30 protein-coding genes, 3 tRNA genes, 3 rRNA genes and 2 pseudogenes are annotated in these 40,779 nt (G+C 58.8%); 20 read left to right on the forward strand and 18 right to left on the reverse strand.

Annotation, left to right across the window (positions count from 1 at the left end):
- The 8 genes from B7L09_RS22065 to B7L09_RS22100 all read left to right on the forward strand — a co-directional run.
- A 16S ribosomal RNA gene (locus tag B7L09_RS22065) occupies positions 1-1,463 on the forward strand; the annotation flags it as partial.
- A gap of 122 nt (positions 1,464-1,585) precedes the next feature.
- A tRNA-Ile gene (locus B7L09_RS22070) sits at positions 1,586-1,662 on the forward strand.
- Positions 1,663-1,672: 10 nt separating this feature from the next.
- Positions 1,673-1,748: transfer RNA gene (locus tag B7L09_RS22075), tRNA-Ala, on the forward strand.
- A gap of 238 nt (positions 1,749-1,986) precedes the next feature.
- A 23S ribosomal RNA gene (locus B7L09_RS22080) occupies positions 1,987-4,878 on the forward strand.
- 160 nt (positions 4,879-5,038) lie between these two features.
- Positions 5,039-5,154: ribosomal RNA gene (rrf, locus tag B7L09_RS22085) — 5S ribosomal RNA — on the forward strand.
- A gap of 148 nt (positions 5,155-5,302) precedes the next feature.
- Positions 5,303-5,962, forward strand: coding sequence for a paraquat-inducible protein A (locus B7L09_RS22090; RefSeq protein ID WP_094470635.1), 660 nt, complete (start codon positions 5,303-5,305; stop codon positions 5,960-5,962).
- Positions 5,949-6,572, forward strand: coding sequence for a paraquat-inducible protein A (locus tag B7L09_RS22095; protein ID WP_094470636.1), 624 nt, complete (start codon positions 5,949-5,951; stop codon positions 6,570-6,572). The genes B7L09_RS22090 and B7L09_RS22095 overlap by 14 nt, the downstream gene beginning before the upstream one ends.
- Entirely contained in the window at positions 6,565-8,868 is a 2,304-nt protein-coding gene (locus B7L09_RS22100; RefSeq protein WP_094470637.1) for a PqiB family protein, read from the forward strand. Before B7L09_RS22095 ends, B7L09_RS22100 begins: the two co-directional genes overlap by 8 nt.
- Before the next feature lie 203 nt (positions 8,869-9,071).
- Here B7L09_RS22100 and mksF read toward each other — a convergent pair whose 3' ends face one another.
- From mksF to mksB, 3 genes are all read right to left on the reverse strand, one after another.
- Positions 9,072-11,912: an Mks condensin complex protein MksF gene (mksF, locus tag B7L09_RS22105; protein ID WP_094470638.1), complete on the reverse strand. Its 2,841-nt coding sequence runs from the start codon at positions 11,910-11,912 to the stop codon at positions 9,072-9,074.
- Entirely contained in the window at positions 11,909-12,610 is a 702-nt protein-coding gene (mksE, locus tag B7L09_RS22110) for an Mks condensin complex protein MksE (RefSeq protein ID WP_094470639.1), read from the reverse strand. Before mksE ends, mksF begins: the two co-directional genes overlap by 4 nt.
- On the reverse strand, positions 12,600-13,877 hold the full coding sequence (mksB, locus tag B7L09_RS22115; protein ID WP_094470640.1) for an Mks condensin complex protein MksB: 1,278 nt from the start codon (positions 13,875-13,877) through the stop codon (positions 12,600-12,602). The genes mksE and mksB overlap by 11 nt, the downstream gene beginning before the upstream one ends.
- Before the next feature lie 219 nt (positions 13,878-14,096).
- Here mksB and B7L09_RS22120 point away from each other — a divergent pair, with 219 nt between their 5' ends.
- Together B7L09_RS22120 and rimI are read left to right on the forward strand one after the other, a co-directional pair.
- A complete protein-coding gene (locus tag B7L09_RS22120) occupies positions 14,097-14,849 on the forward strand; it encodes an energy transducer TonB (RefSeq protein ID WP_094470641.1) in 753 nt (250 codons plus the stop codon).
- On the forward strand, positions 14,842-15,294 hold the full coding sequence (gene rimI, locus B7L09_RS22125) for a ribosomal protein S18-alanine N-acetyltransferase (protein WP_094470642.1): 453 nt from the start codon (positions 14,842-14,844) through the stop codon (positions 15,292-15,294). The genes B7L09_RS22120 and rimI overlap by 8 nt, the downstream gene beginning before the upstream one ends.
- 125 nt (positions 15,295-15,419) lie before the next feature.
- Here the strand turns inward: rimI and B7L09_RS22130 are convergent, their stop codons facing one another.
- Positions 15,420-15,824 (reverse strand): serine kinase/phosphatase, encoded by a 405-nt coding sequence (locus tag B7L09_RS22130; RefSeq protein WP_094470643.1) that lies wholly within the window; start codon positions 15,822-15,824, stop codon positions 15,420-15,422.
- A gap of 141 nt (positions 15,825-15,965) precedes the next feature.
- On the opposite strand from B7L09_RS22130, the gene can reads away from it, so the two are divergent.
- Positions 15,966-16,610 (forward strand): carbonate dehydratase, encoded by a 645-nt coding sequence (gene can / locus B7L09_RS22135; RefSeq protein WP_094470644.1) that lies wholly within the window; start codon positions 15,966-15,968, stop codon positions 16,608-16,610.
- Positions 16,611-16,616: 6 nt separating this feature from the next.
- On the opposite strand, the gene B7L09_RS22140 is transcribed toward can, so the two are convergent.
- The 4 genes from B7L09_RS22140 to B7L09_RS22155 all read right to left on the reverse strand — a co-directional run bounded on the left by B7L09_RS22140 (position 16,617) and on the right by B7L09_RS22155 (position 21,996).
- Entirely contained in the window at positions 16,617-17,141 is a 525-nt protein-coding gene (locus B7L09_RS22140) for an SET domain-containing protein-lysine N-methyltransferase (protein WP_094470645.1), read from the reverse strand.
- A 177-nt stretch (positions 17,142-17,318) separates the two neighbouring features.
- Positions 17,319-18,491 carry a hypothetical protein gene (locus B7L09_RS22145; RefSeq protein WP_094470646.1) on the reverse strand — a complete coding sequence of 391 codons (1,173 nt, stop codon included), beginning with the start codon at positions 18,489-18,491 and terminating at the stop codon, positions 17,319-17,321.
- 74 nt (positions 18,492-18,565) lie between these two features.
- Positions 18,566-20,287, reverse strand: coding sequence for a J domain-containing protein (locus B7L09_RS22150; protein WP_094470647.1), 1,722 nt, complete (start codon positions 20,285-20,287; stop codon positions 18,566-18,568).
- 11 nt (positions 20,288-20,298) lie between these two features.
- On the reverse strand, positions 20,299-21,996 hold the full coding sequence (locus tag B7L09_RS22155) for a molecular chaperone HscC (RefSeq protein ID WP_094470648.1): 1,698 nt from the start codon (positions 21,994-21,996) through the stop codon (positions 20,299-20,301).
- A 227-nt stretch (positions 21,997-22,223) separates the two neighbouring features.
- Here B7L09_RS22155 and B7L09_RS22160 point away from each other — a divergent pair, with 227 nt between their 5' ends.
- Together B7L09_RS22160 and B7L09_RS22165 are read left to right on the forward strand one after the other, a co-directional pair.
- On the forward strand, positions 22,224-22,523 hold the full coding sequence (locus tag B7L09_RS22160) for a nucleotidyltransferase family protein (protein ID WP_176457749.1): 300 nt from the start codon (positions 22,224-22,226) through the stop codon (positions 22,521-22,523).
- Positions 22,520-22,873: a HepT-like ribonuclease domain-containing protein gene (locus B7L09_RS22165; RefSeq protein ID WP_094470649.1), complete on the forward strand. Its 354-nt coding sequence runs from the start codon at positions 22,520-22,522 to the stop codon at positions 22,871-22,873. Before B7L09_RS22160 ends, B7L09_RS22165 begins: the two co-directional genes overlap by 4 nt.
- Before the next feature lie 23 nt (positions 22,874-22,896).
- On the opposite strand, the gene B7L09_RS22170 is transcribed toward B7L09_RS22165, so the two are convergent.
- Positions 22,897-24,315, reverse strand: coding sequence for a short-chain fatty acid transporter (locus B7L09_RS22170; RefSeq protein WP_094470650.1), 1,419 nt, complete (start codon positions 24,313-24,315; stop codon positions 22,897-22,899).
- 201 nt (positions 24,316-24,516) lie between these two features.
- Between B7L09_RS22170 and B7L09_RS22175 the strand changes: the two genes are divergently transcribed.
- The 3 genes and pseudogenes from B7L09_RS22175 (at position 24,517) to B7L09_RS22185 (ending at position 27,932) form a co-directional block, all read left to right on the forward strand.
- Positions 24,517-25,830 carry an MFS transporter gene (locus B7L09_RS22175; RefSeq protein ID WP_094470651.1) on the forward strand — a complete coding sequence of 438 codons (1,314 nt, stop codon included), beginning with the start codon at positions 24,517-24,519 and terminating at the stop codon, positions 25,828-25,830.
- Between the two features lie 128 nt (positions 25,831-25,958).
- Positions 25,959-27,275: pseudogene (locus B7L09_RS32620) on the forward strand (methyl-accepting chemotaxis protein).
- Between the two features lie 57 nt (positions 27,276-27,332).
- On the forward strand, positions 27,333-27,932 hold the full coding sequence (locus B7L09_RS22185) for a flavin reductase family protein (RefSeq protein WP_094470652.1): 600 nt from the start codon (positions 27,333-27,335) through the stop codon (positions 27,930-27,932).
- Positions 27,933-27,944: 12 nt separating this feature from the next.
- Here B7L09_RS22185 and B7L09_RS22190 read toward each other — a convergent pair whose 3' ends face one another.
- Both B7L09_RS22190 and B7L09_RS22195 read right to left on the reverse strand, forming a co-directional pair.
- Entirely contained in the window at positions 27,945-28,313 is a 369-nt protein-coding gene (locus tag B7L09_RS22190; protein WP_094470653.1) for a cupin domain-containing protein, read from the reverse strand.
- 77 nt (positions 28,314-28,390) lie between these two features.
- A complete protein-coding gene (locus tag B7L09_RS22195) occupies positions 28,391-29,200 on the reverse strand; it encodes an AraC family transcriptional regulator (protein ID WP_094470654.1) in 810 nt (269 codons plus the stop codon).
- Positions 29,201-29,386: 186 nt separating this feature from the next.
- Between B7L09_RS22195 and ddlA the strand changes: the two genes are divergently transcribed.
- Positions 29,387-30,481: a D-alanine--D-alanine ligase gene (gene ddlA / locus B7L09_RS22200; RefSeq protein WP_094470655.1), complete on the forward strand. Its 1,095-nt coding sequence runs from the start codon at positions 29,387-29,389 to the stop codon at positions 30,479-30,481.
- Positions 30,482-30,538: 57 nt separating this feature from the next.
- Positions 30,539-30,859, forward strand: a pseudogene (locus B7L09_RS22205) (gamma-glutamylcyclotransferase family protein); the annotation flags it as partial.
- Positions 30,860-30,935: 76 nt separating this feature from the next.
- Here B7L09_RS22205 and B7L09_RS22210 read toward each other — a convergent pair.
- From B7L09_RS22210 to ggt, 3 genes are all read right to left on the reverse strand, one after another.
- Positions 30,936-31,307 (reverse strand): helix-turn-helix domain-containing protein, encoded by a 372-nt coding sequence (locus B7L09_RS22210; RefSeq protein ID WP_010458297.1) that lies wholly within the window; start codon positions 31,305-31,307, stop codon positions 30,936-30,938.
- 3 nt (positions 31,308-31,310) lie between these two features.
- The gene (locus tag B7L09_RS22215; RefSeq protein ID WP_010458295.1) at positions 31,311-31,613 is read right to left on the reverse strand and encodes a type II toxin-antitoxin system HigB family toxin; all 303 of its coding nucleotides are present in this window, start codon (positions 31,611-31,613) and stop codon (positions 31,311-31,313) included.
- A gap of 245 nt (positions 31,614-31,858) precedes the next feature.
- Positions 31,859-33,691: a gamma-glutamyltransferase gene (gene ggt, locus B7L09_RS22220; protein WP_094470657.1), complete on the reverse strand. Its 1,833-nt coding sequence runs from the start codon at positions 33,689-33,691 to the stop codon at positions 31,859-31,861.
- Between the two features lie 164 nt (positions 33,692-33,855).
- Between ggt and B7L09_RS22225 the strand changes: the two genes are divergently transcribed.
- Positions 33,856-34,965 (forward strand): DUF2817 domain-containing protein, encoded by a 1,110-nt coding sequence (locus B7L09_RS22225; protein WP_094470658.1) that lies wholly within the window; start codon positions 33,856-33,858, stop codon positions 34,963-34,965.
- A 71-nt stretch (positions 34,966-35,036) separates the two neighbouring features.
- Here the strand turns inward: B7L09_RS22225 and B7L09_RS22230 are convergent.
- Positions 35,037-35,113 (reverse strand) — tRNA-Met (locus tag B7L09_RS22230).
- A gap of 116 nt (positions 35,114-35,229) precedes the next feature.
- Positions 35,230-37,287 carry a methyl-accepting chemotaxis protein gene (locus tag B7L09_RS22235; protein WP_094470659.1) on the reverse strand — a complete coding sequence of 686 codons (2,058 nt, stop codon included), beginning with the start codon at positions 37,285-37,287 and terminating at the stop codon, positions 35,230-35,232.
- A 332-nt stretch (positions 37,288-37,619) separates the two neighbouring features.
- Here B7L09_RS22235 and B7L09_RS22240 point away from each other — a divergent pair, with 332 nt between their 5' ends.
- Positions 37,620-38,837 carry an MFS transporter gene (locus B7L09_RS22240; RefSeq protein WP_094470660.1) on the forward strand — a complete coding sequence of 406 codons (1,218 nt, stop codon included), beginning with the start codon at positions 37,620-37,622 and terminating at the stop codon, positions 38,835-38,837.
- A gap of 197 nt (positions 38,838-39,034) precedes the next feature.
- Here the strand turns inward: B7L09_RS22240 and ychF are convergent, their stop codons facing one another.
- Both ychF and pth read right to left on the reverse strand, forming a co-directional pair.
- Positions 39,035-40,135: a redox-regulated ATPase YchF gene (ychF, locus tag B7L09_RS22245; protein WP_094470661.1), complete on the reverse strand. Its 1,101-nt coding sequence runs from the start codon at positions 40,133-40,135 to the stop codon at positions 39,035-39,037.
- A 21-nt stretch (positions 40,136-40,156) separates the two neighbouring features.
- Positions 40,157-40,741, reverse strand: a complete 585-nt coding sequence (gene pth / locus B7L09_RS22250) for an aminoacyl-tRNA hydrolase (RefSeq protein ID WP_094470662.1) — start codon at positions 40,739-40,741, stop codon at positions 40,157-40,159.
- Positions 40,742-40,779 lie beyond the last annotated feature (38 nt).

Consider the following 40,779-nt stretch of genomic DNA (forward strand, 5'->3'; position numbering starts at 1 on the left):
GAGNANTTNTNCTCTNTNGAGAGCGGCGGACGGGTGAGTAATGCCTAGGAATCTGCCTGGTAGTGGGGGATAACGTTCGGAAACGGACGCTAATACCGCATACGTCCTACGGGAGAAAGCAGGGGACCTTCGGGCCTTGCGCTATCAGATGAGCCTAGGTCGGATTAGCTAGTTGGTGAGGTAATGGCTCACCAAGGCGACGATCCGTAACTGGTCTGAGAGGATGATCAGTCACACTGGAACTGAGACACGGTCCAGACTCCTACGGGAGGCAGCAGTGGGGAATATTGGACAATGGGCGAAAGCCTGATCCAGCCATGCCGCGTGTGTGAAGAAGGTCTTCGGATTGTAAAGCACTTTAAGTTGGGAGGAAGGGCATTTACCTAATACGTAAGTGTTTTGACGTTACCGACAGAATAAGCACCGGCTAACTCTGTGCCAGCAGCCGCGGTAATACAGAGGGTGCAAGCGTTAATCGGAATTACTGGGCGTAAAGCGCGCGTAGGTGGTTTGTTAAGTTGGATGTGAAATCCCCGGGCTCAACCTGGGAACTGCATTCAAAACTGACTGACTAGAGTATGGTAGAGGGTGGTGGAATTTCCTGTGTAGCGGTGAAATGCGTAGATATAGGAAGGAACACCAGTGGCGAAGGCGACCACCTGGACTAATACTGACACTGAGGTGCGAAAGCGTGGGGAGCAAACAGGATTAGATACCCTGGTAGTCCACGCCGTAAACGATGTCAACTAGCCGTTGGGAGCCTTGAGCTCTTAGTGGCGCAGCTAACGCATTAAGTTGACCGCCTGGGGAGTACGGCCGCAAGGTTAAAACTCAAATGAATTGACGGGGGCCCGCACAAGCGGTGGAGCATGTGGTTTAATTCGAAGCAACGCGAAGAACCTTACCAGGCCTTGACATCCAATGAACTTTCTAGAGATAGATTGGTGCCTTCGGGAACATTGAGACAGGTGCTGCATGGCTGTCGTCAGCTCGTGTCGTGAGATGTTGGGTTAAGTCCCGTAACGAGCGCAACCCTTGTCCTTAGTTACCAGCACGTAATGGTGGGCACTCTAAGGAGACTGCCGGTGACAAACCGGAGGAAGGTGGGGATGACGTCAAGTCATCATGGCCCTTACGGCCTGGGCTACACACGTGCTACAATGGTCGGTACAGAGGGTTGCCAAGCCGCGAGGTGGAGCTAATCCCACAAAACCGATCGTAGTCCGGATCGCAGTCTGCAACTCGACTGCGTGAAGTCGGAATCGCTAGTAATCGCGAATCAGAATGTCGCGGTGAATACGTTCCCGGGCCTTGTACACACCGCCCGTCACACCATGGGAGTGGGTTGCACCAGAAGTAGCTAGTCTAACCTTCGGGGGACGGTTACCACGGTGTGATTCATGACTGGGGTGAAGTCGTAACAAGGTAGCCGTAGGGGAACCTGCGGCTGGATCACCTCCTTAATCGACGACATCAGCTGCTCCATAAGTTCCCACACGAATTGCTTGATTCATTGAAGAAGTTGGAGCGCACCCCATGCTCTGTGGTAAAGAGCAGGGTGAGGTCGGCCTTAAAGCTCGAAATTGGGTCTGTAGCTCAGTTGGTTAGAGCGCACCCCTGATAAGGGTGAGGTCGGCAGTTCGAATCTGCCCAGACCCACCAATTTTGTTATGGGGCCATAGCTCAGCTGGGAGAGCGCCTGCCTTGCACGCAGGAGGTCAACGGTTCGATCCCGTTTGGCTCCACCATATAACTGCTTCTGCTGTTAGAGTTTAGAAATGAATATTCGGATGAATATTGATTTCTAGTCTTTGATTAGATCGTTCTTTAAAAATTTGGGTATGTGATAGAAAGATAGACTGAACGTTACTTTCACTGGTAACGGATCAGGCTAAGGTAAAATTTGTGAGTTACTCGTAATTGAGTATTATCGAATTTTCGGCGAATGTTGTCTTCACAGTATAACCAGATTGCTTGGGGTTATATGGTCAAGTGAAGAAGCGCATACGGTGGATGCCTTGGCAGTCAGAGGCGATGAAAGACGTGGTAGCCTGCGAAAAGCTTCGGGGAGTCGGCAAACAGACTTTGATCCGGAGATGTCTGAATGGGGGAACCCAGCCATCATAAGATGGTTACCTTACACTGAATACATAGGTGTATGGAGCGAACCAGGGGAACTGAAACATCTAAGTACCCTGAGGAAAAGAAATCAACCGAGATTCCCTTAGTAGTGGCGAGCGAACGGGGACTAGCCCTTAAGTGGCTTTGAGATTAGCGGAACGCTCTGGAAAGTGCGGCCATAGTGGGTGATAGCCCTGTACGCGAAAATCTCTTAGTCATGAAATCGAGTAGGACGGAGCACGAGAAACTTTGTCTGAATATGGGGGGACCATCCTCCAAGGCTAAATACTACTGACTGACCGATAGTGAACTAGTACCGTGAGGGAAAGGCGAAAAGAACCCCGGAGAGGGGAGTGAAATAGATCCTGAAACCGTATGCGTACAAGCAGTGGGAGCCCACTTTGTTGGGTGACTGCGTACCTTTTGTATAATGGGTCAGCGACTTATTTTCAGTGGCGAGCTTAACCGAATAGGGGAGGCGTAGCGAAAGCGAGTCTTAATAGGGCGTCTAGTCGCTGGGAATAGACCCGAAACCGGGCGATCTATCCATGGGCAGGTTGAAGGTTGGGTAACACTAACTGGAGGACCGAACCGACTACCGTTGAAAAGTTAGCGGATGACCTGTGGATCGGAGTGAAAGGCTAATCAAGCTCGGAGATAGCTGGTTCTCCTCGAAAGCTATTTAGGTAGCGCCTCATGTATCACTGTAGGGGGTAGAGCACTGTTTCGGCTAGGGGGTCATCCCGACTTACCAAACCGATGCAAACTCCGAATACCTACAAGTGCCGAGCATGGGAGACACACGGCGGGTGCTAACGTCCGTCGTGAAAAGGGAAACAACCCAGACCGTCAGCTAAGGTCCCAAAGTTATGGTTAAGTGGGAAACGATGTGGGAAGGCTTAGACAGCTAGGAGGTTGGCTTAGAAGCAGCCACCCTTTAAAGAAAGCGTAATAGCTCACTAGTCGAGTCGGCCTGCGCGGAAGATGTAACGGGGCTCAAACCATACACCGAAGCTACGGGTATCACGTAAGTGATGCGGTAGAGGAGCGTTCTGTAAGCCTGTGAAGGTGAGTTGAGAAGCTTGCTGGAGGTATCAGAAGTGCGAATGCTGACATGAGTAACGACAATGGGTGTGAAAAACACCCACGCCGAAAGACCAAGGTTTCCTGCGCAACGTTAATCGACGCAGGGTTAGTCGGTCCCTAAGGCGAGGCTGAAAAGCGTAGTCGATGGAAAACAGGTTAATATTCCTGTACTTCTGGTTATTGCGATGGAGGGACGGAGAAGGCTAGGCCAGCTTGGCGTTGGTTGTCCAAGTTTAAGGTGGTAGGCTGGAATCTTAGGTAAATCCGGGATTCTAAGGCCGAGAGCTGATGACGAGTNATCTTTTAGATGACGAAGTGGTTGATGCCATGCTTCCAAGAAAAGCTTCTAAGCTTCAGGTAACCAGGAACCGTACCCCAAACCGACACAGGTGGTTGGGTAGAGAATACCAAGGCGCTTGAGAGAACTCGGGTGAAGGAACTAGGCAAAATGGCACCGTAACTTCGGGAGAAGGTGCGCCGGTGAGGGTGAAGGACTTGCTCCGTAAGCTCATGCCGGTCGAAGATACCAGGCCGCTGCGACTGTTTATTAAAAACACAGCACTCTGCAAACACGAAAGTGGACGTATAGGGTGTGACGCCTGCCCGGTGCCGGAAGGTTAATTGATGGGGTTAGCTAACGCGAAGCTCTTGATCGAAGCCCCGGTAAACGGCGGCCGTAACTATAACGGTCCTAAGGTAGCGAAATTCCTTGTCGGGTAAGTTCCGACCTGCACGAATGGCGTAACGATGGCGGCGCTGTCTCCACCCGAGACTCAGTGAAATTGAAATCGCTGTGAAGATGCAGTGTATCCGCGGCTAGACGGAAAGACCCCGTGAACCTTTACTATAGCTTTGCACTGGACTTTGAATTTGCTTGTGTAGGATAGGTGGGAGGCTTTGAAGCGTGGACGCCAGTTCGCGTGGAGCCAACCTTGAAATACCACCCTGGCAACTTTGAGGTTCTAACTCAGGTCCGTTATCCGGATCGAGGACAGTGTATGGTGGGTAGTTTGACTGGGGCGGTCTCCTCCTAAAGAGTAACGGAGGAGTACGAAGGTGCGCTCAGACCGGTCGGAAATCGGTCGTAGAGTATAAAGGCAAAAGCGCGCTTGACTGCGAGACAGACACGTCGAGCAGGTACGAAAGTAGGTCTTAGTGATCCGGTGGTTCTGTATGGAAGGGCCATCGCTCAACGGATAAAAGGTACTCCGGGGATAACAGGCTGATACCGCCCAAGAGTTCATATCGACGGCGGTGTTTGGCACCTCGATGTCGGCTCATCACATCCTGGGGCTGAAGCCGGTCCCAAGGGTATGGCTGTTCGCCATTTAAAGTGGTACGCGAGCTGGGTTTAGAACGTCGTGAGACAGTTCGGTCCCTATCTGCCGTGGACGTTTGAGATTTGAGAGGGGCTGCTCCTAGTACGAGAGGACCGGAGTGGACGAACCTCTGGTGTTCCGGTTGTCACGCCAGTGGCATTGCCGGGTAGCTATGTTCGGAATAGATAACCGCTGAAAGCATCTAAGCGGGAAACTAGCCTCAAGATGAGATCTCACTGGGACCTTGAGTCCCCTGAAGGGCCGTCGAAGACTACGACGTTGATAGGTTGGGTGTGTAAGCGCTGTGAGGCGTTGAGCTAACCAATACTAATTGCCCGTGAGGCTTGACCATATAACACCCAAGCAATTTNCAAAGGCGAACGAGCACCAGATTGCGGTGTGTGAAGACGAAATGAACCGAAAGTTCGAAAGACTCACAAAACACCGAGATCTATCACATACCCATTCGCTGGAGCGTGCGCCGTAAGGCAAACGACCTGGCTACCGAATTTCTTGACGACCATAGAGCATTGGAACCACCTGATCCCATCCCGAACTCAGCAGTGAAACGATGCATCGCCGATGGTAGTGTGGGGTTTCCCCATGTGAGAGTAGGTCATCGTCAAGATTAAATTCCGAAACCCCTATCTGCGTATGCAGGTAGGGGTTTTGTTTTGTCCGCAGGAAAGTCTCCTCAAGTTACAACACAATTTTGCACAGTTATTTTCGACTCATGACACTAGAATAGGTCCAACTTTTTCGGAGCCAGAGCCCTTATGCCAGATCCGGTTGACGCCCCCGGGCTGTCAGAATTACCGCTGGACGACTTGGTGGCGTGCCATGAGTGTGACTTGCTGATGCGCAAGCCCGAACTCGCCCATGGCGAGAAAGCCCTGTGCCCGCGCTGCGGTTACGAACTCTACGCCCATCGGCACAACGTAGTGCAGCGCAGTCTCGCGTTGGTCATCGCCGCGCTGTTGTTGTACATCCCTGCGAACTTTTTACCGATCATGCAGCTCAATCTACTTGGGCAGTCGTCAGAGGACACCGTCTGGAGTGGCGTTGTCGGCCTGTTCGATACCGGCATGCAAGGTGTGGCGGTTGTCGTATTCCTGTGCAGCATGGGAATTCCCCTGCTCAAGCTGCTCTGCCAATTGGCCGTGCTGTTGAGCATCCGGTTTGATATCGGACGCAGCTATGGTTTGCTGCTTTACCGCATTTATCACCATCTACGGGACTGGGGGATGCTCGAGGTTTATCTCATGGGCGTACTGGTGGCGATCGTAAAACTGGCAGATATGGCAGCCATTACCGTAGGTCTTGGTTTGGCCTGCTTTATCAGTTTGTTGTTGGTCCAGGTCTGGCTGGAGGTCGTGATGTCGCCTCATCAGGTCTGGCAGGCTTTGTCAGGAGAGGATGATCATGCGGGCGATTGATGCAGGCATTCTGATTTGTACCGAATGCCACGAGTTGAACAAGCAGGAAGCCGACACCGACGAGCAGTCCTGCACCCGTTGCGGTGCGCTGGTGCACGCCCGTCGCCCGAACAGTGTCATACGGACCTGGGCGCTGCTGGTCACCGCAGCGATTCTCTATATCCCGGCCAATGTGCTGCCGATCATGACCGTCAGTTCATTGGGGCAGGGCGATCCCAGCACCATCATGTCCGGCGTTATCCAGCTGGTTCAACACGGCATGATTCCCATCGCCGCCGTGGTTTTTATCGCCAGTATTCTGGTACCCACTTTCAAGCTGGTGGGCATCGCGCTGCTGCTGTTTTCAGTACAACGCCGCCAGCCACTCTCGGCACGCCAACGAATCTGGATGTACCGCTTTATCGAGTTCATNGGCCGCTGGTCCATGCTGGATATCTTCGTGATCGCCATCCTGGTGGCGGTTGTTAACTTTGGGCGACTTGCCAGTGTCGAGGCCAATCTTGGCGCTGCAGCGTTCGCCAGTGTGGTGATCTTGACGATGCTTGCCGCAGTAACTTTTGATCCCCGACTGATTTGGGATAACACGGAGTCGGACGACGACCATGAGTGATTTGCCAAAAGCTAAAACCCGCCCAGCTTCCAANTGGTCTGCCATCTGGGTGTTGCCCCTGATCGCCTTGATCATCGGCGGCTGGCTCGGCTGGCGTGCCTACAGCGAAACTGGCATCGAAATACAGGTGCGTTTCGAAAGCGGAGAAGGCATTCAGGCCAACAAGACTGAAGTCGTCTACAAGGGTATGCCAGTCGGCAAGGTGAAAACCCTTAAGCTCGATGACGAAGGCAGCTCCAAAGGGGTGATCGCCACCGTCGAGATGAATAAGGACGTTGAGCAATACCTCAAGACGAGCACACGTTTCTGGCTGGTCAAACCCAGCGTGACCCTGGCCGGTATCACCGGACTGGAAACGCTGGTGTCCGGCAATTACGTGGCCATCAGCCCCGGCGAGGGCGAGCCTACCCGCAAGTTCAAGGCTCTGGCTGAAGAACCACCTCTCTCGGACTCCCAGCCCGGTCTGCATCTCACCATCAAGGCTGATCGTCTCGGTTCACTGAATCGTGGCAGTCCGGTGTTCTACAAACAGATCCAGGTCGGTCAGGTCAAAAGCTACCTGCTGTCCGAAGACCAGAGCACTGTCGAGATCAAGGTCTACATCGAGCCGACCTACGCCAATCTGGTGCGCAAACACACACGTTTCTGGAACGCCAGCGGCATCAGCATCGACGCCAACCTCTCCGGCGTAAAAGTGCGCAGCGAATCCCTCTCCAGCATCGTCGCCGGTGGTATAGCGTTCGCCACACCCGAGAATCGCAAGGACAGCCCGCCGACCGACCCGAGCCTGCCGTTTCGCCTCTACGAGGACTTCGACGCCGCCGCAGCCGGCATCAAGGTCAAGGTCAAGCTCACCGATTTCGAGGGCCTGCAAGCCGGGCGTACTCCGGTCATGTACAAAGGCATCCAGGTCGGTAGCCTGAAAACCCTGAAGATTGACCCGGACCTGTCCAGTGCCAACGCCGAGCTGACCCTCGATCCGCTCGCCGAAGACTACCTGGTACAGGACACCCAATTCTGGGTGGTCAAACCGTCCATCTCGCTGGCNGGNATCACCGGTCTCGAAGCCCTGGTCAAAGGTAACTACATCGCCATCCGCCCCGGCGACAAAGGCAGCGCACCACAACGTGAGTTCGTCGCCCGAGCCAAAGCGCCGCCGTTGGACCTGCGTTCCCCAGGCCTGCACATGGTGTTGTTCACGGACAACCTCGGCTCCCTGGAGGTCGGCAGCCCGATTCTCTACAAGCAGGTCAAGGTCGGTTCAGTCCAGAGCTATCAGTTTTCGCGTACCAAAAAACAGTTGGTGATCGGTGTTCACATCGAGAAGGAATACGAGAACCTGGTCAACGGCTCGACGCGTTTCTGGAATGCCAGCGGCGTCACGCTGACCGGCGGCCTCACCGGCGGAATCCAGGTCAAAAGCGAGTCGCTGCAAAGCCTGATGGCCGGCGGCATCGCCTTTGAAACACCGGAAGCCAAAGCCCCGCTGCAAAAGAAGATCCCGCGTTTCCGTCTGTTCGCTAACCATGACGAAGCCAATCAGAAAGGCACCGTGGTCACCATCAAGGTCGAGCGCGCCGATGGCTTGCGCAGCGGCACCCCCGTGAGATTCAAAGGCCTGGATGTCGGCAAGATCGAAGATGTCGACCTCAGTGATGACCTTCAATCGGTGATGCTCACCGCACGAATCACCGAAGTGCCGGAGCGCATTGCCCGGGTTGGCAGTCAGTTCTGGGTGGTCAAGCCTGAGCTGGGTTTGATGAAAACCTCAAACCTGGAAACCCTGGTGACCGGCCAATACATCGAAGTGCTGCCCGCCGCGAAGAATCTGGGTCCGCAGAAGAACTTCGTCGCCCTGGCCACACCACCGGAATCAGCCAGGCAAGAAGCCGGTTTGAGTCTGGTGTTGAGCGCCGCTCGCCGTGGTTCACTGAAAACCGGTGTGCCGGTGACGTACCGCGAGGTCACCGTGGGCAAAGTGACGGGTTATGAATTGGGCCAGACCGCTGACCGTGTGTTGGTGCACATTCTGATCGAGCCGAAATACGCGCCATTGGTGCGTGGTGGCAGTCGCTTCTGGAACACCAGCGGTTTTGGACTCGACTTCGGCCTGTTCAAAGGCGCGACGGTCCGTACCGAATCGCTGGAGACGCTGATTCAGGGCGGCATTGCCTTCGCCACCCCGGACGGCGATCGCATGGGCAGCCCGGCGCGGGCTGAGCAAACCTTCCCGCTGTTCGACAAGTTTGAAGATGAATGGCTGACCTGGGCGCCGAAGATTTCTATAGGCAAGTAGTTTATTGGCGTCTTTCATGGCGCCTTCGCGGGCAAGCCCGCTCCCACAGGGATGTATGGTGTCGCATAAACTGCATTGACACCGCAGATCCTGTGGGAGCGGGCTTGCTCGCGAAGAGGCCCTGAAGTCCACTACAAATCCCACGCTATGAAAAAGGCCGCGATCCATTGGATCGCGGCCTTTTTCGTATCTGACGGTTTAACTCAAACCGCATCCAGCTCCGGCTCGTCCGCTTCAACGTTAACGGTAGCCTTCACCGCATCGTGACGACGGATGTACTTCCAGTCCGCCTCGTCGATGTAGATGCCATTCGGCCCGCTGCCGCCTTCCAGGTCGATCGCCACCTGGGCGGACACCTGCGGCTTCACACTGGCCAGGATCGGCACAAAGCCCAGCTGCAAACTGGTTTCCAGCAGCGCCGCCTGGTTCTTCTCGTCGATGTCTGCCGCTTCATCGAGGTAGTACGGCAAGCGCACGCGACCGGCCTGGTCACGGTCCATCAAGTGCAGCAACAAGTACATGTTGGTCAGCGCCTTGATGGTCATCGTGGTGCCGTTTGAAGCCGCACCGTCGATGTCGGTGTGGATAACTGGCTGGCCATTGACCTTGGTGATCTCGAAGGCCAGTTCGAACAAGTCCTTGAGGCCGAGCTGGTTGTGGTTCGCCGCCACCAGCCGCGCCAGGTACTCCTTGGCTTCTTCGTTCTTGTTGTCCTGCTCGGCGCTCTGGCTGAGGTCGAACACCGACAAGGTTTCGCCTTCTTCATATTGACCGGCACTGTGGATGATCTGGTCGATATGCTTGAGGGCTTCCTTGTTCGGCGCCAGCACGATACGGAAGCTCTGCAGGTTGGAAACCTGGCGCTTGTTGATCTCGCGGTTGAACAAGGCCAGTTGGTGTTCCAGGCTGTCGTAGTCGCTGCGGATATTGCGCAGGGTCCGCGCGATATCGGTGACCGCCGCACGGCGCGCCTTGCCGAGGGTCAGGGCTTCGTCGGTGCGGTGTGCGTAAGCGTTGATCAGCAGTTGCAGGCGACGCTCCATGTCGTCTTCGCTGTCGAACTTGGCCACGCCCTTGAGACGAACCTGCGCGTAAAGCGCNTCGATCTGGCCATCGGCGCGCAGCAAACCTTGCCAGCTGTCCTGATAGTCGTTGAGCAACGGCAGCAAGTTGTCCATGGAGTCGTCGACCGGGTCCATGAACGGAGTGCCGAACGGCAGGTCTGCCGGCAACAGCTGACGGCGGCGCAGGGCGTCGTCGAGGGTGCGCTGCTTGGCTTCCATGTCGCCGATCTGACGCCCGACCAATTGCAGCTTGGCCGACAGCTGTTGGACGCGCTCGGTAAACGCATCGCTGGAGCGCTTGAGTTCATCCTGCGCCGCTTCCATCTGCGCCAGGTTTTCCAGTTTCTCGCCTTCCTCGGCACTCAGGGTTTGCGCGCGGCGGAAATCTTCCAAAGCCTTCTGCGCATCCAGCACTTGCTGGTACAGCGCTTCGGTCTGCGTCTTGCTCGCCGCCCGGTCAGAGGCTACGGCCTGTTGGGTCTTGAGCTGCTTGAGTTCTTTCTCCAGGCGGTCTTTCTGGTCGCGCAATGCCGCGCGATCCGCCAGCGCCTGTAATGCAGGTGGTTCGATGTGGGAGATGTCGATGGACAGCCCCGGTACTTCAAAACGCTCGCCTTTGAAGCCGTCGAGAATCTGCTCCAGGGATTTGACCCACTGGCCGTCCTCATCCAGCGTGATGCCGTGTTCGCCCAATGGCAGGCTGAACAACGAACTGTTGAACAGACGCATCAGGCGCTCGACGTCCTGCTGTGAGAATTCTTCGCGCAGTTTGGCGTAGCTGTTGTTGTCCGCGTGGTCGAGCTGCTGCTTGACCGACTTCAGGCGTTTTTCCAGGTCGCGCAAACGCTCGTCCAAATCCTCGGCGCTGAACTGCCGCGACTGCGCCAGGGCACCGGCCAGTTCGTCGTGCGCGTCCTTGGCCGCGAGCAGTTGTTGCTCCAGCACTTTGACGTCATCGACCAAAGCGAAGCGATTCTTCAGTNCCGACAGCTCGCCCAGCCAACGCTGGATGCCGCTGATTTCCCGCTCCAGGCGCATCAGCTCCTGGGTGCCCCCACGTTGATCGTTTTGCAGCGCGTCCTGCTCGTTGCGGTAGTGCTCGGCCTGGATCGTCAGTTCTTCCTTGCGCGCACTGGCGTAGTCCGACCAAGTGCCGAGCAGCGAGTCCAGCAGCGGCGACAGGCGATGCAGTTTGCCGCGCAGGATATTGCGCTGAGTCACGCCGGCTGCAAGGGCTTCAACCAACGGGCCGGCAGTGACCAGCGAGTTGTAGTCCTGCTCCATGCGGCGTACATCGCGGAACGCTTCTTCGCACGCAGCGATGTAATCGACNCTGCCGGAACGCAGGCTGTGTTCGAAAGCATCCAGGAACAGTTGCTTGAGCTTGGCCGCGGTGATTTCGCGCATGTGCAGCAGGTTGATAAACAGCGCGCGGAAGGTCTTCAGGCTCTGTTCGCTGGTGGAGCGCAGCGGAATCAGGGTCAGGTCCAGCGGCACCGACGTGTGGCCGCCTACCAGCAAGCGGCGCAGTTCATCCGGCTTGAGTTCGTAGGCTTTCAGGCCTTCGCGTTCAAGGTTGGTGAACAGCTCTTTCTGGCGCAGGCAGGTGTCGTTTTTCTGGTAGTGGGCCAGGTCCAGCTTGCCCGCATAGGCAAAGAACTGGTGACCGAAACCACCGCCCGGGCCGCGCCCGACCACGCCGATCACGTGCGGGCCGTGGGGCAGCGAAACTTCCACCAGGATGTAGCTGGTGTCGGTCGCAAAGTAGAACCGCCGCGATTGCTCCAGGGTGTACTTGCCAAAACTCATGTCCGACATGCGTGCCAGAATCGGGAACTGCAGGGCGTTGATCGAAGCGGATTTACCCAGGTTGTTCGCGCCGTACACCGACAGCGGCTCTTCCAGTGGGAACAAACCCAGGCTGTAACCGGCGGTGTTCAATAGGGCGAAGCGGCGGATGCCGTAGCGTTCCTTACTCATGCGTCGGTCTCCTGTTCTTCGGCAATGGCACGGGCCAGGGCGTCTTCTTCGCTTTCTTCCGAGAAGTCACTCAGGTCGAGGGGNTCATCGGTTTGCAGCAATTTTTCGTCGCTGTCGTCGTCGATCAACACCGGGACTGGCAGAGGCANCACGCTGTGCACGCTGGCGGCAAGGTCGCGGTCCTGCTGCACCGAGAGGCACACATCGAGGAATCGGTGCATCGGCGGCAGGAAGCGATAGATGCCGTTGTCCTCGCTGGCAAAACCCAGCTGGGTCATGCGGCGCATGATTTTTTCTTCGAGCTCTTCCTGGGTCTGCACTTCGGCCTGGATAAACAGGTCGCGGTACTTCTCCAGCAACGACGGCAATTCATCGCGGCCCAGGCTGCCACCGTCGAGCACAGCGATCGGGTCGCGGCCCTGGTCGGCCAAATGCTCGACGATGATGAAGGTGAACAACGCCAGGCGCTGGGCGGTCTTGTTCACCTGCGCANTGGCNGAGTCCGGCACGAAGTAGTAGAAACCGCGCGTATCGCATACCAGCTCGAAGCCCAGGGCCTTGAACAGCGTGCGGTACTGGTCCTGGAAGTTCGACAGTTGCGCATACAGCTCGGGGTCACGGCGGCTGACGTGATAACCCTTGAACAGCTCGCGAAAGATCGGCGCCAGCTGGGACAGTTCGGATAGATCAAGATGCATAAGGGGTGCTCGCAGAATTCTCGACGGCGTCAGTGCCAGCCGGGAGCAGGGCGAATGAGCGCAGGCTGACCTGGTGCTCGTGTGTGTGGTAGTCGCGGCGTTCCAGGCGTTCGCGCTTGAAACGTTTCTCGCGTGAGAGTCGCGAGAACCAGTACAGCAATTCGTCGGTGGCTCCGTCCGGCTCCTGCTCCAGCAGCCAGGTCATCAGGTCCGGCATCGGCAACGCGTCTTCGCAGCGTTCGAGCATTTCGCGAACCGTGCGCGGTGCACGCTGGGCTTCGCCCTTGTGGGATTTGTGCGCCTTGGGGAACCGCGCCGGTTTCGGCTCGAAATTCGCCAGGGCATACACATACGCTTCGACCTGGCTGGCGCTGCCGAGGAAGGTGCTTTGTGGCCGGGTGAACATCGGCATTGCTGCCTGTGGCACCGCGTCCAGGCCTTTACGGCGGATGGCCGATAGCGCCAACGCCGCGCCACGGGTCACGGCATTGTGCCGACGCGCTTCTTCACGCAACGGCAACAGCAGTTCGCGGGCATGACGCAAGGTCAACTGGGCACTGGTCTGCATTTCGAGGATGCGCGCGTGGGTGCGCAACAGCATGTCGTCGTCGACCAGGTGGCCGAGGCGCTGTTGCTCGGTCAGCATGCGCAACAGCACGTTTTCGACCTTGCGCACGCCTTGTTCGAAGGCGCCGTCGGCGTTCACCAGTTGGATCATCGGTTCGACGTATTCGTCCCAGGTTGCCAATACCTCGGCATAACGCTGGCGCAACGGGATCTGGCGGTCGCTGGTCTTGGCGCGGTCGGCCACGGCAGCGAGGGCCTGTTCGTCGTTGGCGAGTTTTTTCAGCACATCGCGGACGCGCATATCCAGCAGGCGCAGTTGACGGGCCAGGTCGTGGCCGTCACGGATGTCGAAGGCGTCCTGGATGTAGCCGGCCAGGCGCTCGAGGTGGCGCAGGTAGGCTTCGATTTCCAGGCACAGGCCAAGCCGGTGCTCNTTGCGAAGATACGCCAGGAAGTCGTGGATCTGTGCATTGAGCTCGAAACGGTTCGGGCTCTTGGCGACAGGCACCAGGATATCCAGGCGAATCCACACGTCCAGCAGGCTGGTGATGTCCTGGGGCGTGCTGTCCAGTTGNTGGGCGGCCAACTGTGAACGCAGTTCGTTGAGGCTCAATGTGCCTTGGTCGAAGTGCTCGCACAGTGGCTCCAGAAGTGCCCAGTGTTCAGCGAGGGCGCGCAGGACGCGCTTGGGTTCGATCATGGGAATGGCCGGCTGGTTGGCGATTAAAAGCCGCGATTGTACTGCATCAGGACCGATGCGATTCACTCTCGGGACGGGCTGTAGCTGTTTCTAAGGGAAAGAGTATCGATCAAGCGCGGGCGATCTTGAGCGAAGGGCGGTAGAATCAGCGCACTTTAGTTATCCACAAGTGGCCGACCTTTGCTAATCGAGTCCCGACGTCGCGCTTACTTGACCGCCATGCAGGTGGTCAACTGGCTGCCGCGCACCGAATTGCCCTTTGCTGCGCCCTCGCGTCCCGAGCTGCTGGAGGTGCCGGAACCGCTGGTCGTCGCGCCGGTGGTGCCTGCTTCTGCGCCAGCGCCTGCCGCCAACGCCGCCGCTGCGCCGGTAGTGACGCCGACGGAACGGGTGAAAATCGAGGTGCCGCGCCCCTCGTTGGCCAGCACGCGCACGAACGCCAAGGTCGAAGAAGAGGCCGCGCCGGTCGTCGCCAAGGCTGTGCAAGTGCCGCCACCGCGTTTTTCCCTGCAGTTGCTGAGGGCTGGGCGTTGCCTGCTGCTGGTCGAGTTACCCACAGGCGAAACGTTCCAGACCCGCGACCCGGCCTACATGCTGCTCAAGGACATGCTGCGCGCCGCCGGCCTGCCCGACAGCCCGCAGATCGTCGGCGACCCGGTGCGCTGGCCGCTGCTGGTGCGTGGCACCATGGACCAGGGCCCGGAAGCCGCGCGGGATTTTGTACAAGGTTTTGTGTCGGCGCGCCTGGAAGACGCTCCGTGCGTCTGCGTGTGGCTGATCGGCCTGCCAGCGGTGCGTTTTGCCGGTGAAGCGAACGCCGAATCCTTCAACCGTGAACTCCAGGTCGAAGGCCTGGGCTCGGTTTGGGCCCTGCCGGGCCTGGAATTATTAATGGAAGAGCCACAGCGTAAGGCTGATGTCTGGCAAGCCATGCGCCGGCTGATGGCGCGCTGGAAAAGTACCGATGAGTGAAGCTTTATCCTTTCGCCCGATGACCGAGGCGGACCTCGACGCTGTACTGAAGATTGAATACGCGGCGTTCAGCCATCCCTGGACCCGCGGGATTTTTCTCGATGGGCTGGGCAAGTACCAGATCTGGCTGATGTTCGAGGGCGAGCAGCAGGTCGGGCACGGCGTGGTGCAGATCATTCTGGATGAAGCGCATCTGCTCAACATCACCGTCAAGCCCGAGAATCAGGGTCGTGGCCTGGGGTTGACGCTGCTGGAACATTTGATGTCCCGGGCGTATGACGCCAAGGCGCGGGAGTGTTTTCTGGAAGTGCGCGACAGCAACCGTGGCGCGTTCAGGTTGTATGAGCGTTACGGGTTTAACGAGATTGGGCGTCGTCGGGATTATTACCCTGCCGTTGGTGGGCGAGAAGATGCCGTGGTCATGGCCTGCACCTTGGTTGACTGAGTCGCTTTAAAAGCATCGCGGGCAAGCCTGCTCCCACAGTGGATCGGCGNNNGACACAAAAACCTGTGAGAGCGGGCTTGCCCGCGAAGGCGTCCTGACTGACATCACCGATTACCGATTACCGATTACCGATTACCATCCATCGGATCCTTCCGCGCCAGTTCCTCTTCATCCAGCCCATTTCCCCCGCCAATATCGTCTTCATCGACAATGCTCAAATCCCAATCCGCCTGATTGCCTTCACCGGCCTCATGGGCATCCCGCGCACCGTCTTCACGAATCAGCGTTTCCGGGCTCATGTCATCATCGGTAGACTCATGGTCATCGGTCGAGGCCCCCGTCATGCCCGCTTCACGCACACGCTCCCGAGGCATCAGCCGTTCGCGCTCGTTTTCCGGCAGTTCGTCGCCAATTTTCGCGCTGGGTTCTGCCTCGTCGAAATCCAGCTCGTGCATCGAACCCATGCGGTCTTCGTTGTCGTCGATGGGCTCGGGTTGCACCGCATCGAAAGGACGTCGTGAATCAGTCATGGCAATTCCTCATACTGTGGGCCTTACTACGGTGGACCCACCGAACCCCTGAGAATTCCACCGGCACTACTTGCATCAAGCGCGTGACCCCGACGGGCGGTTGTCTGTCAAACCAGCGCATCATTCTTGAGGCTTTACAGCATGAACGAATTACAAGACCTGCTTGATAACAACGAACGCTGGGCGGATGCGATCAAACAGGAAGATCCCGAATTCTTCGCCAAGCTGGCTCGCCAACANACCCCGGAATACCTGTGGATCGGCTGCTCCGACGCCCGTGTACCGGCCAACGAAATCGTCGGCATGCTGCCCGGTGATCTGTTTGTGCACCGCAACGTGGCCAACGTGGTATTGCACACCGACCTTAATTGCCTGTCGGTGATCCAGTACGCGGTCGACGTGCTCAAGGTCAAACATATCCTCGTGACTGGCCACTACGGCTGCGGCGGCGTGCGGGCTTCGATGCAAGATCGCCAATTGGGCCTGATCGATGGCTGGCTGCGCACCATTCGTGACCTCTACTACGAAAACCGCGAACTGTTGGCCCAGTTGCCGACCGAAGAAGAACGCGTCGACCGCCTTTGCGAGCTGAACGTGATTCAGCAGGTGGCCAACGTGGGTCACACCAGCATTGTGCAAAACGCCTGGCACCGTGGGCAGAGCCTGTCGATCCATGGCTGTATCTATGGCATCAAGGATGGTCGCTGGAAGAGCCTGAACACGACCATCAGCGGTTTTGAGCAATTGCCGCCGCAGTACCGACTGCGTCCGGTCGAAACGCTGTAAAACGGTTCAACAGAGGCTGCGCCGACGCCAGTGGTGGAAATACAACTGGCCGTCGGCGTTCGGCGATTCGTCGTAGCCGCAGATCCAGCCTCGACACGACGGGGACCCGCACTGACAGGCGAACTGGCGCAGCAGTTTATCTTCGGTCGTGGCGTAATCCATCGTCAGGGTGTCGCCTTTCTTAATATCCGTCAGTGCCCACAACCAAAGTTCGCTCATGTCGAAAAAGACATTGGCGTCGCAAGAGTGACTCAGCAGCCCGCTGAAGTGTGGGTCGTAGACGTGGATACCAGGCGCCAGTTGCCGGGTATGTCGATGGCGATAAGGCAGGAGATGCCCCGACACGCGGCAGATTCGGCTGATCTGTGGAAATTCGCGCAGAGCTACGATGGCCACCGCCAATCCATTCGCGTTGTAGATAATCTCGAAATCGACCCGTGAGGGGAATCCAAGGCTCAGCGGTAGCTCCGGGAAGGGATAGATTCCATCGGGAGGTTGCGTTGTTTGTCTATGCAGGGGATGAGGTTTCATAACAATCCTTGTCGGCAGCGCGTTGCGACTTCCCAGACTGACGTCCTGTCAGCCTGCAGCACTGGGGTTTACCTCAAGATCTCGCAAATGATACGACGGGTCTACTGTCAGAACTGACAGGAGGAAAGCGCGCTTTTGCGCGTAAGCCTTCGCTCACGCGCAAAAGTGCAAAGCCGATTACAGCGCAGGTGCCGGAGCCGCTGTCACAGGTGCCGGGGCTTGCAGCTGTTTGAGCTCAGACTGGATCGGCGTCGTCGCGCACTTGGCCACGGCTTGTTCAGGCGTCAGGTTGCGGATCGAGGTGTAGAACAGCTCGCAGGTTTTTTCTTTCTGGGTCACTTGCCACGTCTGTGTACAGCCTTTCAGCTGAACGGTCGGGTCAGTCCCGGGTTTGCTGCCCATACCGGCCTGCCAGCAGGCGGCGCTCAAATCCTGGCCCATGACTTTCAGGCCCGCGGCGTCGGCCTTGGCCTGAGCATCGTCGCCGGTGTAGCTCTCCGGGTTGGCGGCGTACCAGATGTAGCTTGGGTGGTTGGAGCCCAGCACCGGCACTTTCACCCCGGCGCTCGGGCTGATCGTGGCCAGACCCAGCACGTTCACGGTCGGCCCGTATTGCTGCTTGATCCAGTTACGCACCGGCGCGCCGAACGCGACCATCGGCAATGCGGCACCGCGAGCGTTCTGGCTGACTTCCTTGACCATGGTGGTCTGGTAGTCCTTGAAGTAGTCGTAGACGCCTTCCAGATCCTTGCCCGCACTGGCCGGCGCCGCAATCGGCGCGATATCAATGATGGTCTGGTAACCCGGCGTCTGATCGGCGGGGATACCGTTGTCCGTCAGCAGCGTGGCCCAGCGATCCGTGGTNGCCGATTCCAGGTAATCCTGGGCCTGGGTCAGCGAATAGTCCGGCGGGAAGTGCAGCAGTTCGATGCTCTTGCGATTTTCCAGGGCCATGCCCAGCGGCAGGAACAGGTACCAGTTGTAAGCCCACTTGCCATCTACGTTGAGCTTTTTGGCACCCGTATAGGCCAGATCACCGGCATTGAGCAGCGCGGCCAACGGTTTTTCGTAACCCTTCGGCACGCCGCTGATGTCGGCGTAGAGCTGACCGTTATCGGTTTTGACTCGCACTTTCGCGGTGCTGTAGCCATCGCGCTGCACGCTTTGGGTCAGGTAGTGCTCGACGGTTTGCTCAAGCGTCCAGTTACGGAAGCAGATCACGTTGCAATTGTTGGGATAGGCGAATAGCCGGGTGACGCGTTCGGTGCTGCCCAGCTTCAGATCGACATCGGCGTGGGCGGCGGCACTCAGGGTGAGGGCCGCGAGGGTAAGTCCTGTCAGTTTGAACATGCTCAGATCCTTTTCAGCGTGGGTCCGCGTTGATCGCGGGCGATAGTTACTTAAGCAGATCGGCCGGCAATCGCTCACCTGAACATCAAATGCGTGAGGTGATACTCCGGGAAATACATCCGGCGCACGAAGATGACGCCGACCATCACCAGCAAAAACACCAACTGCAACGGACTGAAGTGCGTCCAATGCAGCGCGGTCAGCCATGGACGCCGGGCGGCCAGTTCAGGCGCGAGCTGACCGATTCGGCGCTTGTGCAATAGACCGATCAGCATGAAACCGACATAAGTCGCCATGCCCGGCCAACCCAAGAGAAGCCCAAACAGCAGCGTGAGGACGGCTTGCGGAACACCGTGTCGCATCACTAGCCAGCGGGTATCCGGGTTCCAGTGTCGGGGGACCAGTCCTTCGGTCAGCCACAGGTCCTGGACAATGACATGCGAGACGATCGGAACCCACCAGCTCATGGCGAAACGGAGGAACCAGACCGGCACGCATGCGAATGCAAACGGGATGAATATCATCGGGATGCTTATGCTGAAACCCTTGGATTTGTATTCAGTCGGGAAATAAAACAAAAACAGCGCCAGCGCGATGCCCGCCCAGACGCGCACCCAGGTTTCGTCGGCGATCGGGCGCGGCAGGAAACGTCGCCAGTGAAAAACATCGGCGTGGGGCAGCCTTAAACGCAATTCCGGGTAACGCCACTTAAGGGTTTGCGCTAGGTCATGACAGGCCTGCCACTCGTTCTGGCCAAAGCCGTCGATCATTTTCTTCTGTTGCCCGGGCTTCATCGGGTTCATCAGCAAATGGGCGGCCTGAACGTCAGCGGCCCAGGTCCGGCTGTCTTGCGCCTTGGCCTGCAGGCTTGCGTAGAAGCTTTCCTGATTGCAGCGCTCGATCAGTGCCTGCCAGAGCGACGCCGGTTCAGGATGAATGCCTTTTTTTTCGTCCCAGCCAAACACCTGACCGACGCGGTCGAACAGCGGCAGGCTCCATTCGGTGTCGTTGAACAGTTGCAGGAGGATTCGCTGCCACTCCTGACGTCGATCGAACACCTGCAGCCAAGGTTGTGCGGTGTAGCTTTTGAGCAGGGAGAGAAAGTCACGTTCTTTCTTGTCTTCGAGCAACTCCTGCAGCGCCTGCCGATAATCTTGCAGCAAACCACTGGCCAGAGCGTCTTGCTGCCAATCGGTCATTTCGACGTTTTGCCAGGGCGCGAGCCAATCGAGGTGCTGGACCGCCCAGGCGGCAATCGAATTGCGCAGGCCCGGATGATCGAAGCACAACGCCAGCAACGACTGCTCAAACGCCTTGGCGCAGTGCTGTTGTTGCGCCTGCGCCCAACGCTCGGACAGATTCTGCTCGGAGAGCCCGTCGAGCAAGGCACGCGCTGCCAGTTCGTCCGGCGCAGCAACCGGTTCGTGCAGGGGCTCGGGGTTGGACGGTGCAAGGTTCAGCGAGCGGAGAGGGGGCGGGCTTTCAAGGTTCAAGGGCCGAAGTGGAGGCGGACTTTGAAGGCTCAACGCACGCACGTCGAGCACATCGGACCCTGCCTGGAGGTCGGTGTGATTGGGCTTTTCGACAACGTCGGCCATTGCGACTTCACGTTCTTCGGCGGCGTTTTCGGCCCGCCATTGCGCCACACTCAGCGCCTCCTCATAAGCCTCGCGCACACGCTGAAAGCCTTCGGGATCTTCATCGGGGCGGAAGGTTTTCAGCAGCCGCGCGTAGCTTCTTTTGATAGTGCGCGCATCAGCGTCTTCGGGCAGTTCCAGCACAGACCAGCAATCCATGTTGCCGCTCCTCAGTGCCAGAGGCCGTTGTCCAGCGTGCCCAGTTGCTGGATCAGTTCGCTGCGCGCTTCACGGATCCGCCGTTCGTCCTGAGAATCAAGCACGTGCTGAAACTGTTTGGCCCAATGAGCGATCTGCTCACGCATCTGCCCCAGACTTTCCTGATAGAGACGCTCAAGACGTGCGGTCAACACCGTATTGACCTGCTGATCGCGCGGATGAATCTTCAACAGCGCCAGGCCCTCCAGTCGCTGCTGGATCTCCTCGGGTGTGAGCACGCCGGGATTGTTCTCGATGACCAGCGAATGCTTGTCGCCCGTCAGCGGGATGACCACTTGGGCTTCGAGCAAACCGTTGTTGTCGTAGGTGAAACGCACGTCGAGGGCGACTTCGCCGGCCTTGCGTTTCGGCACTTTGATGTCCAGTTCGCCCAATGCCACGTTGTCTTTGACCAAACGGCTTTCGCCCTGAAAGATCTTCAGCAGCACGTGCTCTTGGTTATCTTGCAGTGTATACACCGTCTTGACCCTGCTCACCGGCACGATGCTGTTGCGCTCAATAATCGGCAGGTAATGCCCGCTTTCGTACTGCTGGCCGATTTGAGTCGTCGTCTCGATGCCCAATGTGTAAGAACAGACGTCGGTCAGCACCACTTCTTCCAGCGCGGCGGAGCGTGCTTTCAAGGCTGCCTGGATCGCCGCACCGTGGGCCACGACTTCGTCCGGGTCGAGACTGATTGAAGGGAAACGCCCAAACAGGCCGGCCGCGAGTTTGCGCACCAGCGGCATGCGCGTCGTACCGCCCACCAGCAGGATTTCGTCGAGGTCACTGACCCGAATCCGCGCGTCTCTCAGCGCCCGTTCGATTGGCGTGCGCAGGCGTTCGAGCAGCGGCGTGTAGAGCGTGGCCAGTTGCGCTTGGGTGATGGTTTGCGTCCATTGCTGGCCGTCGACCCGCAGGCTGAATTCGGCGCTACTGTCCTGGCCCAGGGCTTTGCGCACACGCTCGGCCTCGCGACGCAACGGCTGGATGATGCTGTTGCGGTCAGGAAAGTTGTCGGTGTTGCGATGGTGCTCAAGGAAATGCTCAAGCAGCACGCTATCGAAATCCTCGCCGCCCAGGAAGTTATCGCCGGCGCTGGCGCGCACTTCCATGACCCCATCGAACAGCTCCAGAATCGACACGTCGAAGGTGCCGCCACCGAGGTCGAACACCAGGAACGAAGTTTCCTTGTCCCGTTGATGCAGCCCATAGGCCAATGCTGCCGCGGTCGGCTCGTTGATCAGTTTTTCAACCTTCAGACCGGCCAGCTCACCGGCAATCCGCGTGGCCTTGCGCTGGGCATCGCTGAAGTAGGCCGGCACGCTGATCACCGCTTCCTGCACGGTTTCGCCAAAGGCCCGTTCGACGTCTTCCTTCAGGCTTTTGAGCACCAGCGCGGAAAGCTCCTCGGGGCGGAATGATCTGTCTCCCAGGCGCACTTCCGTGGCGCTGCCCATGTGCCGCTTGAACAGCGAAGCGGTCTGGCGCGGATGGGTGTGCAAACGCTCGCGGGCGGCCTGGCCCACCAACACGCGGCCTTGATCATCGAGACCCACCACGCTGGGGGTGAGAAACTGGCCCAGAGCATTGGGCACCAACTCGCTGGACTCCCCCCGCCAGACGGCGACGAGGCTGTTGGTGGTCCCCAGGTCAATCCCTACGATCATTGCGATGAACTCCCTTTCCGGCCTGCAAAAAATTGAAACAGATAATATTCGGGCAAGGATATTACCGGAGCAGCGGGGCGGTAAAGGAAAGTAGTGGCACTGAGCTATTATTTGCGACGGGACGCAGTAGCCCTTAGGCAAAGACGGACTACTGCTTTGAATACAGTGGGATTCTCAATGTAGGAGCGAGCCTGCTCGCGAATGCGGTGGTTCAGTCAACATCATTAGTGACTGATACGCCGCTTTCTACTGCACTGGATCTAAAACGAGCAGCCGTCCGCGAGGTCGTCGGTCGATTTCGTACGTCCAACCCTCGTGTATTTGGTTCCGCGTTACTCGGGACAGATAAAGAAGGGAGTGACCTTGATTTACTGGTGGACGCTCTCCCAGGGGCCACGCTTTTCGATCTCGGAGGGCTTCAAGTCGAGCTCGAAGATTTGCTGGGGGTCAGTGTTGATCTGCTGACGCCGGGAGATCTTCCGTTGAAGTTTCGTCAGCAGGTACTCGAACAGGCTCGTCCCGTATGACTGTTAACCGTCTCGCAGATTACCTTGACCATATGCGGCAAGCCGCAAGCGATGCGCTGATTTTTGTCGAAGGCTTGAGTAAAGAAGAGTTTTCCGAAGACAAACGTACCCAGCAAGCTGTGATCATGAGCCTCATCATTATTGGTGAAGCAGCCACCAAAGTAATGGATGGCTATGCGGATTTTGCGAGCGAAAATTCACAAGTGCCATGGCGCAGCATGCGAGGTATGCGCAACCGTATTGCTCACGGCTATTTCGATATCAATCTCGAAGTGGTGTGGGATACCGTTCAGTCAACATCATTAGTGACTGATACGCCGCTTTCGCGAGCAGGCTCGCTCCTACAGTAGTTTTGCGGTGTTCTTTAGAGGGTTTACGGCATCACCGGCGCCGTATACGTCAGCGTCGTCCCCAGCGCCCACAGCAAAAACAACACCAACGGCGTGTGCACCAGCAGTTGCACAAACGAGAAACCAATCANGTCCCGGGCCTTCAACCCGAGTACGCCCAGCAGCGGCAGCATGTAGAACGGGTTGATCAGGTTCGGCAGGGCTTCCGCCGCGTTGTAGATCTGCACGGCCCAACCCAGGTGGTAATTCAGGTCATTGGCCACTTGCATCACGTAAGGCGCTTCGATGATCCACTTGCCGCCGCCCGATGGAATAAAGAAACCCAGAATCGCCGAGTAAACGCCCATCAGCAGCGCATAGGTGTCGTGGGACGCAATGCTGACGAAGAAGGTCGAGATGTGGTGGGCCAGGGTCTGCGCGTCGGAGCCTTTGACCGTGGTCATCAGCGCCGCGATGGAGCCATACAGCGGAAACTGGATCAGCACGCCGGTGGTGGTCGGCACGGCGCGGGCCACCGCATCGAGGAAACTGCGCGGGCGCCAGTGCAGCAGCGCGCCGACCATGATGAACAGGAAGTTATAGGTGTTCAGCCCCGAGATGGCGCTGATCGCCGGTTTAGTCGAAAACTCGTGGAACAGCCATCCCGCTGCCAGTAGCACCAGCAAAATCGTCAGCAACGGGCTGTGCTCCAGCCATTCACCGGGACGGGTGCGCGGTTGCAGTGGTGGCAGGTTGAAGCTCGGGTCGATGCCGCAGGCTTCGGCGTCGCGGGCTGTTTTCGGCCCCGGCGCGGTGGCGTAGGCAATGATCAGCGAAATCACGATCAGTGCCAGCAACATGACGCCGGACTGCCAGAGAAAAATGGTCTGGGTGAAGGGAATGACGCCGGTGATCGACAGAATCGACGGCGGCAAGCTGGCCGGGTTGGCCTGTAGTTGCGCAGCNGACGACGACAGGCCCAGGGCCCACACGGCGCCAAGGCCCAGATACGCGGCAGCACCGGCGGCGCGGTAATCCATTTTCAGGTCGGTGCGGCGAGCGAGGGCGCGCACCAGCAGACCGCCGAATACCAGCGACAGGCCCCAGTTCAGCAGCGACGCCACCATGGAAATCAACGCGACCCAGGCCACGGCCGAGCGACCGTTTTTCGGGATCCGGGCCAGGCGGTCGATGAGTTTCACTGCGGGCGGGGAACTGGCGACCACATAACCGCCGATNACCACNAANGCCATTTGCATGGTGAACGGAATCAGGCTCCAGAACCCATCACCGAAGGCTTTGGCNGCGTCAGTGGGTTTGGCGCCCATGGCCATGGTTGCCACGGCCACGATGATCACCGCCAGGGCGGCAAATACCCAAGAGTCGGGGAACCAGCGTTCGGCAAAACTTGAGCAGCGCAGGGCAAAGCGGGCGGAGCGGGTATCTTCGATATCAGCGGCCACGGGAGTACCTCGAATTTTTATGTTTATTGTGGTCTTTGGGGCGGCAAAGGCCCGTCTGGACAGGTGCCAACAGTAAATCAATCAGTCATATTTTGTGACGAAGATTAACCAGACTGAGACTTTGGTCTAACGGGTTGTCGGTGGACGCGTTTGCGTAGACCATGGGCGCCTTGGTTTTTTGCCCGTGCCAGAGTTCTTTTCATGATTGCCAACACCGATTCGCGCCCGGCGCCGTTCAGCCGCTCGGACTACAAGACCCTTGGCCTGGCGGCCCTTGGCGGCGCGCTGGAAATCTACGATTTCATTATTTTCGTATTCTTTGCGCTAACCCTCAGCCAGTTGTTTTTCCCACCGGAAATGCCCGAGTGGCTGCGCCTGCTGCAAAGCTTCGGCATCTTCGTCACCGGCTATCTGGCGCGCCCGTTGGGCGGCATCCTGATGGCGCATTTCGCCGACCGGCTGGGGCGCAAGCGCGTATTCAGCCTGAGCATCCTGATGATGGCGCTGCCCTGCCTGCTGATCGGGATCATGCCAACCTACGCCCAGATCGGCTATTTCGCACCACTTTTGCTGTTGATCCTGCGAGTCCTGCAGGGCGCTGCGGTCGGCGGTGAAGTACCAAGCGCCTGGGTGTTCGTCGCCGAGCACGCGCCGGCCGGGCATCGCGGTTATGCCCTGGGTTTCCTGCAGGCCGGGCTGACCTTCGGCTACCTGATCGGCGCACTCACCGCGACATTGCTGGCGCAACTGTTCACCCCCGCCGAAATCCTCGATTACGCCTGGCGCTTCCCGTTCCTGCTCGGCGGCGTCTTCGGTGTGATCGGCGTGTGGTTGCGCCGCTGGCTCAACGAAACCCCGGTATTCATGGCGATGCAGGCGAAGCGTGATGCAGCGGTAGAACTGCCGCTGCGCACGGTCTTGCGTGAACATCGCCTGGCGATATTGCCGGCGATGATCCTCACCTGCGTGCTCACCTCGGCCGTGGTAGTGCTGGTGGTCATCACCCCGACCATGATGCAAAAAACCTTCGGCATGAGCCCCAGCCACACCTTCGCCTTGAGCGCGCTGGGCATTGTTTTNCTGAATATCGGTTGTGTACTGGCCGGCCTGCTGGTGGACCGCATCGGCGCCTGGCGCACGGTGCTGGTTTATAGCCTGCTGCTGCCGCTGGGCATCGGTGTGCTCTATACGTGCCTGATCACTGGCGGCCAGTGGATTGGCCTGGCGTACGCGATTGCCGGACTCGGTTGCGGGGTCGTCGGCGCGGTGCCGTCGGTGATGGTCGGCCTGTTTCCGGCGCCGGTGCGGGTGTCGGGGATTTCCTTCACCTACAACATTGCCTACGCCGCGTGGGCGAGTGTCACACCGCTGTTGTTGATCGGTCTGATGCCATGGAGTCCATGGATTTGCGTGATATTCAGCGCAGTAATGGGCGCAGTGGGCGTGAGCAGCGCGGCGTATTTCGGTACACGGATGCCTCGGGTTGAACACTGCCCGGCCGCTGGCGCGGCGTGAATAAATAGCCTGATAGGCGTGCCGAAACTATTTTTGTAGGACAACCCTGAAACAGGCTTCAGAAAATATCCGCAAGGCCGATGGCTAGGCTGCATGCCGCTTTCTATCCCTGTCCATCGGTGCTTTCCATGTTCAACAAACGCTTGAAGCAGGAGCTGTCGGCTCTTCGCGAAGAACTCTCCAGCCTTCAGCAAGTGAAGGACAGTCTGGAAAGCGAGATGCTGGTCCTGACCCTGGATCCTGATGGACGGATTCAATCGGTCAACCAGAACTTCCTCGGAGAGATGCTCTACAAGAGCAGCGACCTGATTGGCCGGCACATTGAAGACATTGTCCCGCCCCATGTGAAATCGGACGAATTCCACCACCGCTTCAAGGCTGCGCTGACCCGCCGCGAGCACTTCGCCGGCGCCGTGCGTTTGCTGCGGGGCGATGGCCAGGAAGCCTGGTTGCGTTCGATTGTGCAGCCCGTGTTGTCCTCGGAGGGGCGGATCAAGCACTTCTCGATTTATTCCAGCGACCTGACCCGCACCATCGAGGCGTCCCGCGAGCATGAAAACCTTATCACCGCGCTGGTGCGTTCTACGGCGGTCATCGAGTTCGACCTCGGCGGGCATGTGCTGACGGCGAATGACCGGTTCCTCAGCGGCATGGGTTACAGCCTGGCGCAGATTCAGGGCAAACATCACCGGANATTCTGCGAACCTGAGGATTACAGCAGCGCGGAATATCAGAACTTCTGGCGCCGCCTGAATGCGGGCGAGTTCGTGGCGGGCCGGTTCAAGCGTGTGGACAGCCATGGTCGTGTGGTCTGGCTGGAGGCGTCCTACAACCCGGTGGTGGACGCCAACAACACGCTCTACAAAGTGGTGAAATTTGCCACGGTGATTACCGATCAAGTCAATCAGGAGCAGGCGGTCGCCGAAGCGGCCAACATCGCCTACAGCACCTCCCAGCAAACCGATCAAAGCGCCCAGCGCGGTACCGCCGTGGTGACTCAGGCGGTGGACGTGATGCGTGACCTGGCCCGGCACATGCAAACCGCCGGCGAAGGCATCGAAGCATTGAACGAGCAGTCGTAAGTGATCGGCACCATCGTCAANACCATCAGCGGCATTGCCGAACAGACCAACCTGCTGGCGCTNAACGCGGCCATCGAAGCGGCGCGCGCCGGTGAGCAGGGCCGTGGNTTTGCCGTGGTGGCCGATGAAGTNCGGCAATTGGCGTCNCGTACCAGCNAGGCCACCGAGGAAATCGTCGGTGTGGTGCGTCAGAACCAGGACATGGCNCGCAATGCCGTGGCCCTGATGACCGACGGCAAACTCCAGGCTGAACAAGGCCTGGCGCTGGCGGCGGAAGCGGGCACGGTGATCGTCGAGATTCAGGACGGCGCGCAGAAAGTGGTCAACGCGGTCGGGCAGTTTGCCAATCAACTGGCGACTTGATACCTGACCTCCTGGCGGAAATCGCTACAATCGGCGTTTTCCCCAGGAGCAGCCCTCATGAGCGTTTCTCACCGCCGTCCGGTTCCCTTGTCCAAGGCTTATCGCTTGCTCAATCACGGGCCGACCGTATTGGTGAGCGCAGCCCACGACGGCCGNCGCAANATCATGGCCGCCGCCTGGGCGATGCCTTTGGACTTCGAACCTCCAAAAATCGCCGTGGTGCTGGACAAGTCGACCTGGACCCGCCAACTGCTGGAAGCGTCGGGCACCTTCGTGCTGAACGTTCCCTGCGCGGCCCAGGCCGATATCGCGCAGACCGTAGGCTCGACGTCGGGCCTGGAGTTGACTCAGGGCCAGGGCCTGGACAAGTTTCAGGTGTACGGCTTGCAGACGTTCAGCGGCGAGCTGATCGATGCGCCGATGCTTGAAGGTTGCGTCGCCTGGCTGGAGTGCCGGCTGCTGCCGGAGCCCGACAACCATCAGCAATACGACCTGTTCGTGGCCGAGGTGATTGCCGCCCAGGCCGATGAGCGCGTGTTCAGCGAAGGCCGTTGGCATTTCGAAGGGCACGATGCTTTACGCACCCTGCACCATGTTGCGGGCGGGCATTTTCTGACGATCGGCGATCCGGTGGAAGGCAAGACCTTGCAGCCGTAAACCGGCTGCCTTTCACACCCACACGTCATTCTGCGCCGTGCGTTCGCCACGCTCACTGCCCGTGTTCAGTACACCCTTGGGCTCGATCAGCAGCAGTTTCACTTCCTGTTCGGCGCAGGGTTTGTGCTCGACCTCCTTGGGCACCACATACATTTCGCCCGCGTTCAGCAGGACGTGGCCATCGCGAAAGTCGATGCGCAACTGCCCTTCGAGCACGATGAAGGTCTCGTCGGTGTCCAAGTGATCGTGCCAGATGAAATCCCCCAGCAGTTTCACCACTTTGAACTGGTAGTCGTTCATTTCGGCGATGACCCGAGGGCTCCAGTGCGAGTCGATCCGGGCGATTTTTTCAGCGAAGTTCAGGCTTCGATAGGCATTCATGAAACAAGCTCTCGTGGTTGATCGTGAATCCACGATAGTCAGCACGGCAGCAGGTTTCTTGTACGATTGTGCGTGGCTTAGCGGCGGTGCATTTTCATCCAGCGAGCCGGTGACAGGCCGTAGGCCTTGCTGAATTGCCGGGTCATGTGGCTCTGGTCGGTGAAGCCGGCGATCAGCGCGGTACTGACCAGAGACTGGCCCTGGATCAGCAGTGCGCGAACCAGGTCCAGGCGACGCATCGTCAAGTATCGATAAGGGCTGGTGCCGAACAACAGGCGAAAATCCCTCGACAGACTCCAGCGATCCCGACCGCTGTGCTGCGCCAGTTCTTCCAGCGTCACCGTGCGATCCAGGGCGCTGTGGATGAACTCCCGCGCGCGCTCCGCCGCCACGTAGTCGAAGCGCTGGCGTTTACCGGGCGCGCCGGAGACGGTGCTCAAGGCCTGTGCCAGATCGAACAGCGCGTCCTGTTCCTCCAATGGGTCGAGCGGGCAATCCAGGCTTCGCAGCAGCACGTCGGAGGCGGCGAACAGGCGTGGGTCGGTCGACAATCCGGTCTTGATGAACGGCAGCGGTTGTCCGCCGAGTATCTGCTGGATCAGCGCCGGCTCGATGTACATCATCCGGTATTTGAACCCGGCCTCGGTGCCGGCCTCGCCATCGTGGACCTCGTCCGGGTGCAGCACCAGGGTCCCGCCGGGCAGACTGTGGCGCCAGCCGCCGCGGTACTGAAAACTCTGCACGCCGGCCAGGGTCCGGCCGATTGCGTAGGTGTCATGGCGGTGAAGGTCGTAGCCGTGGCCGGCAAAAAACGCCTCGAAACGCTGAACCCCGCCCACGTCGGGGGCGCGATGGAACCAGTCGATGGGAGGCGTGTGCTTGGCCATGGTGTCGTTGTCTTGAGCTCAATGTCGATCACGGTAACCCAGGGACTGGCCACCTGTCTGCTGGCCGACAAAACCCATGGGGCTGGTAGAAAACCGCAAACAAATGTAGCAAGGTATCGAGCATTCTCTGCACCCTGTAAGCCATCGAGGCGCGGGTGCGTTTGATCGTTCGTCGAGGTGTCTGGTATGAGCAAACTGCGGGTAGGGATTATTTTTGGTGGTCGTTCGGCGGAGCACGAAGTGTCGCTGCAATCGGCGAAAAACATCGTCGATGCGCTGGATCGGTCGCGCTTCGAACCGGTGCTGATCGGTATCGACAAGCAAGGCCATTGGCACCTTAATGATCCGTCGAACTTCCTGCTCAACCAGGAAAATCCGGCCCTGATCGCCCTCAACCAGTCCAATCGGGAACTGGCCGTGGTGCCAGGCAAGGCCAGNCAGCAATTGGTCGAAACCTCCGGCCAGGAACTGCTGGGCCACGTCGATGTGATCTTCCCGATTGTGCACGGCACGCTGGGTGAAGACGGTTGCCTGCAAGGCCTGTTGCGCATGGCGGATTTACCGTTTGTGGGCTCCGACGTGCTCGGTTCGGCGGTGTGCATGGACAAGGACATCAGCAAGCGCCTGCTGCGTGATGCCGGGTTGGCGGTCACGCCGTTCGTGACCCTGACCCGCGCCAGTGCCGCGCGCACCGGGTTCGCCGAGGTCCACGGCAAACTCGGTCTGCCGCTGTTCGTAAAACCGGCGAACCAGGGTTCGTCCGTGGGGGTGAGCAAGGTCAGCGACGAAGCCGATTACACGGCGGCAGTGGAACTGGCTCTGGGTTTCGATGAAAAAGTATTGATCGAATCCGCCGTCAGCGGCCGCGAGATCGAGTGCGCGGTGCTGGGCAACGAGGACGCCATCGCCAGCGGTTGTGGCGAAATCGTGGTGCGTAGCGGCTTCTATTCCTACGACAGCAAATACATCGACGCTCAAGCCGCGGAGGTCGTGGTACCGGCCAAGATCAGCAGCGAGGCCAGTGAGCGCATCCGTGCCTTGGCTGTCCAGGCGTTTCAGGTATTGGGCTGCGCCGGGTTGGCGCGGGTCGATGTGTTTCTCACTGGCGACGGTGAAGTGCTGATCAACGAAATCAACTCGCTGCCCGGCTTCACCCGCATCAGCATGTACCCCAAGCTGTGGCAGGCGGCGGGGATGACGTACAGCGAGCTGGTCAGCCGCTTGATCGATCTGGCGCTGGAGAAGCACAAGGCACGGCAAGCGCTGAAGATCACGCGCTGAGCGGCCCTGATCCAAGGCTTGCCTCTTGGTAGGCCTTTTCCACCTCTGTAGGAATCATTTTCCTACGGCACCTTGCAGGACAAAGTCGTGCAACTGGCCAACTTCGGGCGCGAGCTCAGCGGCAGTGCCGATGCGATGCTGGGGTACGAGCAGTCCTGGGTCGAAATCACCGACCCAGAGGTGTTGGCCACCAGCGGCAAGACTCACCATCCGATTCTTCGTCCGGGAAGCGATAGCAGCGTCCCGATTCCCGGCATGGTGTTCCAGATCACACCCGAGGAACTAGCCGCCGCCGACAGTTATGAAGTATCGGATTACAAGCGTGTCAGCGTAGTCCTTCAATCCGGGATTGAAGCGTGGGTGTACGTGAGCGTGTAGTGTGCCTGCGTGATATCCGATGAGCCGGGGAGGGGAGATTTTCAGCGTCGGCCAGTACGCTTCGACCGACGTTTGATCAAGCTTGTTTCATAGGTTTAATCAGGCTCTCTGCTGGTATTCCGAACAGATCATGTAGTTTCCATATCATCGGGAGCGTCAACGCACGCTTGCCATTAAGCACTTCGTAAACCCGGTTTGTCCGGCCAATGGCAGGCGCAAGGTCCGCTGCGGACAGACCTGATTGTCCCATGCGAAATTTTATCGCATCGATTGGATTGGGCAGATCAACTGGAAACTGCTTCGATTCATAAGCTTCGATCAGTGTGATCATGATGTCGAAATAATCCCCTTCAGGCGTGCCAGGCTCTGGCTCATTGTCGAAAAGGGCAGATACAGTCTTGAGGGCTGCGCGGTAGTCCTCGTCGGTGTGAATCGGACGAATGTTCATTGGTTACTCCATCTCGACGGTATCGGCGTCGATTGCGTCGTACTGCTTGTGAGTGCCGACAAATTTTATGTAAACGGCGCCGAAGCGATAAGCCACAGCGACTACCAGCCGAAAGTCATTACCCTTGATGTTGAACACGACTCTATGGCTCTTGAGAATGCTGGCGGTAGCAAAGTGCGCTTTTATGTTCGCAGGTGTTTTCCACTCGGCATTTCTTGCCTCGTCAATCCAAGCTAGTAAGGATTGTTCTGCGTCCGGGTAGCGCTCCCAAAAACTTTTAAGCTGGCTAATGGCGATAATTCTCATGACGCGATCCTAGTCCCGTGATGGGACTGATGCAAGTCTGTGGAGGTGTGGCCGATGGGAGGTGCGGACTCGACTTTGTACCTAGGTGCTTCGGGTGGCTGAACTGATGCGAAAAATGATCTTTGAACTCTATCGAAGAAGCAGTGGTGTGCAGGCACAAGGCACGGCAAGCGCTGAAGATCACGCGCTGAGCGGCCCTGATCCAAGGCTTGCCTCTTGGTAGGCCTTTTCCACCTCTGTAGGAATCAATCCCCCAACGCCTCCCCCTCACGCCGAGGGTCGGCCCCGCCCGCCAACGAAGGCTTCCCCTGCGCATCCTTCACCCGAACAATCGCCTGGGTGCCGCTGGTCATGTCGATCTCGCTCACGCTGTGCCCTTTGTCCTTCAGCGCCTGAATCAGCCCGGCGCTGAACTGGCCTTCTTCCAGTTCCGTCGGTCCGTTGCGGCTGCCGAAGTTGGGCAGGCTGATGGCGGCTTGCGGGTCGAGGTTCCAGTCGAGCATCNCCACCATGGATTTGGCGACGTATTCGATGATTTGCGAACCGCCCGGCGAGCCGATGGTGGCGAGAAATTCGCCGCTCTGGCGATCGAAGATCAACGTCGGTGCCATGGACGAGCGGGGGCGTTTGCCAGGTTCAACGCGGTTGGCGACTGGTTGGCCGTTTTCTTCGGGGATGAACGAGAAGTCGGTCATCTGGTTGTTCAGCAAAAAGCCCTGGACCATCACGTGCGAGCCGAACGCGGATTCGACGGTGGTGGTCATGGACACCGCGCCCCCTTCGTCATCGACCGCCACCACTTGCGAGGTGGAGATGCGCAGCGGCGAGCGATCCGGCGCATAGGCGACCTTGATGCCCGGCGGTGTGCCGGGTTTGGCCGTGCCCATGCTGCGGTCGCCGATCAGGGCGGCGCGGCTGGCCAGATAGGTTGGGTCCACCAGGCCATTGACAGGGACGGGCACGAAGTCGGCGTCGGCCAGATAAAGCGCGCGGTCGGCGTAAGCCAGACGCTCGGCTTCGGCGATCAGGTGCACGGCTTCTGGCGTCGGCTCGGTGCCGGCGGGTTTGTCGGTCTTGACCGGTTTCATTGGGGCCAAGGCAAAACGCTGATCGCGAACTTCCAGCGCCTGGAGTGTGCCAAGGATCTGCGCCACGGCNATTCCGCCCGACGATGGCGGCGGCATGCCGCACACCTGCCAGCGTTTGTAGTCGGTACACAGCGGCGCGCGTTCCTTGGCCTTGTAGCCTTGGAGATCATTCAGCGACAGGCTGCCAGGGTTGGCGTGGCCCTGAACCTTGGTGACGATTTCTTGCGCAACCGGCCCTTTGTAAAACGCGTCGGGACCTTCTGTAGCGATGCGTTTGAGCACGGCGGCCAGTGCCGGGTTTTTCAGCTGAGTACCGGCCGCTTTCGGACTGCCATCCGTGTTCAGAAAGTACGCCATCATGTCTGGCGAGCGACGCATGGAGGAATCTGAAGCGATCAGCTGATGCAGGCGCGGCGAGATGGCGAAACCTTGCTCCGCGAGTCTGATGGCCGGTTCGAACAGCTGCGCCCACGGCAGACGACCGTGTTTCTGATGGGCCAACTCAAGCGCCCGCAACACACCGGGCGTTCCCACTGAGCGACCCCCAATCTGCGCCTGGGTAAAGGCCATCGGTGTGCCGTCGGCCTGTAGGAAAAGCTTCTCTGTGGCGCCGGCCGGTGCGGTTTCGCGACCGTCGTAAGTGCGCACGTTCTTGCCATCCCACAACACAATGAACGCGCCGCCCCCGATGCCCGAGGATTGAGGTTCTACCAGCGTCAACACCGCTTGCATGGCAATCGCGGCGTCCACCGCCGAGCCGCCCTGACGCAGCATCTCCCGCCCGGCTTCGGCTGCCAGAGGGTTGGCTGCCGCCGCCATGTGTTTCGCGGCGTGCCGGGTTTGCAGGTCGGTGCGATAGCCCGAGGCGACTTCCGGCGCGATCGGCAATGTCGACGTGGGTGGGGCGTTGCACGCTGCGAGGGTCAGCGCGGTGGCGATCAGCGAAAAAGCTGACAGGCGATAGCGGCTCAAGCGGAAGGCTGAGAACACGTTGGGCACTCCGTCCGTGGGAAAAGATCAGGGGACTTTATCGGCCGACTGGGCGTGGTGCAAACCACGGATGACAACCAAGACGCTTTTGCCCTTCATGAGTTGACGGATTTTCTGTAGGGTCGAGGGCATCAGACGGGTCAGAAAATCAACAAGAGGCAGCCATGCAGACCGAGTTTCCTACGCAGCCGAGTTATCGCACGCAACGTGAGCAGTTCCTCGCGGCAGCGACCTCGGCCGGAGCGACATTGACTGAATATCCACACCCGCTCAAAGGACCCTTCGGCGAGCCCTTGAGCACCGATGTGGCGGTATTAGGCGATCCGGGTGCCAAGCGATTGCTGATCGCGTTGAGCGGCACCCATGGGGTGGAAGGTTTCTATGGCTCGGGATGTCAGATCAAGTGGATGCAGGAGTTGGGCAAGCGTTCACTGCCGGCCGATGTCGCGGTGGTGATGATCCACCTGATCAATCCCTGGGGAACAGCGTGGCTGCGTCGGGTCAACGAAGACAACATCGACCTGAACCGCAATCACCTGAATTTCCAGCGTCCGCTGCCGGACAATCAGGCTTACGCAGCGCTGCATGACATCTATGCCTTCACTGAGTTGCGAGGCCCCGAACGTGACCGCGCCGACGCCCTGCTCGAGGGGCAGATTCGCGAACACGGCTGGCCAGCGGTGATGTCGATTGTCGAGGGCGGCCAGCACAGTCATCCCGATGGCCTGTTTTATGGCGGGCTGGCGCCGAGCTGGTCGAACCGCACGCTGCACGAAATCCTGCAAAAGCATATTACCCACGCCGAGGTCGCGATGTGTTTCGACTTGCACACCGGCGCTGGCGAGTACGGTCATCCGATGTTGCTGACCATCACCGAGGCCGCTTATCCCGCGCTGCCCGATGCACAGGCCATCTACGGTCCTTGGCTCTACACGCTCCTGACCGGTGCCGACACCTTGAGCGAAACCGGCGTGGCGGCCACCGCGACGGGCTACACCTCGCAGGCACTGATCACTGCGCTGCCGCAGGTCAAACTGATGCCGTTCGTGATCGAGTGCGGGACGTATCCGGGGCCGGACGTTCATCGTCATTTGCGCGATGACCACTGGCTGCATCTGCACGGCAATCCAAGTGATGCGGTGGGACGTGAAATCAAACTGAATCTTCTGGAGCAGTTCTATCCTGCCGACAGCGACTGGCAGGCGATGGTCTGGCTGCGGACCTGGCAGATTTGGGAGCGCGCGTTATCGGCGTTGCCGACGGTTCGTTTTTGAGGTGCTGTTCGGGGCACTTTTCTCGAGACATAAAAAAACGGCCTACCTTTCGGTAAGCCGTTTTTAGTACTTGGTGGCTACACAGGGACTTGAACCCCGGACCCCAGCATTATGAATGCTATGCTCTAACCAACTGAGCTATGTAGCCAAGTGGCGCGCATTATTCACCGGTAATGCAGATGCGTCAAGCGTAAATCCAAAATATTTCTCTACGCTTTCAACCGCTTATCCACCTGAGCCGAAAATCCGGACCGGGGGAGGGTGTCAACTGAGCTGAAATCTCCCGGTATTGGCACTCAAGGCCTTGCTGCCCTGGCTCAAGGTGTCCGCCGCCAGGTTCACCGCCCGCGCGCCTTCGAGCAACCTTACGGCTGCCTGATCGACTTGCTGGATGTTGCCGCTGACTTCATCAGCGGTGCAAGCCTGCTCCTCAACGGCCGTGGCGATCTGCGCCAGGGTGTCGGTGACGCCTTGCACCGCGTGGGCGATTTCCCCAAGGCGCTCGCCCAGGCCGGTGACCGACTGGGCATCACTTTGCGCTTGGCTACAGGCCGCTTCCATCAGGCTGACCGCCTCATTGACCGTGCTGCGCAGGCTGTCGACAGTGCCGGCGATCTGCGCCGTGGAGGCCTGAGTGCGTTGCGAGAGGCTGCGTACCTCATCTGCCACGACGGCAAAACCACGACCTTGTTCGCCGGCGCGCGCAGCCTCAATCGCGGCGTTGAGCGCCAGCAGGTTGGTCTGTTCAGCAATGCCGCGAATGGTGTCGACCACNGATTGAATCTGCTGGCCTTGTTCGCTGACCCGGCCAAGTGCCGCCGCTGTATCGTTCAAGCGCTGGTTGAGCTGCTGAATGCTCGCTGTGGTGCGCTGACTGTCGCGGCTGCTGTCGGCCGCAATGCGTTGGGTGTGTTGAGCGCTGCCGGACGCCTGTTCGCAACTCTGGGCGACACCTTGAGAGGTCGCGGCCAACTGCGTGGCCGCAGCGGCGATCTGGCTGATCTGCAATTGCTGCGCTTCAACTTCGCCCAAGGCGCCGCTGGAGTGATGGTTGAGGGTGCGCACCGCGTTGCTCACCTGCAAGGTTTCGTGATCGACCCCCAGCAAACTGTTGCGCAGCTGCACCACCGCGACATTCAGCGCGGTGCTGATGGCCGCCAGTTCGTCGCGCCCCTGCACCGGCACTTGCAGGCTGAGGTTGCCGTCACGCAAGGCTTCGGCCAGCGTGGTGATGCCACTGGCGCTGCGCCGGATCGAGGCTTGCAGGCAGCTGAACAAGTACAGCGCCGCCAACAGCAGGCAGCCAAAGATCGTCGCCACCAGAATGAACTGGCTAATCGCCGATCCGTGGTAGTAATCCAGACGTTGATCCAGCGAAACCAATGACTGCTGACGCAGTGAGGCGAGGTCGGTGAGCAGGCTGTCGAGGCTGCGCTCGAATTCTTCCGGCTTGAGCTTGATGCTGCCACCGAAGACGCCGTCATCGAGGACTTTCAGTTCAGCATCCAGATGCTTGAGGCTTTCCTGGTATTGCCCGGCCCAGCTTTGCAACGCGCTGGGCAAGCGTGCTTCCAGGAGGCTGGCGGTTTTCGCCAACTGTTCCCGGGCATCGCCGATACGTCCGCGTAAATCGCGCAATTGCAGACGGCTTTGCAGGGTGAACTGCCCGGATACCACCGACGCCTGCCCGACGCTGGCCAGACGGCCAACCCGCTCAATCAGGTCCGGCGCATGTTGCGTCGAGATTTGCGTCAGCAGGTAGGTTTCCAGCCATGGCGCGAGGGTCAGGCGATTGTCCATGGCGATCTGCTCGCGCAAGGCTTGCAGTGCACTCAAGGCATTGGTGAAACGATCATAGCCATCCGGCCACCAACCGACGCTGCTCAGGCTTTTCGAGTCGAGGCCGTTGAGGGCGGTTTGCAGGACCTGATAACGGGCCAGGGTTTCGCCCTCGGCGCCTTCGGTTTTCAGCGCATTACCGAGGTCCGAGGTGGCTTGGGCGACGGCGGGTTGAACCGCATCGAACGCGGCCATCGCGGCAAGGGTCGCAGGGGTTGGCTGGCGATTGGTTTCCGTCGCGCGCCAGCGGGCAGCGCGGTCACGTTGGGCGGCGAGCAGGTTATCGAGTGCATCCAGGGCGAGCAGTTGACGAACACCGGCACGTTCGCCGGAGATCAAATTAAGTTTGGCGCGATAATCCTGACCAATCATCAACAGGCTGCCCGCCAGCGGCAGGATAAACAGCAGAAACAACAACTGAAATTTGCGTGCGAAGCCAAAACGCCCCAGCAATCCGATCCCCGGTGATAAAAAAGCCTGCATGCCCCATGACTCCTCTGGACACCACGCACCATTGGCGTGCGCCGGGGTCGTTGCGACCGCGACTTGTGCCCTTTTAAAAGGCCTCGAAAGTTCACCCTTGTCAGCTCTGTAGGCCGACTCTGTGGCGAAACTTCCCATTCTCGGTCCCCTTTGTAAGGGGCCGCGTTGAAGCGGATTAACAAGGCAAGATTCAGACCATGGCGTTGCGCTATCACCTTCTTGGCGATGAATGTCGAGGTCGTTAGCAGGCTAAGGGGATGGCGCTGCTGCACTGAAAAATGGCACATTGACGCACCTGCCCGTGTGCACCCATCCGCTGTACGGAAATTCTCATGGCTATCAGTAACGCTCAGACCGGCGCGACGCCGGCACCCGCGACTTCACAAAGCAGCCCTTTGGTCATGCGCATCATCGGCGCGGTGGCGCTGGCGCATTTGATCAATGACCTGATCCAATCGGTCCTGCCGTCGATTTATCCGATGTTGAAGGCCAACTATGGCCTGACATTTACCCAGGTTGGATTGATCACTTTGACGTTCCAGCTGACAGCTTCACTGTTGCAGCCATGGGTCGGCTACCACACCGACCGCCATCCCAAACCCTGGCTGCTGCCGGCGGGCATGGTGTGCACCTTGATCGGCATTCTGATGATGTCGGTGGTCGGCACGTTCCCGTTGATTCTGCTGGCGGCGGGGTTGATTGGCATCGGCTCGTCGACCTTTCACCCGGAAGCTTCTCGTGTGGCTCGACTGGCCTCGGGCGGGCGCTTCGGCCTGGCGCAATCGACCTTCCAGGTCGGCGGCAACACCGGCTCGGCCTTCGGTCCATTGCTGGCGGCGGCGATCATTATTCCCTTTGGCCAGGGCCATGTGGCCTGGTTTGGATTGTTCGCCGTGTTTGCGCTGTTCGTGCTTTATCGGATCAGCCGCTGGTACGCCAACCACTTGAACCTGTTCAAGCTCAAACAAGGTCAGGCGGCGACACACGGCTTGTCGAAACGCCGAGTGATCAGCGCGCTGGTGGTGCTCGGGCTGCTGGTGTTCTCCAAGTATTTCTACATGACCAGCCTGACCAGCTACTTCACCTTCTACCTGATCGAAAAGTTCCAGCTGTCGGTGGCCAGTTCGCAGATGTACCTGTTCCTGTTCCTTGGCGCTGTGGCGGCGGGGACCTTCTTCGGTGGCCCGATCGGCGACAGGATCGGGCGTAAGGCGGTGATCTGGTTCTCGATCCTTGGCGTTGCGCCGTTCACCTTGATCTTGCCGCATGTTGACCTGTTCTGGACCAGCATTCTCAGCGTGGTGATTGGCTTCATCCTCGCGTCAGCCTTTTCGGCCATCGTGGTGTACGCCCAGGAATTGGTGCCGGGTAATGTCGGGATGATTGCCGGGGTGTTCTTCGGATTGATGTTCGGTTTTGGCGGGATTGGCGCGGCGTTGCTCGGGCACTTGGCGGATGTCCACGGCATCGAATACGTGTACTTCCTGTGCTCGTTCTTGCCGTTGTTTGGCGTGCTTGCGATCTTCTTGCCTCGGACGAAGAAATCCTGAGGCAACGCAAAACCCTGTGGGAGTGGGCTTGCCCGCGAAGACGGAGTGTCAGTCGACATTTCTGCAGCTGACACAATGCCTTCGCGGGCAAGCCCGCTCCCACAGGGATCTTTATTGTTCGCTGGAAAGACACCGGGCACAAAAAAGCCGCGTATCAAACGCGGCTGTTTCTTGTGCGGCTGCTTCGTTCTGAAAACTTACACGTTGAAACGGAAGTGCATCACGTCGCCNTCCTTNACGATGTATTCCTTGCCTTCCAGGCGCCATTTACCGGCTTCCTTGGTACCGGCTTCACCCTTGTACTGGATGAAGTCGTTATAGGCGATGACTTCGGCGCGGATGAAGCCTTTTTCGAAGTCGGTGTGGATCACGCCAGCGGCCTGTGGTGCAGTGGCACCGACTTTGACGGTCCACGCGCGGACTTCTTCGACACCGGCAGTGAAGTAAGTCTGCAGGTGCAGCATTTCGTAGCCCGCACGGATTACACGGTTCAAGCCAGGTTCTTCCAGGCCGAGGGCCTCGAGGAACATGTCTTTCTCTTCGCCGTCTTCAAGTTCGGCAATTTCAGCTTCGATCTTGTTGCAGACCGGAACCACCATGGCGCCTTCTTCTTCGGCGATGGCCTTGACGATGTCCAGCAGCGGGTTGTTCTCGAAGCCGTCTTCAGCAACGTTGGCGATGTACATCACCGGCTTGGTGGTCAGCAGATGGAAGCCTTTGATCACCGCTTTTTCGTCGGCATTCATGCTCTTCATCAGGCTGCGCGCTGGTTTGCCGAGGGTGAAGTGAGCGATCAATTGCTCCAGCAGGCCTTTCTGGACCACTGCGTCCTTGTCGCCGCCCTTGGCGTTACGCGCGACTTTCTGCAGTTGCTTTTCGCAGCTGTCGAGGTCGGCGAAGATCAGTTCCAGGTCGATGATCTCGATGTCGCGTTTCGGGTCGACACTGTTGGAGACGTGAATCACGTTCTCGTCTTCAAAGCAGCGGACCACGTGGGCGATGGCATCGGTTTCCCGGATGTTGGCCAGGAACTTGTTGCCCAGACCCTCACCTTTCGACGCGCCGGCCACCAGGCCCGCGATGTCGACGAATTCCATGGTGGTCGGCAGGATGCGCTTGGGATTGACGATGGCCGCCAGCGCTTGCAGGCGCGGGTCCGGCATGGCCACGATGCCGCTGTTGGGTTCGATGGTGCAGAAGGGGAAGTTCTCCGCCGCAATACCGGACTTGGTCAAGGCGTTGAACAGGGTGGATTTGCCGACGTTGGGCAGGCCGACGATGCCGCAATTGAATCCCATGGTGTTTCCCCTCGGTAAGAGTCAGGCCTTCTGGCTGTGCAGGTTTTTCATCGCACGGTTCCATTCACCGGCGAAGATATCCGGCAGCACGCCGAGGGCAAAGTCGATGCTGGCATCGAGTTTTTCCTGTTCGGCGCGTGGCGCACGACCCAGGACGAAATTTGAAACCATACTGGCAACGCCTGGGTGGCCAATGCCGAGCCGCAAGCGGTGAAAGGTATTCTGATTGCCCAGTTGCGCGATGATGTCGCGCAACCCGTTGTGACCGCCATGGCCGCCGCCCTGTTTGAGTTTGGCAACGCCCGGTGGCAGGTCGAGTTCGTCATGCGCCACCAGGATTTCTTCGGGTTTTATCCGGAAGAAGCCCGCAAGCGCCGCGACAGCCTGGCCGCTGCGGTTCATGTAGGTGGTGGGAATCAGCAGACGAACATCCTGACCCTGGTGCGAGAAGCGCCCGGTCAGGCCAAAATATTTGCGATCAGCCGTAAGGCTCACACCTTGGGCGTGGGCGATACGCTCAACAAAAAGGGCCCCCGCGTTATGCCGGGTCTGTTCGTATTCGGCGCCTGGATTTCCCAGGCCAACGATCAGTTTAATGGCAGTCACGACAGGGGCCCTTCCTTGGAGTTGTGGATAACATCGCC

Source organism: Pseudomonas mandelii (assembly GCF_002251635.1).
In the GTDB taxonomy this organism is placed as follows: domain Bacteria; phylum Pseudomonadota; class Gammaproteobacteria; order Pseudomonadales; family Pseudomonadaceae; genus Aquipseudomonas; species Aquipseudomonas mandelii_B.

What these genes read in the sequence shown, in the direction of transcription:
- B7L09_RS22090 (WP_094470635.1), top strand. Translation starts at nt 5,303, where the DNA reads ATGCCAGATCCGGTTGACGCCCCCGGGCTGTCAGAATTACCGCTGGAC.
- B7L09_RS22120 (WP_094470641.1), top strand. Translation starts at nt 14,097, where the DNA reads ATGCAGGTGGTCAACTGGCTGCCGCGCACCGAATTGCCCTTTGCTGCG.
- rimI (WP_094470642.1), top strand. Translation starts at nt 14,842, where the DNA reads ATGAGTGAAGCTTTATCCTTTCGCCCGATGACCGAGGCGGACCTCGAC.
- B7L09_RS22130 (WP_094470643.1), bottom strand. Translation starts at nt 15,824, where the DNA reads ATGACTGATTCACGACGTCCTTTCGATGCGGTGCAACCCGAGCCCATC.
- B7L09_RS22140 (WP_094470645.1), bottom strand. Translation starts at nt 17,141, where the DNA reads ATGAAACCTCATCCCCTGCATAGACAAACAACGCAACCTCCCGATGGA.
- B7L09_RS22150 (WP_094470647.1), bottom strand. Translation starts at nt 20,287, where the DNA reads ATGGATTGCTGGTCTGTGCTGGAACTGCCCGAAGACGCTGATGCGCGC.
- B7L09_RS22155 (WP_094470648.1), bottom strand. Translation starts at nt 21,996, where the DNA reads ATGATCGTAGGGATTGACCTGGGGACCACCAACAGCCTCGTCGCCGTC.
- B7L09_RS22165 (WP_094470649.1), top strand. Translation starts at nt 22,520, where the DNA reads ATGACTGTTAACCGTCTCGCAGATTACCTTGACCATATGCGGCAAGCC.
- B7L09_RS22190 (WP_094470653.1), bottom strand. Translation starts at nt 28,313, where the DNA reads ATGAATGCCTATCGAAGCCTGAACTTCGCTGAAAAAATCGCCCGGATC.
- B7L09_RS22195 (WP_094470654.1), bottom strand. Translation starts at nt 29,200, where the DNA reads ATGGCCAAGCACACGCCTCCCATCGACTGGTTCCATCGCGCCCCCGAC.
- B7L09_RS22210 (WP_010458297.1), bottom strand. Translation starts at nt 31,307, where the DNA reads ATGAACATTCGTCCGATTCACACCGACGAGGACTACCGCGCAGCCCTC.
- B7L09_RS22215 (WP_010458295.1), bottom strand. Translation starts at nt 31,613, where the DNA reads ATGAGAATTATCGCCATTAGCCAGCTTAAAAGTTTTTGGGAGCGCTAC.
- B7L09_RS22225 (WP_094470658.1), top strand. Translation starts at nt 33,856, where the DNA reads ATGCAGACCGAGTTTCCTACGCAGCCGAGTTATCGCACGCAACGTGAG.
- B7L09_RS22240 (WP_094470660.1), top strand. Translation starts at nt 37,620, where the DNA reads ATGGCTATCAGTAACGCTCAGACCGGCGCGACGCCGGCACCCGCGACT.